Here is a 55,575-nt window from a genome sequence, read left to right on the forward strand (position 1 = left end):
CGCTTGGCAGGGTATGGTCCGCTTCCAGCGTTCGTTCTAATCCTTACGGATTGGTTACAGGAAACCCGGCAGCTTAGCTGCCGGGTTTTTTGTTATGTTCATTTCTAAAGTGCGGCATATGTCTTGCTTTTTTGCGCTTGGCAGTCTCTCTGGAGTTAGTCGGTAACGATAGAATTGGCTGCGGAGTAATGGGCATATGATGAAATGGTTTTGGCCAGGCGTAACATGGACAGCGGCGCTCACATCGCTCGCACTTTGGTTCGGCGCCGAACGGGTCGAAACTGACATTGCCGAACGTACGGGGCACGCGCTTTCACCCTATGCCTGGACAGGTTTTGATGTTGATGGTCGTGATGTTGTACTGAAGGGTATGGCTCCAGACCCGGAATCTCAACAGCTTGCCGTTAAGGCTCTGCAGGAAGTCGATGGTATTGGTGATCTCTCCGATCTCACGACGGTTCTCCAAGAAGCCAGTCCTTATGTATTTAAACTTACTAAAAACAATGAAGGTATAGTTCTGTCGGGCTTCATTCCAGATAATGGAATGCGTGATTCTATAATGAGTGCAGCAGAGTCGGCGGGCGATACCAATCTCGTCGACGATCAGATGGCGTTAGCGCGAGGGGCTCCACCCGAGTTTCAAGATCGCGTACTTTTAGCTATTGATCTCGCGAAGAAAATGGCTGGATCCGATATTGAAATCTCGGACGGTATAATAACGATCAAGGGGCACGCACTGAATGACGCAGCCTATGACGAGTTGACCGCTCTATTGAAAGCCCCTCTGCCGCTCGGTTTGAAGCTATCGAGTTCGGAAATTGCTCGGCCTTGATATCTTTTTACGTCTAGCGGCCTTCTTCCCCTGTTTCTTAGAAGATCCCAATTGACACAAGGCCTTTCGCTCCCTTTCCTATGTATATCGAAGGGGTGCTTCGGATTGGATGATAGGCGGAATTTGGATGCTGTATCTTGCGGGAATGTTCTGGCCGGTTCTCTTGTTGTCGCTTGTGATAGGTATTGCAGTGGGATGGTTGACCGCTGCAAAGTGACTGGTCACAGAATAGGGGAAGGGGATGAATGACCGATTTGTGCGGGGTATTTTTGATTGACTGCAGTGACTGGGGTCACGCGCAGATGCGTAGAGTATGAGGGAACCTAAATATGCCGATGTTGATCATCCAACTGGCGATTCTAATTGCGGTTGCCTTTGTGATTGGCTGCGTTTTGGGACGTCTCTTTAAAGGCAAGAAAAGTACCGCTAATGATAAGGAAGATACGATCATAGCGGCGGCTCTCTCTTCGCCGGCAATCGACGAAAAGCCTGAGCCGCTTGCGCCGTCAGAAGCTGAAGTAGTTGGCGGGCAGGAAACTGAGCCTGTTATTGAAGCTGAGGCACAGGCAACAAACGCTTCAGAAGAAGAAGTCACTCCGCCAGAAGCGGAAAACGTTGTTGCCGACGAACAAGCCTTAGTTGAAGAAGCTGTTGCGGTCGTCGAAGACCCTGATCGTCCAGAATTGCTGGATGCACCAATACGTGGAAAGCCGGATAATCTGACGGTAATTAACGGAGTTGGGAAAGCCGTAGAAGGAATGCTGCAGCAGCTTGGGGTGTTTCATTATGCGCAAATCGCACAGTGGAGCACTGATGAAGCAGCTTGGATCGAACGCCGCATTGGTTTCGCCGGACGCGTTTCGCGTGAAGGTTGGATCGCTCAAGCGGGGAAACTTGTTGAAACTTCCCCAAGTGGCACGTCCAAGCGAGGCTCTAAAGCAAAGAAAGCTGCACCAAAAGCCAAGGCTGCGCCGCGTACAAAGAAGACACAGGCTTGAGATTGGTAATCTATACTTTCCGACTAGGCCGACTCAACGTCGGCCATAAATCAGGTCAGTTCGGATATCGGCGCTGCCGGTGAGGCGAGCTTTATAAACCTCATAGTTTTCCATCACACGCTGTACATAGTTTCGCGTTTCGGAAAACGGAATTCGCTCGATCCAATCGACAACTTCTTCAATCGGTTTACCGCGCGGATCGCCATATTTTGCAACCCAATCGGATGCACGACGAGGGCCAGCATTATAACCGGCAAAAGTCAGCACATAGGATCCGTTGAAGCGATCGAGCTGTTCGCCCAGAAAATGCGCGCCCAGTGTCGCATTATAAGCGGCGTCGGTTGTGAGCTTCGGTGCAGAGAAAGCCATCCCATTGCGTGTCGCAACGCTTCTCGCCGTTTCTGGCATCAATTGTAACAGACCGCGCGCACCAGCTTTCGAAACTGCACTGATGTTGAATTCGCTTTCCTGACGCGCGATCGCATAGGCAAGCGCTTTGCCAGAGCCGCTGATATTTGCATGTGCTGGAATGGCGCCAATCGGATGCGATAGCGCACCGACATCCAATCCACGGAATGCAGCAGCTTTACCAACACGCAGAGCCAGATAATGGTTCTCGTTTTTCTCTGCCATCACAGCGAGAAGGGCGAGTTCACCAACGCTACCGAGTTCTTGTGAGAGCTGCGTATAAAGTGAGGTTGCGCGATTTCCATAACCAATCTGCTCAAGACGCTTGATCGCCTGCACAGCAGGGCGACCAGAGAAACGCACACGCTCGGCATCTGTTGGTCTCGGATACGCTAGCTCAGGCGCCTTCTCATTGAGCTTTGCGGCAGAAAGCTGACCGTAGAACGTGGTGCCGAAATGTGCAGAACGTCGATAATAGCCCTGTGCATTGCCGCCAGCGCCAGCTTCTGATGCGCGACCCAACCAGTAATAGGCACGGGAGGCGGAAATTGGACGGGATGAAATCTCTGCAATCTTGGCAAAATGCGGGGCCGCAAGCTTTGGCTGCTTGAGTGCACGCAATGCATACCAACCCGCATGAAACTCGGCTTCGGCTGCCATCGTGGGCGATTCGGCAGCATGTGCTGCTGCAAGTCGATAGGCGAGCTGAGGCTTGTTAATATCAAGAAGTTCGCGCGATAAAATGCGTCGCTCTACCCACCACGCGTCTGGATCAACGAGCGATGCGGCATCTTTTGGCGCTTTCAGCATCAGGTCTGTTGCTTCGCTAAAGCGATCTGCACGCCGCAGAAAACGAATCTGCAGGAACATATAGGCAGGGTTTGAGTGCCAAGAACGATCAACATCGGCGATGGCTTTTGCCGTATTCGGCGATTTTTGCGCAAGTGCTGCGTAAGCGTTATAAAGTGATTGCGCCTGTGCGGGGCCAGATAGAAGCTTGGCCGACTGCATGCGATCATTATAAAGCGAGCGCAGAAGACGACGCTGATGGTCGTCTCGGCTCAGAACGCTGCCAAATTCCTTCAGAATTTTCGCTTCATCATCTGCAGAAAGACGCTCTGTTGCCCACCATGGCGCTAGCAACTGGCGCGCCTTGGTACTGTTTCCGCTAGCTACATAGGCGCGTGCAAGAACAATCATGCCCTCAGTTGTCTGAGGACGTGTTGTACCAAATGTAGCAATGACCGTTGAAGCCGAAGCGTTTTCTTTTGCAAGTGCGCGTTCTGAGTTACGGCGTAAGGCCGACATGCCTGGCCAGCCTGGCAACTCTGATGCTGCCATTGCGATCTCAGCGCTAGGAACGCCGTCCAATCCGGATGTCGCGATCGACCATGTCAGAATCTGGCGATCAAGCGAGCCCTTGGGCATTCCATTGCGGTATGCAATTGCCCCCGTAGTGTCCCGGGAATAAAGCGCATCGAGACCACTCTTTAGCGTCCCACCAATTGCTGCAGGGTTTTCTACGCGACTAAAGGAGGAGGTAATAACCGGGTCTGGTGCCGCAGTAGGACGAGGCTTAGGGGTAACCAGATTGATTGGCGATTCACGTGTAGCTGTTGACGCAAAGGGGCGTGCCAGCGGCGTGGGAACCTCCGTTGGCAAAGATGATTGGGCATAGGCCGCCCCCATTTGCCCTGCAAGAAGCGAGGCAGCAATAATCAAACCGCCCGAAAAGAGCGCTTTTTGCTTTAATGGCGTATCTATATTTTTCTTACACATGATCTAACGAGAATAGAGTGCCTGTTTGTAGGCAAAATATTGTTCAAATCGGGCTTTTATAAGCCTGATCCACGGAGTGGTTGTCTGCTGTAAGACTATGATCTCGATGCATGAAGCATTGGTTAATAAAGAGTTATGTTTTTCTCTTGTCGGTTTTACCCCATAAAGGCATATCTTATGATGATGCTTCGATCAGTTTGGAGCAAACATTCACTGAGAAATTTTCGTAAAACTGTCATTTGCACGCTGATTTGGGCGGCCCCCCCGCTTGCCGGATTTGCCCTGCGAGACTATGGTGCATCGCCTCGCAACTGTTCTGGCATATAGGAAAGCCAGCTTGGTATTGCCGGGTTACGTCTCTATTTCTCAGGAGTTCACTGATGCTGAAAGGCTCGATTACTGCACTTGTCACGCCATTCGATAGTGAGGGAGCGTTCGACGAGAAAGCCTTTCGTGACTTCGTAAACTGGCAGATTGAAGAGGGGACCAAAGGTCTCGTTCCTGTCGGTACGACCGGTGAAACGCCTACGCTTTCCCATGACGAACATAAGCGTGTCATCGAGGTTTGCATCGAAGTTGCTGCAGGCCGCGTGCCTGTCATCGCCGGTGCCGGTTCTAACAACACTGTTGAAGCCATCGAGCTTGCGCAGCACGCCGAAAAGGCAGGTGCTGATGCAGTTCTCGTCGTGACGCCTTATTATAACAAGCCGAACCAGCGTGGTCTCTATGAGCATTTCTCGCGTGTGGCCCGTTCGATCTCTATCCCGCTTGTGATCTACAATATTCCGGGCCGCTCGATAATCGATATGACACCGGAAACCATGGGAGCTCTGGTTCGCGACCATAAAAATATTGTGGGTGTGAAGGACGCAACCGGCAAGATCGAACGCGTTTCGGAACAGCGGGCAACTTGCGGCAAAGAATTCATCCAGCTTTCGGGCGAAGATGCCACTGCTCTGGGCTTCAATGCGCATGGCGGCGTAGGCTGTATTTCGGTGACGTCTAACATCGCTCCTCGTCTTTGTGCGGAATTCCAGGCTGCTTGTCTGGCTGGTGATTATGCGAAGGCGCTGGAATTGCAGGATCGCCTGATGCCGCTGCACAAAGCATTATTCATAGAGCCAAATCCGTCGGGCCCGAAATATGCGCTTTCTCGTTTGGGTCGCATTGAAAATGTTCTGCGTTCGCCAATGGTTACGATCGAGGCAGCAACGGCTGAAAAGATCGATCAGGCTATGAAACACGCCGGTCTTGTCAACTAAGGCTGGTATTTTTGCCCGGTTGATGGATTTTTACGCTCTCGCCAGTGCGAGAGCGTTTTCATTTCCGGGAATGAGCATTATATGGTGCCATTATGAATAAGCCGAAAAACTCTCCCGCCCGCAAAATGGTCGCTGAAAACCGTAAAGCGCGCTACAATTTCGAGATTACCGATACGCTCGAAGCTGGTCTGGTTCTGACTGGCACCGAGGTTAAGTCCTTGCGCGCCAATCAGGCCAATATTGCTGAAAGCTATGCCAGCTTTGAGAATGGTGAATTCTGGCTGATCAATTCGTATATTCCTGAATATACGCAGGGTAATCGCTTCAACCATGAGCCGCGCCGCTTGCGTAAGCTGCTGATAAGCCGCCGCGAGATGTCGCGGATTTTTAACTCCGTATCACGCGAAGGCATGACCGTCGTTCCGTTGAAGCTTTACTTCAATGATCGTGGTCGTGCAAAGCTAGAAATTGGAGTGGCACGCGGTAAAAAGAATCACGACAAGCGCGAGACTGAAAAGCAGCGCGACTGGAACCGCGAGAAATCGCGTTTGCTGCGTGATCGGGGCTGACCAGCTCGAAGGTCTTTATAGCATTTCCGGCAAAAGTGCGAAGCGGTTTTGCTGCGGATAATGTGAAAAACAAAAAGTTACAGCGGTTCCAACGATTCATTTTTAACTGGATCGCTGTAAAAACAAAGAGCGCCACTTAGGCGCTCTTTTCGTTTGTAAACAATTTGGCAGCTCGAGATTTAGGAGTTGTTGGCAGTCGATATCAATAATCGTCGTCGAGATCGTCATCCTGACGGCGCTGCTGCTGTGGGCGCTCGGAAGGATCACGGCCGATTTCGGCTTTCAGTGAGACGAGGTCGATGAAGTGATCGGCCTGGCGACGCAATTCATCGGAAATCATTGCTGGCTGCGTGGTCAGAGTGGAAACCACGGAAACCTTGCGGCCCTTGCGCTGCAATGCTTCGACGAGAGAACGGAAATCGCCATCGCCCGAGAAAATGACAAAATGATCGACGGTATCGGTGAGCTGCATGGCATCGACCGTCAGTTCGATATCCATATTGCCTTTGACTTTGCGTCGGCCCGTTGAATCTGTAAATTCTTTAGCGGCCTTTGTCACGACCTTATAGCCGTTGTAATCAAGCCAGTCGATCAGTGGACGGATCGACGAGTATTCCTGATCTTCAACCAGAGCGGTGTAATAATAGGCGCGGAGCAAATAGCCCCGTTTCTGGAAGGCTTTCAAAAGTTTACGGTAATCGATATCGAAACCGAGGGTTTTTGAAGCTGCATATAAATTGGCGCCGTCAATAAAAAGCGCAATCTTTTCACGAGAATCGAACATCGTGTAATATATCCACTCTACGGTCGGAAGGGAGTGGGCCTGCGACCGCTTATTCAGATTTGTTTCTTAAACGGCGGGTGGTATTCATTTTTACCAATGCGTTTATTGCGTTCTAAGGACATATTATAGAAAAACAAGCAACCTAGGATTGTTATTTGTGCAAACTAAATTACTATTACGTGAATTTTGCACATTGCAACCGATAATAGCACGATTTCTATTGTTCCGATTTGAACCAAGACGCGTATTTGTCATACAGATTTATCAAGAGACACATTTGTCATACAGATTAACAAAGAATAACGAGTTTATCGTTGTTGTATGAAGGTTATCGCTACGCATTTGCGCTTTTGCTTGTAATTTCGACGCATAAGCGTTATGTGCTGGGAAAATTCCGATAAGTTTTAAGAGATGAAAGGGACCGCCTATGGCCCGCGTCACCGTTGAGGACTGCGTAGATAAGGTCGAGAACCGTTTTGAGCTGGTTCTTTTGGCCGGTCACCGTGCGCGCCAGATTTCCCAGGGCGCACAGATCACGATCGACCGTGATAACGATAAGAATCCTGTTGTTGCTCTGCGCGAGATTGCTGACGAAACGCTGTCGCCAGACGACCTGAAGGAAGATCTCATCCATTCGCTGCAGAAGCATGTCGAGGTTGATGAGCCAGAAGCTGCTGCTCCAGCTCAGATCACCGATGCATCAGACGCACTGGCCGAAGGCATTTCCGAAGCTGCAGAAGACGATGTTGTTTCCTTCGATCGTATGTCGGAAGAAGAGTTGCTGGCTGGTATTGAAGGCCTCGTTGCTCCTGAAAAGAACGACGACTTCTAATAGCCTTTCAGACTACCGTATTTTACATGCGCTGTAGCCCGGCAAGGCTGCAGCGCATGTTTTTATCTTCTTGAACGAGATGGCTAAAAAAGCCCATCACGCAGTAATTCACGCGAGTTTGAGTAGGGTTTCGACGAGAAATTAAGGCTGTTTGTAAAAAACAGGTTCAGAAGCTCGCAAAATATTCTATTTTTTAGCGATATCTGGAGCTTTTCTAACAAAACTGCGAAGTGGTTTTGCGTAGGGTAGCGCGGAAAAGTTAAGAGAGAGAGCGGCTCAAAGGATTCTGTTTAATGGGAACCGCTCTGATCTGAATAGCTGTTGTTTCGTATGTGACTGTGGGGAGTTTCTGTAGATGATGCGCCAATATGAGCTTGTAGAGCGTGTTCAGCGATACAAGCCTGACGTCAATGAGGCGCTTCTCAATAAGGCATATGTTTATGCCATGCAGAAGCACGGCAGTCAGAAGCGCGCATCGGGCGATCCTTACTTTTCACATCCGCTCGAAGTCGCAGCCATCCTCACCGACATGCATCTGGATGAAGCTACCATCGCGATTGCTCTCCTGCATGATACGATTGAAGACACGACCGCGACCCGACAGGAAATTGATCAGCTTTTTGGTCCTGAAATCGGCAAGCTAGTCGAAGGTCTGACAAAGCTTAAAAAGCTTGATCTTGTTTCCAAGAAAGCGGTGCAAGCTGAAAACCTTCGTAAGCTGTTGCTGGCGATCTCGGAAGACGTACGTGTTCTTCTGGTGAAGCTCGCCGACCGTTTGCACAATATGCGCACGCTTGGGGTGATGCGCGAAGACAAGCGTCTGCGCATTGCAGAAGAAACCATGGATATCTATGCGCCGCTTGCTGGCCGCATGGGTATGCAGGACACGCGTGAAGAACTTGAAGAGCTGGCGTTCCGCTATATCAATCCGGATGCCTGGCGTGCGGTTACAGATCGCCTTGCTGAACTTCTTGAAAAAAACCGCGGCCTTTTGCAGAAAATCGAAGAAGATCTTTCCGAGATCTTCCAGAAGAACGGCATCAAGGCGAGTGTCAAAAGTCGCCAGAAGAAGCCTTGGTCGGTTTTCCGCAAGATGGAAACCAAAGGCCTTTCTTTCGAGCAGCTATCCGATATTTTCGGCTTCCGCGTTATGGTCGAGTCCACACAGGACTGCTACCGCGCGCTCGGTTTGATTCACACGACCTGGTCGATGGTCCCAGGTCGGTTTAAAGATTATATTTCGACGCCCAAGCAAAACGATTATCGCTCGATTCATACAACGATTATCGGCCCGTCGCGTCAGCGTATCGAACTGCAGATCCGTACCCGCGTCATGGACGAGATTGCAGAATTCGGTGTGGCCGCCCATTCGATCTACAAGGATCGTGGTAGCGCCAACAATCCGCATCAGATTTCGACTGAAACCAACGCTTATGCTTGGTTGCGTCAGACAATTGAACAGTTGTCCGAAGGCGATAACCCGGAAGAGTTTCTAGAACATACAAAGCTTGAGCTGTTTCAGGATCAGGTTTTCTGCTTCACGCCGAAGGGCCGCCTGATTGCGCTGCCGCGTGGAGCGACACCAATCGATTTTGCCTATGCGGTCCATACCGATATTGGCGATAGCTGCGTGGGCGCCAAGGTCAACGGTCGTATCATGCCGCTGATGACGGAACTTAAGAATGGCGACGAAGTGGATATCATCCGCTCCAAGGCGCAGGTGCCCCCAGCAGCATGGGAGTCGCTCGTTGCAACAGGTAAGGCGCGTGCTGCGATCCGCCGTGCAACACGTTCTGCTGTTCGCAAGCAATATTCCGGCCTTGGCATGCGCATTCTCGAGCGGGCTTTTGAGCGTGCCGGAAAAGCATTCAGCAAGGATATCCTCAAGCCTGGTTTGCCGCGTCTTGCACGCAAAGAGGTTGAAGATGTTCTGGCGGCTGTGGGACGCGGTGAATTGCCGTCGACTGATGTGGTGAAGGCAGTTTATCCAGACTATCAGGATACGCGCGTTACTTCGCAGAACAGCCCGGCAAAAACTGGCGAAAAGGGCTGGTTTAACATTCAGAACGCAGCTGGCATGATCTTCAAGGTGCCGGAAGGTTCTGAAGGTGCCGAAGAACCCGCTGCGACCGGCGAAAAGCCGAAGCGCAAAGCTGTGCCGATCCGTGGCACTAATTCCGATCTGCCAGTGCGTTTCGCGCCGGAAGGTGCTGTGCCGGGTGATCGTATTGTTGGTATCATGCAACCAGGCGCCGGTATCACGATCTACCCGATCCAGTCGCCTGCATTGACGGCCTATGACGACCAGCCGGAGCGCTGGATCGACGTGCGCTGGGATATTGATGAAGGGATGCATGAACGCTTCCCTGCGCGCATCAGCGTATCTGCAATCAACTCGCCGGGATCGCTGGCTGAGATTGCGCAGATCGTTGCTGCCAACGACGCCAATATTCACAATCTCTCAATGGTGCGGACCGCACCTGATTTTACTGAAATGATAATTGACGTTGAAGTGTGGGATCTAAAGCACCTCAACCGCATCATTTCCCAGTTAAAAGAAAGCGCAAGCGTTAGCGGCGCAAAGCGTGTGAACGGGTAGGACAAATATGAAAACCGAAGATGTGCTTGCCGTCTTCCGCGAAGCGGGAGCGATCCTTGAAGGCCACTTTATTCTCACTTCCGGTCTGCGCAGCCCGGTCTTCCTGCAGAAAGCACGCGTTTTCATGCATGCGGATAAGACCGAGAAGCTTTGCAAGGCGCTGGCAGAAAAGATCAAGGCAGCTGATCTCGGCAAGATCGACTATGTCGTCGGCCCTGCAATCGGTGGCCTTATCCCTTCATACGAAACTTCACGCCATCTTGGCGTCCCGTCGGTTTGGGTTGAGCGTGAAAACGGCGTCTTCCGCCTGCGTCGTTTCGATGTGCCAAAAGGTGCACGCGTTGTGATCGTGGAGGACATCGTCACGACAGGGCTTTCGATTCGCGAAACTATCGAATGCATGAAGGATATCGGCATCGAAGTGGTTGCTGCTGCATGCATCGTTGATCGTTCAGCTGGTAAGGCTGATGTCGGAACGAAGTTGATTGCCCTCGCGGAATACGAAGTACCAGCCTATTCGCCAGATGACTTGCCACCGGAACTCGCTGCAATCCCAGCGATTAAGCCAGGAAGCCGTAATATTTAAGCGATTTCGACTATATTATTGATTTTGCTCAAGGCTGTTTCCACCCTGCGGCGAAATTGCGCTTTGCGGTATTCATCTAGTACCCTTAATTTAGGGGGAAGGGCACGCCCATGCCCATCCCCCTATCTAGGAATTTGTCGTGGCTGTTGCGCCTCTTATATTCGACTCAAAATCCCCTTATCGTGCTCCCTGTGGCGTGTGCGTGGATTGTGATGTGCGTCGTATGGCGGTTTGCTCTGCGCTTGATGACGGTGATCTTGGCGCGCTTGAAGCGATTATGACCTCCAAGAAGCTCGATGCAAACGAGATGTTGGTGGAAGAGGGCGATCCAAAGCGCCGCGTTTTCAGCCTAACATCGGGTATGTTGCGCATCTATACATCGCTGCCGGACGGTCGCCGCCAGATTGCGGGCTTTCTTGTTCCGGGTGACTATCTCGGTTTGGCCGACGATGACGTCTACTCGCAATCGGCAGAAGCAGTTGTTCCGTCTGTGCTTTGTGCCTTTTCCACCAAGGAAATGGACAGTCTGATGGAGCGGTTTCCAAGGCTGAAAGAACGCCTCCACCAAATGACTCGCGAAGCATTGCGCACCGCGCGTGATAATCAGCTCGTGTTGGGGCGTCTTGCACCGGTGGAAAAGCTAGCAAGCTTCCTTTTGGTTTTAGGCGCACGCACGGAAAAGCGTGGCGGAAAGCCTAATCTTGTTCATCTGTCGATGAACCGCACTGACATCGCGGACTATCTTGGCCTGACGATTGAAACCGTTAGCCGGAGCTTCACAAAGCTCAAGACCCAGGGGCTTATCCAGTTACTGGACGCCAACACGGTCGAGATATTGTCTCGCCGTTCGCTTGCTGCGGTTGCCGGAATGGACCCTGACACCGCGTAAATTCATTCACAGCAATCCCAATATTTTTGTTTTGAATTCGTTGATTCAAATCAATGAACTTTGCCTCAGCCACCATTACACCTGACCGTAGAGGATGATGCAGCACATTGCAGTGCTGCTCGATCATAACGAGGTGAACAGGTGTCGTTGTGGCTGGCAATTACAATATCGGCTGTCATGTGTGCGGGATTCCTTGCCGCCTCATGCCGACTTGCCCGGCAGAATGCCCTTCTTCGTCCGGTGCGCGTAAAGGTGAGAGGCTCTCACCTGATCGTCAGGAGCGGGGAGTGGAGCCATCATGCATGAAGCCGCGATAAGACGATATGCGGCGCTTGCCGTTCCCCGCTATACATCGTTCCCAACTGCTGTGGATTTCACGCCTATCACACCTGACAGCACAAAGCGCTGGCTGCGTCAGATCGGTCCGGAAGAAAGCGTCTCGCTTTATATCCATGTGCCGTACTGCAAAGAGATCTGCCACTATTGCGGTTGTCATTCCAAGATGGCGATCCGCGAAGACGTCATCGAAAATTTCGTCGTAGCTCTGTTGAGCGAGATTGAAACTGTAAGCGCAAGTCTGACGGCTCGTCCGCAAGTCGTGCATCTGCATTGGGGCGGGGGCACCCCTTCTATTCTGCATGCCACGCAGTTCAAGCGTATCATGGCGGCTCTTCGCCTGTCGTTTGATTTTCATCCGGACATGGAACACGCCATTGAGCTTGATCCACGCACGGTCAATCCAATTCTGGCAAAGACCTTGTCGTTGATGGGCGTGAACCGTGCAAGCCTTGGTGTTCAGGATGTGGATGCTGATGTGCAGAAAGCAATTGGTCGCGTTCAGCCGATTGAAACGGTTATTCGTGCGGCAACCCTGCTGCGAGAAGTCGGCATAGATAAGCTAAACTTTGACCTTATCTATGGTCTGCCGCTGCAAACGATTGAGACGCTGCGTGAGACCTGCAAGCGGGTCGCTGAGCTCAAGCCTGATCGCGTTGCCTGCTTCGGTTATGCACACCTGCCGCAGCGTCGCGCCAATCAGCGGTTGATCGACGAGGACAGCCTGCCGGATGCCGACGAGCGTTTTGCGCAGGCAAGCACAGTTGCCGATAGTTTCATCGGCTTCGGCTATCAGCCTGTTGGCATTGATCATTTCGCTCTACCTGACGACGCACTCGCTATTGCTGCGCGTGAAGGTGCACTGCATCGTAACTTCCAGGGCTACACGACGGATCGCTGCCATACACTGATCGGCTTTGGGCCGTCATCGATTTCACAATATCCGGGTGGATACGCGCAGAATATTTCCGATGTTGGACAATACAGCAAGCGGGCAGTAGCGGGCGATCTTGCAACCGTGCGTGGTTATACAATGCGCGATACAGATCGCGTGCGGGCAGGGATCATTACCGCTCTTATGTGCAATTTCCGTGTCGATCTGAACCATGCCGCGCCGGATATGGAGTTTTCCGATGAGATGGCACTGCTTCGTCCGCTGGTCGCTGATGGGCTGGTCGAGGTGGATAACGGGATAATTACTGCGACCGAAGACGGCAAGCCACTCATCCGCTTGGTGGCGGCAACATTCGACGAGTTTCGCAGGGAAAGTATGCACGGCTTCAGTTTCGCCGTGTAGTTAGAGCTACAATTTGCGCATTGCTGAAATATCATTCGCAATGTGCGCCAGAGCAAAGAAGTAGGGTGGGTTTCACTCTATTTTAGAGCTGCCGCTGCACCGGGCCGTCAAAAGGTCAGTGGCATTAGGGGCACCGTTCGTTGGGGGATGAACGGTGCCCCACTATTTTCAAACCATAAGCTGGTTTGGCTTATCGAGCCTTTTCCATCTTAGGCAGGAAGATCGTCAACAGGCCGAGAAGCGGAAGATACGAGCAGATCTGATAGACGAACTCGATGCTTGTGCGGTCGGCGACGATGCCGAGCGCTGCTGCTGCAATACCCGCAATGCCGAATGCGAGGCCGAAGAACAGGCCTGAAACCATGCCCACACGTCCCGGAAGCAGTTCTTGTGCGAACACGATGATGGCAGGGAAGGCAGATGCCAGCACGAAACCGATGATCACGGTGAGAACAGCTGTTACTTCAAGGTTTGCATAAGGCAAGGCGAGTGTGAAGGGAACGATACCGAGGATCGATACCCAGATCACAGTGCGCGTGCCGATCTTGTCGCCGATAGGACCTCCGACGATCGTACCTGCTGCAACTGCACCGAGGAACACGAACAGCAGCAACTGCGATGCCTGTACGGTCACGCCGAAATGGCTGATCGTATAGAAGGTGTAATAGCTCGTAAGGCTGGCCATATAGACGTATTTGGTGAAGATCAGCATGGCGAGCACGGAGATCGACGCAATAACCTTCTTACGTGGTAGCGGCAGGGTTTTGTCGGGCTTTGGCTTGCTCTTATTGGCAAGATTATGCTGGTTGTACCAATTGCCAACATACCACAGCAGAGCCATGCCGATCAGGGCTGCGATAGAGAACCACGACACGCTGGCTTGACCGAACGGCAGCACAATGAAAGCTGCAAGCAGCGGTCCAATCGATGAGCCGAAATTACCGCCTACCTGAAACAGCGACTGTGCAAAGCCGTGGCGGCCACCCGATGCAAGACGTGCAACGCGCGCAGCTTCCGGATGGAATACCGAAGAACCGAAACCGATGAAGGCCGCACCCAAAAGCAGGACCGAATAATGATGAGCCGTTGCAAGCAGGATCAGGCCGATCAGCGTGCAACCCATGCCGAAGGGTAGCGAGTAAGGCATCGGACGACGGTCGGTATAGATGCCCACAATCGGCTGTAGGATCGAAGCCGTTACCTGAAATGTGAAGGTTAGCAAGCCGATCTGCCAGAAAGACAGGCTGTAGTTGTCCTTTAGCATCGGATAGATGGCCGGAAGGAGCGACTGCATCATGTCGTTCAGGAAGTGGCCCATACTCGTGGCCAGAATAATGGCGAGAACCGTATTGTTCGCGCTACTGCTTGTTGGCTGCTCGGCAGCACTCATGCTCATAGTCCTACTCCGAAGGTAATTTGGAACGGGATTTTCCCGCAAAGTGGTGAGGTCGGTCCGGAAACCCAATTCGTACGTTTACGAATATTTCTAACCTGACCATTTCATAATCATATTGTTTCGCGCCTGCTTTCGTGATTTGGTCCATTACCTTCGAGAGTGGGCCAAAGCCAATGAAGCCAAAATCGCCACCGGGGCTTTTATTACCGGGCAGTGAGGACCTGCAAAAGTTCCACGAACAACGGATCGCCATGTTGGAAAACATGGGCGGACCAGTAATTGCACTTCCAACAAAATATCCTGATGGCTATTTTGTTCCTCGTCATAGTCATAGCCGTGCGCAGCTTTTATGCGCGTCACAGGGGGTGGTGCTGGTTACAACCGATGCAGGACGCTGGATGATCCCCGGTGATCACGCGATGTGGATTCCTGCTGGTGTCAAACATTCCGTCGAAATCGTTGGCGATGTGTTCATGCGCTCCATCTATATCGCTCTTGATGCAATTTCCGGTGTGCCAGACTATCTGCATGTGGTGGGGCTGACCGACCTGATGCGCTGCCTGATTATCGATGCAACCTCTGTCGATAGCATTCCCGAACCGGGAAGCCGCGATGCTTTGGTAATCGATCTCATTCTGAAAGACCTTCACACCTTGCCGCAAAGGCCACTTGGTTTGCCATTTCCGGCAGACATACGCTTGCAAAAGCTGTGTCGGGAGTTCGTGACGAAGCCCTCGGCTCGCGCAACAATTGACGAATGGGCTGACCGTATGGCGATGAGTAGACGCTCATTTACCCGTCATTTTCAGCGAGAAACTGGTGTGAGCTTATCTGTCTGGCGGCAGCAGGCTTGCCTTTTTGCCGCTGTCCCACGCCTTACCGAAGGTGAAGCGGTTACAAGCGTGGCGCTTGATTTGGGCTACGATAGCGTTTCCGCCTTCACGACAATGTTTCGCCGTATGCTGGGTGTATCTCCGAAGTTCTATTTACCTCGTATGCAGACAGCCCACATCGAGGGCCACGAGAAACTGTTATCCGGATTGGTAGCTCAATAATAACAATTGTCTCGGTGAGCAGAGAGCAGTATTAGAAGCCCATGTTGTTCCAACGTCGAAATCCGCCGAGCCGAAAAGAGCGCCTGAGGCTGCTCGTCTGGCCGCGCCGTTCCTTTGCTCGCTCATTCAAATATGGCGGCAAGCGAGTGCTGCGCATCACCGCCTCTCCACATGCGGTCGCTGCAGGCTTGGCCGTTGGCGTTTTTTCAGCTTTCACACCGTTTTTCGGATTTCACCTGATTATCGCAATCGTCCTGGCCTATTTTCTGGCTGGTAATATTGCCGCTGCAGCTCTTGGCACTACGCTTGCCAATCCGTTGACGCTTCCGTTTATCTGGGGAAGCACCTATGAGCTGGGCCGCTTTGTCATAAGCGGAGACCTGGAAAGCGCGCCGCCTTTACACCTGGGACATGCGCTTCAGACGATGAAATTCGGTGAAGTCTGGACGCCTCTGCTTAAGCCTATGTTGTTCGGATCGACGATTCTCGGTGCGGCTTTTGCGGTAGTCGCCTATTTCGTCACACGCTTTGCGGTAACTGCCTTTCGTCGGCGCCGGCTCGAGCGCCTTGCTGAGAAGCACAGTCTCTATCGGTCGCGGGAGCCGAAAAACATATGATCATTGGCATTGGCAGCGATCTTATTGATATACGCCGTATAGAGAAAACACTTGAAAAGCACGGCGATCGCTTCACTCAACGAGTATTTACTGAGATTGAACAGGCAAAATCCGACGCTCGTAAACAGCGTGCAGCCTCTTATGCAAAGCGTTTCGCTGCAAAGGAAGCCTGTTCAAAGGCTCTTGGTACCGGGCTTTCGAATGGTGTGTTCTGGCGGGACATGGGTGTCGTCAATACGCCTTCGGGCAAGCCGACGATGAAGCTTACGGGCGGAGCAGCAGAACAATTGAAACGTATGCTGCCACAAGGCACGCGTGCTGCCATACATCTGACAATTACAGATGATTTTCCTCTCGCTCAGGCCTTCGTCATTATCGAAGCTCTTCCTTTAGCGGAATAATTGATGTTGCGGAAATGGTGAAGACTGGTTTCCCGACAAGGATATGAACAAAACAATTGCGATTGTGACAGGTAAACTCCTGCTCATAATCGTGCGAGAAACCGGTGATTGGATTGCCTCGGGCAATCTAAGCCGTTATTAGATCGCACATCGGCAAGCGGAGATACAATGAGCGTGTCCAGCAAAAGTGAGACTAAAAAATCGGGTGGCTTTGGCGAAACCATCAGCGTTATCGTGCAAGCACTGTTGCTGGCGCTGGTTATCCGTAGCCTGCTTTTCCAACCATTCAGTATTCCATCCGGCTCCATGCGCCCCACTTTGCTGGAAGGCGATTATCTGTTTGTGTCGAAATATGCCTACGGTTATTCGCGCTATTCGCTGCCTTTTGGTCTCGACCTTTTCTCAGGTCGTATCTGGGCCGCTGAGCCAAAACGTGGTGACGTTGTCGTCTTCAAGCTGCCAAGTGATACGAATGTCGATTACATCAAACGTGTGATCGGTCTGCCAGGTGATCGTGTGCAGATGCGAGGTGGTGTGCTTTACATCAACGATGTTGCGGTAAAGCGCGAACGCGTTGGCACCATCGATAATCCTGACGTGACGGAGGTCAATCGACCGGTTGAAGTCTATCGCGAAACGCTGCCAAACGGTGTGACCTACGACACGCTTGATCTGGCGCCAAATTCCATTGGCGACGATACGCGCGTATTTGAGGTGCCAGCTGGCCATTACTTCATGATGGGTGACAACCGCGATAACTCGCTCGATAGCCGCTTTGGCGTCGGCTATGTGCCTTTTGAAAACCTTGTCGGTCGTGCAAACATCATCTTTTTCTCAATCGCCGATAAGTCAAGCCCGCTTGAAATCTGGAAATGGCCGTCTGATGTTCGTTTCAGCCGACTTATTTCATGGGTAAGTGGCGAGCCGCATACAGCTGTAACCGGAAACTAAAATGGTCTCCGCGAATAAAGCAGCAGAAATTCTGGAGGCGCGCACAGGATACCGTTTTCAAAATCTGAAACGGCTTGAACGTGCGCTCACCCATTCAAGTGTCCAGGCACCATCCCGTGCCAATTATGAACGCCTTGAGTTTCTTGGCGACCGCGTGCTTGGTCTCGTGGTTGCCGAAATGCTTTTTGAAGCATTTCCAGAGGCTCCAGAAGGCGAATTGTCGGTGCGCCTAAGTGCGCTGGTCAATGCGGAAACCTGTGCCGCGATTGCGGACGAAATCGGGCTTGCCGATCTCATCCACACAGGTTCCGACATTAAATCGCTCAATGATAAGCGCTTGTTGAATGTTCGTGCAGACGTTGTCGAAGCGCTGATCGCCACGATGTATCTTGATGGTGGGCTGGAGGCTGCGCGCGGCTTCATAAAGCGCTACTGGCAGGAGCGTTCGCTTGAGACCGGAGCAGCTCGTCGTGATGCCAAGACTGAGTTGCAGGAATGGGCGCATCAGCAAGGCAATGTACATCCATCTTACAGCATTTTGAGCCGCAGTGGGCCGGACCACGACCCGCTTTTCACCGTTGAAGTGACAGTGAAAGGATTTGCACCCGAAACGGGTGAAGGTAGATCCAAGCGGATTGCTGAGCAAAGCGCTGCAGAAGCGATGCTTTATAGGGAATCTGTCTGGAAACGCGACACTTCCGGCTAATGCGGAAATCTGCATTCTTTTAAGCGAAATTCGGCTATAATCGGATCAACAGCGACAGTGGTGGGCTTGTCGCATAGGGCAGATTGGTTTTGGGCGAGGAGCCAATCTCTGCCATCAATTTGAAATCGAGCAATTCCAGCGAAAGTGGGGACGGGACCGCGTCGGGAATTGCGCAAAACAAAATTGGAGTGCTTCCCACTTCTTGTGAAATGGGTTGCTCCTAAAAGGATAAGCAATGAATAATCCGACGACGCCGACTTCCGGCGAAATTGAAACCGGGCAGACACGTTCTGGCTTTGTAGCGCTGATTGGGGCGCCAAACGCCGGAAAGTCCACGCTGGTTAACCAGTTGGTGGGAACCAAGGTTTCAATCGTCACGCATAAGGTACAGACCACGCGCGCGCTGGTTCGTGGTATCTTCATCGAGAACAATGCGCAGATCGTACTTGTCGATACACCCGGTATTTTCCGTCCAAAGCGCAGGCTGGACCGTGCGATGGTCACGACCGCATGGGGCGGCGCGAAAGATGCCGACATCATCCTCGTTCTGCTGGATGCACAGGGTGGTCTCAACGAGAACGCAGAAGCGCTTCTGGAAAGCATGAAAAACGTGCGCCAGAAGAAGGTGCTGGTGCTCAACAAAGTTGATCGCGTTGATCCCCCGGTTCTGCTGGATCTGGCAAAGAAGGCCAATGAGCTTGTCACCTTTGATCAGACTTTCATGATCTCTGCGCTGAACGGTTCGGGCTGTAAGGATCTCGCAAAGTTCCTGGCGGAAACCGTTCCAAATGGCCCTTGGTATTATCCGGAAGATCAGATTTCCGACATGCCGATGCGCCAGCTTGCAGCGGAAATCACCCGTGAAAAGCTTTATCTGCGCCTGCATGAAGAACTGCCTTATTCCTCGACGGTAGAAACCGAGCGCTGGGAAGAGCGTAAGGACGGCTCGGTACGTATCGAGCAGGTCATTTATGTTGAGCGCGAAAGTCAAAAGAAGATCGTACTTGGCCATAAGGGCGAAACGATCAAGGCTATCGGTCAGGCTGCGCGTAAAGAGATCAGCGAAATTCTTGAACAGAACGCGCATCTCTTTCTGTTTGTAAAAGTTCGCGAAAACTGGGGCAACGATCCTGAGCGTTATCGTGAAATGGGTCTGGACTTCCCGACTTAAGGTATATCTGGCTGCTCCATGGAATGGCGCGATGAAGGCATAGTTCTCGGCACACGACGACATGGCGAAACAAGCGCCATTGTCGAAGTGATGACCCGTGAACATGGGCGTCATATGGGCATGGTACGCGGCGGGCGCTCCCGCCGCATGCAGCCTCTCCTTCAGCCGGGCAATCATGTCGATCTATCATGGTGGGCAAGGCTTGATGAGCATATGGGCAGCTTTACCATTGAGCCGCTTGGCTTCGCGGCGGCGCGGCTCATTGAAACGCCTGTGGCGCTTTACGGTATTCAGCTTGCTGCCGCCCATCTGCGCTTATTGCCAGAGCGTGATTCCCATCGTGGCCTGTACGAAACCCTCCGCCTCATTATCGAGCATTTTGACGACCCGCTCGCCTCGGGTGAACTACTGCTTCGGTTTGAAGTGATGATGCTTGAAGAACTCGGCTTTGGCCTGGACCTGAAAGAATGTGCAGCAACAGGTGTCCGTGAAAACCTGATCTATGTATCGCCCAAGTCAGGACGTGCGGTCTGCGGCGATGCCGGTGCTCCCTGGGCCGATAAAATGTTGCCGTTGCCTGCATTCGTCAACAGCACATCAGTGCGTCCATCCTGCTATAACGACCTCAATGATGCATTCAGAATGACGGGCTTCTTCTTTTTGCGGCATGTGTGGGAACCGCGCGCGCAAACGCCTCCCGATGCACGCGGGGGCTTTCTGAATGCGGTATCGCGAAGCATCAACCTGCAACAGGTAAGCTAAAGACTTCGCCCTCAAAAGCATCTTTTCCGCGCCCGATTGCCCTGATCGCTTCAATCATGCGACCGTTTCTTGCCAATATCTGATCCGCAAGCGCGATGAGTCGAATATTCGGGGTAGCTGATGGTGAAAGCTGTCGCAGCTTTTGCGCGAAAGCTACTTCATCCAGTGCCGGATTGAGCGCAAGAGCTATAATGTAAGCGCTTGCGGTAGAGCGTGATACGCCCGCATAGCAGTGAATGAGCATTGGCTTGGAGCGACCCCAATCCCGTGCGAAGGCCAGTATCTGGTGAACATGACTATCGTCAGGCATGACCAGCCCTTCGCGCGGCTCAACGATGTCGTTGAAAGTAAGGCTAAGCCGCGTGGCGGCGCTCGGCATCGATGGAAGATCGCTGCTGCTCAGTGACAAGATATGACTTGGGTGATGCAGAGCTATTTGGGCTTCAAGTCTCGAAAGCGGGCTGACCACAATATGCGTCATGGCTTATTTCTTTCGCGCCTGTTCCAATGTTGCAAAGCGCGCCAGAAAATCATTTTGAACGCTTTGTGTCGGACGGGGCGTCAGATCTAGCCCTGACGGATCGAAACTGCGCGGACGGCCAAAATATTTGGTCGCTTCTGTTTCGCTGAAACCGGCAAGTCGTGTTGCCTCAAAAAAAGCTGCGACCTGATCGGCACGCTTGATCAGTTTTTTGAGAGACACGGAAATGGAAGCTGGCAGCGAAAACCGAACGTGAACTGCACTCTCAAGACGTGCTTCGATCAGTTTGTAGTTCCCGCCCATCACAGCTTTGAAGGGCGAAATCATGTCGCCAATGACATATTCAGGCGCATCGTGCAGGAGCGTCAACATTTGCCATTCGATGCTCGCATCAGGCACAAGCCGGTTGAAAATCTGTTCAACCAGCAACGAGTGCTGGGCAACCGAATAGGCGTGTTCGCCGACGGTCTGCCCATTCCAGCGGGCGACACGCGCAAGACCATGCGCGATGTCTTCAATCTCTACATCAAGGGGCGATGGATCAAGAAGATCCAGTCTACGGCCTGACAACATGCGCTGCCAGGCGCGATCTTTGCCCGATGACCGGTCAGCGGCTGCCATCAGGCTTTGTCCGCGTCGGCAGTTGGAAATGTGAAGCGTACATGCGGGGGAAGGGCGAGCGTAATTTCGGCCCCACCAGCCAGAATCGGCGTGCCGGAATCAAGCGCATCCTTCACCCGGTCAATGCGCACAAGCGCCAGACCGAGTTTGCCGGATGAACTGCCAAGGGTTCCGATATCGCGTCCACCGACCGTAACCGACGTACCCATTGCGGGCAGGGGCGCGTCAGATTTTGCCACGAGGACGCGTCGACGCGGCGTGCCGCGGTGATGCATACGCGAGACGACTTCCTGCCCGATGAAACAGCCTTTCGGGAAAGTCACGCCGCCAGTCTGATCGAAATTAATGTCGTGCGGAAATACATCATTATAGGCGAAGTCGGCTTCACCTTCGGCAATGCCATATTCAGCGCGAAGAGCTATCCATGCACTTTCATCGCTGATTTCACCGGCCTGTCCGTAAATGCGAATAACATTCAGCTCTTCAGCGAACCGGGTATCGCGCTTAATTGAATCGCTTTCTGAGGAAGCGGAATCATTCTGCCAGCTAACGCTCACAAGTGATTCTGGCAATTGGCTAATTTCTGCTTTGGCGCGCAGACGATAGAGCGTCATCCGCTTAGCAAAATCAGCTGCAATGCCAGCAGGCATGTCGAATCGCAGCCCGTCTTCAATGCGCGACACAAGGAAGTCGAACATGATCTTGCCCTGCGGTGCCAACAGCGCGCCGGGTTTCAGCTCATCGGCGCCAAGCTTGTCGAGATTGGTTGTGATCACGGCCTGCACGAATTTTTCCGCGTCTTCGCCTGTAATGTGAACCAGTGCTCTGTTGGAAAGATTGATCGTTTCCGCTACCGTCGCCATCGCTTCTTCCTTGCCTTTATAACCATCGTTACGTAAGCCGCATTGAAAAGGCTCGCAAGTCCCATTCAGCCAGCAGGAGACAACAATGGCCCAAACGTTCGACACAATCCTGAAAGGTGCAACCATCGTCAATCACGACGGTATAGGTCAGCGGGACATTGGTATTCGTAACGGGCGCATCGAGGCGATTGGCTCGCTTGCAGCAGGTTCTGCCGGTGAAGTCATCGATTGTACCGGTCTGCATATTTTGCCCGGCGTTGTTGACAGTCAGGTGCATTTTCGTGAGCCGGGGCTGGAGCACAAGGAAGATCTGGAAACAGGTTCGCTTGCTGCGGTTCTGGGCGGTGTGACATCGGTTTTCGAAATGCCGAACACCAAACCACTGACGACTTCCGCTGAAACGCTTGACGACAAGATTCGCCGTGGCCGTCATCGTATGCATTGCGATTTTGCCTTCTGGGTTGGCGGAACGCGGGACAATGCAAAAGACGTTGCCGAGCTTGAGCGCCTGCCAGGTGCGGCTGGCATCAAGGTGTTCATGGGATCTTCGACAGGCAATCTGCTGGTTGAGGATGATGAAGGCGTCCGTTCGATCCTGAAAAGTACGCGCCGCCGTGCCGCCTTCCATTCGGAAGACGAATTCCGCCTTAAGGAGCGCGAAAATCTCCGTGTTGAAGGTGATCCGTCGAGCCACCCTGTCTGGCGCGATGTTACCACTGCACTGCAATGCACCGAACGCCTTGTCGGTATCGCCCGCGAAACCGGCGCACGTATTCACGTCCTGCATATCTCTACAGCCGAAGAAATCGATTTCCTTCAAGGTCACAAGGATGTGGCAACCTGTGAAGCCACTCCGCATCACCTTACGTTGTCGGCGGATGAATATGCGACGCTTGGCAATCTTATCCAGATGAACCCACCGGTGCGTGAAAAGCGCCATCGCGATGGTGTTTGGAAGGGCGTTGATCAGGGCATTATCGATGTACTCGGCTCCGACCATGCACCACATACGCTGGACGAAAAGCAGAAGTCTTACCCGGCTTCGCCGTCTGGAATGACCGGCGTTCAGACGCTGGTGCCAATCATGCTCGATCACGTCAATGCGGGTAAGCTTTCGCTGGAGCGCTTTGTCGATCTGTCGAGCCACGGCCCCAACCGCATTTTCGGTATGGCTCGCAAAGGTCGCATTGCTGTTGGCTATGATGCCGATCTCACCATCGTCGATATGAAACGCCGCGAAACCATCACGCATGAACAGGCTGGCTCAAAGGCTGGCTGGACGCCTTATCATGGCAAGACTGTCACTGGCTGGCCGGTTGGTACTTTCGTGCGCGGTATCAAAGTCATGTGGGAAGCGGAAATCGTCAATCCGAATAAGGGCGAGCCAGTCGAGTTTTTGGAAGCTTTGCCTCGTTCGTGAAAATAACTCCAAGAAACGGTGCCCCCATTCTTGGTTGAGGTGCAGGGTAGATAAAATGCTAAAGTGCGTCGCGTGAATGAGTTTAGACGCGATGCTCTTTACGAAGGGCACTTCATGGAGTGGCCTGATGTTCATTGTTAACCTGACATATATAAAGCCTCTGAATGAAGTTGAAAAACATATCGCTACACATCGGGAGTTTCTCGATAGGCAGTATGCAAGTGGGGCGTTTCTGGCATCTGGACCGAAGAATCCGCGGGATGGAGGTATCATTCTTGCGAGTGGAAGCATAACCCGGGATGAGCTTGAAACGATCCTGGCTCACGATCCTTTCAAGAATCAGGGGCTTGCGGAGTATCAAATCACCGAATTTGCGCCGGTGAAGCACACAGCCGCTTGGGCTGATAGTCTTTAGATTAACTTCGGAGTTTGCAGTTGGCGCGATCTGTCCCATCTTTGTCCGAAGTTAATCTTTTGACCTGGATTGTCGGGAGTATTGTGTTCTTGTATAAATTTACAAGGAGCACAAAATGTCCGCCAACGACACAGCCTTGCTGGTTATCGATGTTCAGGAATCTTTTCGGCATCGACCTTACTATCGAGAAGAAGAGGTTGCCGCTTACATTGAGCGGCAGCAGGCTTTGATTGACGGTGCCAAGCGCAAAGGCATTCCGGTCGTGCAAATCTTTCATGTTGAGAATGAGGGGCCGTTTTCGGAGGCATCAGGTCTTGTGAAGGCGCTTGCACCGATCACGATCGAGTCGGATGCCGTTTTCCGTAAGCGTCGCCATAGCGCATTGGTGGGCTCAGGTCTCGATGTCTGGCTGATTTCTAACAACATCAAACGGGTTATCATTTCAGGTATCCGCACTGAGCAGTGCTGCGAGACCACCACACGTCATGCGTCTGACCTTGGCTTCAATGTCGATTATGTCGGCGAAGCCACGCTGACTTTCCCCATGACTGACATAAGTGGTCACGTGTGGAGTGCTGCGGAAATTCGCGCGCGTACCGAGCTGGTACTTGCGGATCGCTTTGCAAGGATAGCAACGGTGGAACAGGCTCTTGCAGGCAGCGCAGAACGGAAAGCTGCATGAACCAAACCGTCGACAGCCATAAAACTGTCCGGGTCTTTGTCGTCGTTCCGCCGCGCACGCTTTTGCTTGACGTGGCGGGGCCGATGGAGGTTTTGCGCAAGGCTAATCTGGAGCAAAACAGGGTGCAGTTTGAAGTGACGTTTATCGGGCCTTCCGAAACGACGCTCAGCTCCATCGGCCTCACGCTTGCAAATATTGAGCCTCTACCCGATCACCTGCCAGATGATGCGCTTGTGGTGATATCCGGCTCAGCTGACATTCCGCTTGGGACTGCTGTCGTTAATCGCGACGAAGATGCAGCGCTTGAAACGCAAATCGTGAGCTGGATGCGTCGTAGGATCCGTCCGGGTATCAAATTGGTTTCAATCTGCTCTGGTGCACTCCTAGCAGCACGCGCGGGTTTGCTTGAAGGGTATGACTGCACCACGCATCATATGGCGATTGATGAGCTGCATCGACTTGCGCCGACCGCGCATGTTCTGCAAAACCGTTTGTTTGTGGAGGATCGCGACAGGCTGACCAGTGCGGGCATTACTGCCGGTATTGATCTAATGCTGCATATTCTGGCCGAGATGGCAGGGCATGCACTGGCTCTATCAGTGGCGCGTTATCTTGTGGTTTATCTGCGTCGCAGCGGTGGCGATCCGCAGCTTTCGCCATGGCTTGAAGGCCGCAATCACATGCATCCTGTGGTGCATCGTGCGCAGGATGCTGTGGCTGCAAATCCGGCTGAAAACTGGTCTGTCGAGAAACTCGCTGACGTCAGCGGGGCAAGCCCGCGCAATCTTTCACGCCTGTTCAATGAACATGCAGGCATGAGCGTGATTGATTATGCCAATCGGCTGAAAATAAGCCTTGCTCGCGAAATGCTGCTGAATTCGGCTCTCGATATGGAGAATATTGCTGAGCGAGCAGGGTTCGCGTCAGCAAGACAGTTCCGCAGAGTGTGGGAGCGGATATACGATACACCGCCTAGTCGTATGCGGGCATTTGCGACAGATAACTCTGCCTACTGAAGAACACGATCCTGCAGGAAGGTGCCTGCAATAATCTGTTCGCGCATTTTCTCGATAAGTTCGAGTGCGCTGTCTTCGCCTGTTGAACGCATAAGTTCTGTAAGGGCTGTAGTGAAAGCAGCTTCCGCCAGAATTTCTGGCTCAATTCCTTCGGAAATGCCGTCTGCCCAGGCTTCATTCTGGTATTCAATCGCAACAAGCTTCTTTTCGCGGGCGATCATCTCGTCCAGATCTGCTGGCATATATTCCATAGACTTCATCCCGGCTTGCGCCCTTCTTGCTGTATCAGCTGATTTCTCACCATTGGGAGCACAATCACCTGCAGCCTGACTGTCACGTTTAAGACAGTGTTAACAGATTAAAGCGGATTTGAATGAGGCAATTTCTGCCCATCCGCACAAGACTGAATAATTGGTTAATTCCCATAGCGCGAGATAAGCTCGTTCGACAAGCTTTCTCCTTCCTTCATGTAGCGATCAATCGCCGCAAGAGCCGAGGGTGTGCAACGAACATAATTGTCGCTGAAAACGCGGTATCCATGGTTGAAGCTTGAAACAAGACGTACTCGCTCGGCTTCATCAGGTTTTTCGGCGGCAATTATGGCATCCATGCGCTCACGCCATTCGTTGCTGGTTTCTCCGCAAAGGTTGCGCAGATAGTGAAGCGAGCCAAGCACTTCCGCAATTCTGAGCATTTTGCCCTCATAAGGAGCATCCTGAGCAGAAAAGGCCGGGGACAGAATGCCCAGCCAGAATGCTATCACCAAAATGGAAAGCCGTTTTTCCTGCAATATACGCCCCTCTGAAGAAAGAAATTCCTGAATGAGAAACGGGGCCACTTCAAGGCGATACGGAATGCGCGCCTGAAGCATCCTCAATTTCAGCGACAGAGCGCGCCACATCCAGCGTACTATCCGTCACATTTGCATGGGCCATTTCTTCGATGCTCAGCCAGTGTATTGCAGCTGCATCGTCGCCGGCCTGTTCCTCACCGGAAACGTCAAACGCACGATAAACTGACAGGAAGTAGCTCTTTGAATAGGCCTTGCCTTCGAGTGCCAGATCAACTGTGATAACATGGCGGAGAGAACCCGCATCCAGTGCAGTTTCTTCTTTCAGTTCTCGAATGGCAGCTTCTTCCGGCGTTTCCCCAGCTTCGATACTGCCTCCCGGAAAAGCCAGCCAGCCTTTCCATGGTTCCTTGCCGCGTTCGACCAGCAAGAAGCGGCCATCGCGGCGACATATGAGAGAAACACCGTGTATCTGAACGGGGGCAGGGATGACGGGAACTGTAACCATGCACAAGCTATGATGCGGCAAACCGCTTTTGGCAACAGCAAAGCCCGCTTGACGATTAACTCAAAAGTCTGAACATGGCCGCTATGTGTGGACGTTTTTCTCTGACTGCCAGCCGCGAAGAAGTTGAAGCCCTGCTCGGTGCAATGATCGAGGAGGATTTTCCTCCGCGCTACAATATTGCACCAACGCAGCCGATACTCTCTATTCTGGCAGGCGAAACGCCGCCTCCGGGAAGCAACAGGCCCGACCGTATCGGGATGTTGGTGCGCTGGGGGTTTGTGCCGTCATGGGTCAAGGATCCCAACGACTGGAATCTTGTCTTCAACATTCGTTCTGAAACGGCGGCCGAGAAAAATTCTTTCCGTGCGGCACTCAATCATCGGCGTGCGCTGATTCCCGCTTCCGGCTTTTACGAATGGCGGCGCGAGGGAAAGAACAAAGCGCAGGCTTATTGGATCAGGCCACGCAACGGCGGTATCGTGGCTTTTGGTGCGCTCGTTGAAACATGGAGCAGCGCTGACGGCTCGCAAATCGATACAGCGGGTATTCTGACCACAAGTGCAAACGGATTTCTCCGTCCCATCCACGAGCGTATGCCTGTGGTGGTGAAGCCAGAGGATTATGCCCGCTGGCTTAACTGCAAGACCCTGCTTCCGCGAGAGGTGGCCGACATCATGCGGCCAGTTCAGGATGACTTTTTTGAAGCCATTCCGGTGTCGGACAAGGTCAACAAAGTTGCCAATACCTCTCCTGACGTTCAGGCGAGAGTAGAGGAAAATCTTGTGGCGCCATCACTGGATCAGGCCAAAAGAAAGAAAAAGCCGGGGTCAGGTGATGAGCCCGACGGTCAGCTTTCCATGTTCTGACGAGCCGGACGCTGACGACGCGATGAAGCGGATCAGCCTGTCTTTTTGACTGCCAGAATTGAGCGGCGCGTATTGTCGTTGCGACCTTTGCTTTCGCGATTGGTCTTGCTCATCAACGCTGCAACGAGCACGGCCGGTCCGATTTCGCGGTACTGGTCAATGAGCTTGTCTTGCCGTGGTTGCAGTTCATTTTTAGGCATTGGTCCATCCTCTTCCAAATTACACTCACTATTTTGTGATTGATTGGGACGGAATGAAGGCTGTTTAGAGCCGGTTTTGAGGAATTCCGGTTAACATCAACGGGATAGGGATGAAGGGGCTGTGAGGTTGCCGAAATGCCACAGCGATTTTGAAGAGGCGGGCTTCATATAAGCCTTTCAGGCAGTCCAGCTTCACCAGTCTGAGGGAAATGCTTTATTTCTATTGAACTTTTTCAAAAGCTCTTGACGTGATTGAGGTCGAGAGAGATAAGTAGCGTCATGAAAACGCCGACCACGATCATTTGTATTGGTTCGATTATTATTGGCTAGCAGCTTGCTGGCCCGGCCGTTTTCGTCTCCCCTACCATAAAACAGGATGATAACGCCCCGGCCAGACGGCTGCGGTCTTTAGTGCCCGTATTTTCAGGTCTTTTGGGGAAATAAAATGGCTGATGCGCCGCGACTACGCCTATACAATACTGCCACTCGCACGAAGGAGAATTTCACCCCCATCGATGCGAATAATGTGCGCATGTATGTCTGCGGACCGACTGTTTATGACTTTGCCCATATCGGCAACGCACGTCCGGTTATCGTCTTTGACGTTCTTTTCCGCCTGCTGCGCCATTTCTATGGTGCGGAAAAAGTCACTTATGCGCGTAACATCACCGATGTTGACGACAAGATCAACGCGCGTGCTGCTACTGAATATCCCAACGTTCCGCTTAATGAAGCAATCCGCCGGGTGACTGAAGGCACAAACAACCAGTTTCAAGCTGATATCAAGGCTCTGGCAAATCTGGAGCCGTCGAGCCAGCCGCGTGCAACCGAGCACCTCGACGACATGCGTAATATCATTGAGAAGCTGATCGAGCGCGGTGTTGCCTATGTTGCAGATGAGCATGTGCTGTTTTCCCCATCAGCGATGAACGCTTTGGGTGGCGCACGCTATGGCGCACTTTCCCACCGTCCATTCGATGAGATGCTGGCCGGTGCTCGCGTCGATGTCGCTTCTTACAAGCGCGACGAGATGGATTTTGTGCTGTGGAAGCCATCACGTAATGGTGAACCCGGTTGGCCTTCACCGGCAGGTATTGCAACGCTTGGTCGTCCCGGCTGGCATATCGAGTGCTCGGCCATGTCTATGGCCAAGCTGCTGGCGCCTTTTGGCGGTGGTTTGAAGTGTGATGATCCGTATAAGAACCAGTTCGACATTCATGGCGGTGGCATCGATCTTGTGTTCCCGCATCATGAAAACGAGCTTGCGCAATCATGCTGCGCATTCGGAACTGAGCGTATGGCCAACATCTGGATGCATAATGGATTCCTTCAGGTTGAAGGGCAGAAGATGTCTAAGTCGCTTGGCAACTTCATAACCATTCGCGATGTGCTGAACGATGGTTTGCCGCAGCTTGGTGTCTGGGATGACAAGGATGCTCGCGATCGCTGGGTCGGTCTGGCTGCTCGTCTTTCTATGCTGCAAACGCATTACCGCGAGCCGATCAACTGGACGGCGCAGCGTCTGGCAGAATCTGCCGAAGAGCTGCATCGGTGGTATGGTTTGTTGCGCGATGCAGACTTTGCTGCGCCTTCTGCACTTTCCGTTGTTGAAGAAGTCGCTGACGCATTGTCGGACGATCTCAACACCTGGTCTGCTATCACGGCTCTACGCAAAGCATTCAAGGCCAAGGACGTTGCAGCTTTGGGCGAGGGCATGGCGCTATTAGGCTTGCTCGACCCTTACTTTGTGACAGCACAGGATGTGCCGGTATTTGCAAAGGCAGATGTTGATACAGCTGCAATCGATGCATTGATTGCCGAGCGCCTGAATTTCATAGCTGGCAAGAACTGGGCAGAAGCAGATCGTATTCGCGATGAACTTCTGGCGCAGGGCGTGCAGTTGAAGGACGGCAAACATCCTGACACCGGCGAACGCATCACGACATGGGAAGTGGTAAGCTGACGATCGTTTAGTTTCTGGGAGGAAGCCATGACGCTTGATAATAAGCCGCTATATAGCGGGGGATGCCAGTGTGGTGCGGTGCGCTTTCGGGTTGAAGGCGCACTCGGCTCGGCTTCGATCTGTCATTGTCGCATGTGCCAGAAGGCCTTTGGCAATTTCTATGCGCCGCTGGTCTCGGTGGGTGAAGCAAAGTTTATCTGGACTCGCGATGAGCCAAAGCGTTTTCAGTCGTCGAATCACGTCAAGCGTGGGTTCTGTGCTGAATGCGGAACTCCGCTGACTTACGAGGCGCCGGATGGTGTGGCGCTTTCCATAGGCGCTTTCGATGCGCCGGAAGAGATTGAACCCACAATTCAATGGGGTGTCGAAGTCAAGCTTCCCTATGTCGATGACCTCGCAAAACTGCCCGGTTTTGTAACCGAGCGTGATGAGGAAAGTATCGAGTTCGTACGAACAATGGTGTCTTACCAGCACCCTGATCACGACACTGAAAACTAAAAAGCCATAAATTATCACGGCATACACCCACCGACAGGCAGGCAAAATGGCACGCGAACGCATCTATATCTACGACACGACTTTGCGAGACGGGCAGCAAACACCCGGCGTTGATTTCTCGGTCGAAGACAAAAAAGCGATTGTCATTCTGCTTGAAGAACTGGGTGTCGATTATGTGGAAGGCGGCTATCCGGGTGCAAATCCAACGGATACGGCCTTCTTCAAGAAGCGGCAGACCTCACGGGCCAAGTTTGCAGCTTTTGGCATGACCAAGCGTGCAGGCGTTTCGGCATCGAATGATCCTGGATTGACTGCACTTCTGCAGGCTTCAAGCGATGCAGTCTGTTTCGTTGCCAAAAGCTGGGATTACCATGTGCGGATCGCTCTCGGTTGCACCAATGAGGAAAATCTGGAATCGATTACTGCATCGGTGACAGCTGTTCGTATGGCTGGTCGTGAGGCGCTGGTTGATTGCGAGCATTTCTTCGATGGATACAAAGCCAACCCTGAATATGCATTGTCTTGTGCGAAGGCTGCCTATGAGGCAGGCGCTCGTTGGGTCGTGCTTTGCGATACCAATGGCGGGACACAGCCGTCGGAAGTGGCTGAAATCATCAATGCGGTCAAAGCTGTTGTTCCGGGTGAAAGCCTTGGCATCCACGCACATAATGATACCGAACAGGCAGTCGCCGTTTCGCTTGCCGCAATCGATGCAGGTGTGCGGCATGTGCAGGGAACACTGAATGGGATCGGTGAGCGTTGCGGTAATGCGAACCTCGTTTCTCTTATTCCGACACTGGCATTGAAGCCTTATTGGGCTGATCGCTTTGAACTTGGTGTCAAGCCTGATGCGCTGAAAGCAATCACCCGCATTTCACGCGCCTTCGATGATATTCTGAATCGTGCGCCGACCGAGCAGGCGCCCTATACAGGTACGTCCGCCTTTGCGACCAAGGCAGGCATTCATGCCTCAGCACTGCTTAAAGACCCGCAGACTTATGAGCACGTTCCGCCTGAAACCGTTGGCAATCGCCGTCGCGTCATGGTTTCGGATCAGGGTGGTAAGTCGAACTTTATCGCCGAACTGGAGCGTCGCGGCATTCGCGTTGCCAAGGACGATGTGCGACTGGATACGTTGATTGCGCTGGTCAAAGAGCGCGAAGCAGAAGGCTATGCTTATGAAGGTGCCGATGCGAGTTTCGAGCTGTTGGCGAGAGCCATGCTCAACCCGCAGCCAGAATTCTTCAAAGTCGACTCTTTCCGCTGTCTTGTTGAACGTCGGTTCGATGCCAATGGTTCATTGAAAACTGTTTCCGAAGCCGTGGTGAAGGTCGAAGTCGACGGTGAAATGCATATGTCGGTTGCCGAAGGTCATGGTCCGGTCAACGCTCTCGATATTGCGCTGCGCAAGGATCTCGGCCGCTATCAGGATGAAATCGAAGATCTCGAACTGGTGGATTTCAAGGTGCGTATCCTCAATGGCGGTACAGCAGCTATCACCCGCGTTTTGATTGAATCCGGTGATGCTACGGGCGCTCGTTGGCGCACGGTTGGCGTCTCCGACAATATCATCGATGCATCGTTTCAGGCGCTGATGGATTCGGTCAATTATAAATTGATGAAGAACCGTTCTTTAGCTGGTCTGGTGGCTGCTGAATAAGCCGCTTCTTTCACGAAGATTGATGCTTTGATCAGTTTAATTGAATAGATTTTATGGATTGATCGGCGCATAGCAGTCTGACTAACTCGAAAAAGTTCGTAGCTTTTTCGAGCCTACACTTAATTCGGAGATGGAAATGACCGAGCAAACCTTATCCGGAGGCCAGCTTTCAGATGGAAGCCGTGGCTTCATGATGGCTATGGGGGCTTATGGTCTTTGGGCTATTTTGCCCTTCTATCTCAAGGCTTTGTCACATCTCCCCGCACTTGAAATTGTCGCGCATCGCGTAATCTGGTCGGTGCCAGTTGCGGCGATTTTGCTACTCTTCATCGGACAATTTCGCACGATCCTTGATGCTCTGCGCAAGCCGCGAATGCTTGCAATGGCTGCACTGACCGCTGCACTTATCACTGTAAACTGGTCGGTTTATGTTTGGGCTGTTGCGCATGACCAGATTATCGGCGCCGCACTCGGATACTATATCAATCCACTATTCAATGTGGTTTTGGGCGGGCTGTTTCTCGGTGAGCGGTTGTCAAAAGTGCAGTATGTTGCAGTCGGCTTTGCATTTGCCGCTGTTCTCGTTTTGACTCTCAATGCTGGTGGCCTGCCTTGGGTTTCACTGGTGCTACCGCTGACATTTGGTCTTTACGGATTTTTCCGCAAGTCTTTGCCTATGCCACCTTTGCAGGGCTTTACGCTTGAAGTAGTTATCCTTTCGATCCCAGCACTTGGCTATGTTTTCTGGTTGATGGCCAATGGTCAGGATCATTTCTTCTCAGGCACTATGTCGAACGTTTCGCTGCTGTTACTTGCAGGACCGTTCACTGCAATTCCGCTGATCCTATATGCGGGCGGTGCAAAGCTTCTGCGTTATACGACGCTTGGCCTTATGCAGTATCTGACGCCTACGCTGCTGTTTATCTTCGCAATTTTCATTTTCCACGAGCCATTTTCGAATGCGCAGCTCGTAGCTTTTGTTCTCATCTGGACAGGCCTGATTATCTACACATGGTCGTCTTTGTCGGCGCATCGTAAGGCACGCGCCAGAGCCTGATAAATTTAACTTGAGCGTTTGAGCTTCTATCTCCGGTGGATTATGGCCACCGGAGCCATAATTTGGCCGTGCTCTGGCCCTCTGGTCCGTTTGTTATTTCAGATGGAATTTGGAGCCGCTCACTGCATGCTGTTTCGTGCTGCCCGCAGAGATAAGCAGATTCACGTTGTTGTATCGCCAGATCTCATGATCCGATCCAACGACGCGCATACTGCTGCTTTGGCTGAGCATACGAAATTGCCTCCGCTCTCGCAGCGTGCTCTCAAGCCACTAGAACGCGTACGCTTTTCCATTCACACACATCGACGCGCCTGTATTGCGCTGGCGTCAGCCACGCTTCTGGCGGGTGGTGCAATGGCTTTGGTGACGGGAGGTTTAGTGCGACATGGACATGCTTCACAGCCTGTGATGATCGATCCCACCACGCTGGTTCACAGTCATGCGGCCATGAAAGAAGCGCGGCTGGTTCCTCAGAATGAAGTTGATGAGAACCGACGCATTGCCAAGCGCATCGATATTGCCGAAGGTACCGACGATGGAGAAGCGACACTCTTTACCTATCAGCATGTCATCCTTGATTTGAAGAATGAAGGAAGCGGGCGGGGTCTGCTCGATCTGGCATCGGTACGAGGTAAACGGCGAGGGGAGAAAACCTCTGATCAGCCAGATGAAATTTCAGCGCTTGCCAATCAAAAAGGTGTGCCGCTGAATGTAAGCTTTGCCAAGCCAGCGGATACGCCTCACAAAAAAGCGCACGAAATTGTTCTCGCTCCACAGTCGCGCGAGAAGGTGGGTGTACTCATGCAGGCGGCGGATGTTTCCGCTGACGATGCAGCACATCTGGAACAGGCGCTTGGTCGAAAAGACCTCGTTCCTGGTGATAATCTGGTTCTGCTACTCGATCAGTCGCAGGGCAAGCCAGCGCATATAACCATGGCACGGTTCAGACATGGTAATGCATCAGATTCCGTTTATGGACGGACAGACGATGGTGTTTTCCGCGCGAATGATAATCAGAGACTTTTCGCGCGTCTTTCTCATGATGCTATGTTGTCCGCATCGCGCCAGCCCACAAAAAGAGTAACGGATGGATCTGTTCAGTCACGGCTCATAGCAGCAGGGGCACCGAGCGAAGTCGCGGACGATGTGAAGAAACTCGCGGCTGAGAATAACGTATCGCTTCAGAAGGGCGCCAACGGGGTTGATAAAATCGACCTTCTGTTCCGTGAGAGTGTGGATGCCGATCCTGAACTGGTGTTTGTGGAGTTTACCACAAACGGTCAGGCCAAGCGTCTTTACAGGCATGAAGTCGAGGGAAACGCTGACTATTTCAACGAAGACGGTTCCTCGATGACCAAATACCTCATGCACAAGCCACTACCAAATGGCCGCTTGAATGATGGTTTTGGCTGGCGTGTGCATCCGGTTTTGCATGTCCGCAAACATCATAATGGCGTGGATTACGATGCGCCAATCGGCTCGCCTATTGTCGCTGCAGGAGATGGTACGGTTGAGCTGATTTCGTCACAAAAGGGCTATGGCAAGTATGTGCGCATTCGCCACCAGGGCGGCTACAGTACCACCTATGCTCATCTCTCCGGAGAAGCGAAGGGACTGAAAGTCGGCCAGCATGTGAAGCAGGGTGAAGTGATCGCTTATGTGGGATCAACCGGCTATTCGACCGGACCGCATTTGTATTATGAGCTCAAGGTCGGTGATCATTATGTCGACCCGCTCAAAGCACAGCTCAATGCGGGTGAAAAGCTGACAGGTTCATCTATGTCGAGCTTCCGCTCGGAAATGGATCATGTGGATAAGGTTTTCAAGCAGATGAATTTGGCGCCACTGACAAGTGACGCCAAAGACGGTTTAAAGACGAATTGAATCACACTGGCCGGTAAGCATTGGCCAGTGCAACGAATTCTTCGACGCTTAGCGTTTCAGCGCGCCGGGTACCATCAATTCCAGTCTTTTCCAGAAGTTGTGCGCCGCCGACAGGCTTGAGGCTCTGACGCAGCATTTTTCGGCGTTGCCCGAAGGCTGCCTGCGTAATCTGGCCCAAAGCATCCGCGCGACATGGGAGCGGCTCTTCACGCGGCGTGATATGGACGACCGACGACATAACTTTCGGCGGAGGCGTAAACGCCTGTGGGGGCACGTCGAAAGCAATTTTCGAATGCGTACGCCAGCCTGCCAGAACGCCGAGGCGTCCATAATGATCCGTATCAGGTGCGGCCACAATACGCTCGCCAACTTCACGTTGGAACATCAGGGTCATCGAGGAATAAAAGGGTGGCCAAGGCTCTGTCAGAAGCCAGTTGAGCAGCAATTGTGTTCCCACATTATAAGGCAGATTAGCCACGATGCGTGGCTTCGGGCCATCCGGAAAGAGAGCTTTGAAATCTTGCTCCAATGCATCACCGGAAATAATGCGCAAACGTCCCGGATAATGCGCTTCGATCTCTGCAAGAGCATCAAGGCACCGTTCATCGCGCTCAATTGCGGTGACAATAGCACCCTGAGCGAGCAAGGCGCGTGTCAGACCACCCGGACCGGGACCGACCTCGATAACCGGCTGATCTTGCAGATTGCCTGCCTGTCGAGCGATCTTCGATGTCAGGTTCAGGTCGAACAGAAAGTTCTGCCCAAGCGACTTTTTAGGTATCAGGTCATGCCGTTCGATGACCTCACGCAGTGGCGGAAGATTGTCGATGCTCATGATTTCCGCCTTGCTTCGTTTTCGGCGAGTTCCTGCGCCAGCCTTATGGATGCGATGAGACTGTCAGGGCGTGCTATGCCTTTTCCTGCAATGTCGAAGGCCGTTCCATGATCAGGGGATGTCCGGATAAATGGAAGCCCGAGGGTAACATTGACCGTCTCGTCAAAAGCGAGAGCTTTCGCCGGAATAAGCGCCTGATCGTGATACATGCAAATGGCGACATCATAAGTCACGCGTGCTTGTGCATGGAACATGGTGTCAGCAGGCAATGGTCCCCAGGCATTGATGCCCTCACGCTGCAATTCCTCGACTGCTGGCCGAATAATTGCGTCGTCTTCTTTGCCTAGCGCTCCGCCTTCACCCGCATGAGGATTGAGACCGGAAATCGCAATGCGAGGTGCTGCTATGCCAAAACGATCCGTTAGTTCCTGCGCCGTGATGTAAGCCACTTCCAGAATATCGTCCTTGGTCAGTAAGCGCGGGACCTCGACGAGAGGGATGTGGATTGTGACTGGAACGGCACGTAGTTCGGGGCCAGCCAGCATCATTACCGGAATGACTGTTCGTCCGAGATGTTTGCTGGCGAGTTCGGCGAGAAATTCCGTGTGTCCGGGATGTTTGAAACCTGCATCGTAGAGCGGTTTTTTGGCAATCGGGCATGTGACAACGGCTGATGTTTCGCCACTCAATGTCAGCGCAACGGCGCGTTCTATTGCTTCAATAACACCTGCTGCGTTTTCCGGCAAAGGCTTGCCGGGGCTTTCCTTATGCGTGTTTTTCAATGGCAAAACGGGCAGTTTTAAATCAAAGACGTCGAAAGCTTCGGCAGGCGTGCTAATCGTTACGATTGGCACATTCAGGCCAAGATGCTGCGCGCGGGCCGAAAGCTGTGCCGGATCGGCAATCAGCAGAAACGCTGGCAGAAAAAGCTCTTTGCGCTGCAACCATGCGCTAAGAGCAACATCCGCTCCAACACCTGAGGGGTCGCCAATGCTGACGGCGAGCGGAGGAACCGGGTGAATAGTCATAGCTGTTTATCTCGGCTGATGAAATAAGGGGGCAGACGCCCCCTCAAATTATACGGTCAGTTTAGTACTGCCAAGTCTCTGGAGCGAAACTCAACGATTTACAATCGTTGCCTTTTCGCGCAGCTCAGCAAGATACTTCTTGCTCAGATCATCAGCCTTCTTTTCCTGTCCCGCTTCGGAATCAGTGCCTTCCATGGAGAAGACAAGCTGTGCCACTCGGTCATCGGAAACTTGACGAGTCGAGCACACGGCTAGAATTTCAACACCCTTTTCGGTGTCATGTGGAGGAGTTGCGCGGTTTACACCAGCAGCTTTGACGTCTTTGGCCCATTCACCCGGAAGCTGCTGTTCGATAACCCGGCCGAGATCGCGAACTGTAACGTCGATCATGCCCTTGGTTAGCTGACGGGTGGTGTCGCAGCTCTGGAAGCGCGAGCGTAATGCATTTGCTTCCTGGCGACGCTTGCCGAGCAGAGCAGGCGAACGCTTTGCATTTGGAACGACGAAAATAACCTGCTGCAGATGGTATTCAGTTGAGACAGGCTTTTTGCCGCCGTCTTTCAGCATACGCTGAACAGCGTCCTGCTCGCTAACCATACCAGTGGCGCGGAAGCGCGCGCTGACGAGGCGACCCCAGCCCATCTGGACCATGATGTATTTCTTGAAATGATCAGGTGTAATGCCAGCCTGATTCATCAGCTGATTAAGCTGAGCGACGCTCATCTTGTTACGGGTCGCAAAGCCTGCATAGGCCTGATCGACTTCCTGATCGGAAATGTTAATGCCGCGCGATTTCATTTCGACGCGCTTCAGCATCTCTTCAGTCAGTTCTTCACGAGCAACCTGATTAAGATTGCCGCCTTTACGCTGCAGTTTCAGAAATGCGGCACGGCGCTGAATATCGCCGTTGGTGATTGCATTGCCGGAGACAATGACCTTGACCTCCGTTCCGCCGGCGGCAAATGCCGGTGTCAAAGTCGCAGCCGTTCCAAGCGCCGTCACACATACGGCAGCGCCCAGCAGGGAGGCGAATAGAGGTCTTGCAAACATCATCTTTATTTCCCGATTTCCTTCAGGTCGGCGAATGACAAATTTCACCGGATGTGTCCAATCTTACTAGTCATCTGACACGAGTTCAAACTGAACAAACATATCAGAAGCCAGACATATTATGATGCCTGTATAGAGGAGCCAAAGCGGCGAAACAATGACCCTTTAGCAATTTACGAGGTAATTAAAGGTACTTAACTGAATAAAATCGATAAAAAAGCGAACGTTATTTGAAATGATTAAGTGATGCTACGGCATAAAAGGAAAGAGCGGAAACAAGTTGGATTGTTTCCGCTCTTTCGAAGTTTAGAAGGTTTGAGCACCGCTGCCAATGTCGCCTAGTGTTCTAAACGATATATTGAATCCAACGCTATGAGATGCCTTGTCCTCACCCGGATTACGGGTTTGAACGTAAGCCATCGAGTAGGTGAAGCATTCATCGTCATAGGCAAGACCAGAGGATGCGCGAACAAGTGTATCCGACACAAGGTCATAAGTGCCTGAACCGAAGACACGCCAATTAGCATCTAAACGTGCAGTAGCGGCACCCGTAACTTCCTGCCGGAGCTCTGAATAACCATAAGCCGGTTGCGGAGCGATGTAAGCATACTGAGCTGAAACCGACAGCTTCTGCCAGTTTTGCTGTACTTCGAGTTCGCCACGCTTAACGTCTAGGTTATCCTTGTCAAAACGTCCGCGTGCAGCCAGTGCAAGACCGGTCGAATTAGAGGTGCCGATCATTGCAACATAATCGGAGCGTGCATCCTGAAGACCGGAGTCTGCTCCTACATTCAGGAAATCACTTGTGCCATACGAATTCACGCCACCGAGTTGGAATGATTGCCCTGCGAGAGCATACAAGCCCCAGTCGCTATTGCTGAAGTTGCCCGAATAGCGAAGACCGAGATTGGCGCGAGTGCCGCCTTCCACACGGTCATAGCCAGAGAACTTGTCACGCGAGAACAGGTTCGTAGCATCAAATACGAAGCTCTGTGCATCTTCGTTCGGAAGTTCGCCCGCGTAACGTTCGTTGTTGCGCATATAGATCTGCGCAATCGGCTCAAGAATATGTGTTGAGCTGGTGCTTGAGAACAGGATCGGCCAACGCAATTCAAGACCAGCCGTCGCCATTGCGCGCAATGCTTCGGAGCGAACTATGGCGTCGGTGTAACCCGCAACAGCTGGATCAAAGTTCGTATTGGCACTGATAGCATCACCGCGCAGAGCCAAAAGCGGCGTAATTACCAAACCAGATGGCGTGATAAATGTACGCTTCCACTCAGCTTCCGTCGTAAGACGCGCATTTGTGCCGCTGAAACCAGGGATGCGTGGGTAATAGATCGAATTATTACCTGGATTGAGCGTATAATTCGCATTCTGACGATACAGAACCTGCGCATTGGTAGTGATGTTAAGTTCACCACCATAAACAGGATCAGGCACTGTGTAAGAATAGTCGAGACTTGGGAAAACCCAAGGCTGCTTCGAATGCATTTCCACGTCTTTATACGTAGAAGTGAGCGGATAAGATTCCTGCACATTGAAGCGATAGAAGTTGAGGTCGAAGTAATTCCGGTTGTTGATGCCGGTTAAATAGATCTTTGAAACCTGAGTTTGTGCGTTATAGCCCTCAAGATTGTAGGTACGGCTAAAATTGCGATCGGTCTGGGCCATTACATCCCAGCCAAACTTCCAACGCGAATTGATATCGAAGTCGCCTTTGGATGCGACCATGCCGCGGTTATCTTCACCGCGATCTAGCGTATTGGTGCTGAACTCACCCGGCTTCATCTGATGAATGCCAGCAATCTGAAGATTATAGGAGCCGTTTTCGAGACGATGACGCCATTCGGCCTGCGTCAGGAAGCCTTGCTTCGTGTAAGCAGTGGTCGAAAGCGTCAGATCGTAATTCGGTGCTAGAGCCCAGAAATATGAGTTCTTGATGCCGAACCCAAGGTCGTCTTTATAGCTGAAACCTGGGAACAGAAAGCCGCTCTTACGCTTGACTGTCGGGTCGGCCATTTCGAAGGCTGGGAAGTAAGCCAACGGTATGCCGAGCAACTCGAACTTGCCACGTTCAAAACGCACCGTCTTTGTCGCGCTGTTCCAGATAATCTTACGTGCCTTGATCTGCCAAAGCACAGGCTTGTCCGGATCTTTTTCGCAAGCCTGACAGGCCGTGTACACACCGTTATTAAAGGTGGTGATCTCACCGTTGCTGCGCTCAGCGCTTTCGGCTGCAAAGCGGGTGTTGTCGGTGGTCTCAACGCGAAGGCCATTCACAAAGCCGTCGCGGAAACTATCCGTCACATCAAGATGGTCGGAGTAAATCTTGTTGCCATCGCGCTCTACAATTTCAACGTTCCCAGTCGCAGTCATGCGACGGGTCTGCTGATTATAGGTCACTTTATCCGCGACGAGGCGATTGCCGTCATATTCAATGCGAACTTTACCCTGAGCGGTAACGACGTTCACATCGCGATCATAGACAAGCTCATCTGCCTGCAGAAGCATACGCGCATTCGGATCGCTCTGGTAATTTGCTCCCAGAGCATCCTGCGCCTGAACCTGCGAAGGAAGGATTGCGACTGAAATGAAAGGTATAGCAAGGGCGCACACCAAAGCAGTCCCGCGTGCAAGACGCGTGAATGAATGGGGCAATACCATGCGGGCGTTACTCGAACCCACTAACCATCCTCCTTATGCAACAAAAAGGAGACACCAAAAAATGTCGCAATAATTACAGGAACCCATGCTGCAACGAATGGAGGAACGAATCCTGCATTGCCGAATGCCTTCACCAGTACCGAAACGACATAAAGCATGAAGCCGGCGACAACGCCACCCAGAATCATCGCTCCGGACTGACCAAACCGCACAAATTTCAGGGACACTGTTGCAGCAATGAGAGTCATGGCCATCAGCAATGCGGGCAATGCCAGAAGTGACTGGTATTGCATGTCAAATGCGTTTGCTGAATAACCGAAAGAACGCGCAACTTCGATCTTGTGACGCAGCTGCGTGAATGGAATTGTATCAGGGGAGGCGAGCTTTTCTTCCACATATTCCGGACGCAACTGCGTAGGAATATTGACGCTCTCCAGTTTGCGTGGTTCCTCACCACGCGAAAATCTCGTTACGTCCGTTAATTCCCAATGACCATCCATGAGTTTCGCGGTGCGAGCATCATAGCGATCTTTGATTTTCTTCTTATCATCAAACTGAATGAAGGTAGCGTCGGCAAGCGTTGCCCCGCGATCAAGGATGCTCTTGGCGCCGATGATGGTTTCGCCATCGTCGGTCTTCTGGCGAAGCCAAGGATCACGGAGAGCCGAAACGTCGGTTACCTTGCCGCTTTTCCAGGTTGAAGCGATCTCGTCAGCTTTGGAAAAGCCATAGGCCGCAAACGGATTGAGAATGAAGATGGTGGCGAGGCCAAACAGCAATGCGCCGAAACATGCCGGAAGCAGAAACTGCCAAGCCGAAACGCCAACGGAACGTGCGACAACCAACTCATATTTGCGATTAAGCGAGATGAGTGTCGCCATTGCAGAGAAGAGCGCGACGAAGGGAATCATCTGCTGCATGATGAATGGAACGCGCATCGCAGAGATACCTAGCGCAGCCCATACCGTGTAACCAGGCAGGTTAGCGAGTTTGCTGGCGTTCTCGGTAAAATCGAGCAAAAGCGCCAAAGCAAAGATACCGAGCAGAAAATACAACGTAATCTGCACATATCGCATGAAAAAGTAACGACCGAGAGTCCAGCCAATCATGCTCGTCCCCCCGTATCTTTGCGGGATCGCCCAAGTAGACGATCTGAAGTAGCTGTTATATTTCGTTTCAATCGGTCGAAGCTATCAAGTATCCGATCGTTCCACTTGTCTGGGAGCCCGACACGCCGTCCTGTTAACAGAGCAAAGCCGGTGACAAGCATTACACCAATCGGCACAAGATACATCATGACGATATATGTCTCGTCCTTATCAGCCCGGTCGGCCGAGAAATAACCCGCCCAGTAAACCAGAAGTGCCGTGCTGATCGCGGAGAAAGAAGCGGATACGCGCGCTTCACGATGTGAGCGGGAGTCGCCAGCAAAAGCGAGGGCGATCAAAGCAAAAACAACTGGATACAGCCATTCGGTCAAGCGGCGGTGCAGCTCAGCCTTGTAGCGCAGAGGGCGCGTCTGTAAGATCGGGTCGTTCGGATCCGGATTCAGCAAATAAGTAAGCGGCCGATCTTTCGCATAGATCACAAAATCATCGCCAGCTGACGTGAATTGGCTCAGATCGAAGGCATAGGAGTTGAACTTGATAATCGAAACCGTGCCGTCTGAAACATCGCGGCGCTGGACTTCACCATCCTTCATCAGCAGCATGTCACCTGCGGGCGTGCTCGCGATGTTGCCATCAGCTGCATAGTAAATCAGATCAAGCGTTGGATCGCGAGAATCTGCAATAAACAGGCCGCCGATGCTGCCATCACCACGGCGCTCGGCGATCTGGATATAGAGATTGTCCGCAAGTTTGCGGAAGCTACCTTCCTGAACAACCACATTCAGCAAATCAGCGCTGGCATTGGCGATCATAGCACGCATGTTCATGCGCGCATAAGGGTCGACATAGTTAGCGACGAGAAAGGAAACCACAGAGATAATCGCTGCGAGCATGAGTATCGGACGCATTACCGCGCTGCGAGGCGCGCCGGATGCATTGATGACAACGAGCTCGGAATCCTGGTTCATTGTCGAAAGCGTCTGCGTAATCGCAATGATCAACGCAAAAGGCATGACAAGAGGAATTGCGGACGGAATCAGCAGCGAACTGAACTGAATGATTGTCTGAATTGATTGACCGCTTGTGGTGAGAAAGTCGACACGCTGCAGTACCTGCACAGTCCACGTAATGCCCACTGCGGCGCCCAACACCGCAAAGAACATAATCGCCACACGGCGGAGGATGTACAACTCAATCAATTTCATAGGTGGAGTTTACATCCCGGTTCCGTTGAAGGAGCCTGTCCCTAAAGAAACAACGCTCGTAAATGAATATTCAGTCTAACTGCACTTGGCTAAAATTAGCCGAACAAATTTGGTTAACAGATTACTAAAGATTTTCAGCCGAAGCTAGGCTCGCTTCTCTAAAGGGAGAGCGTGGCTGGTTGCAACCTGTTTTTGCTGAACATAGGTGGGTACGGAAACGGAGCTTGGCAAGTTGTCACCGAAGTTAACGCAAAACTGATTTTCATGATGCGGCGGACTTGCCGTTTCGCCATATTCGTCTCACATGAGTAGGGAAAAGTCGCGACACAATCGTGTCATCTCATTGTCTGGTCTTTGTTTGGAGTTGTTATGTCGAAACGTCCTTCCATTTCTTTCAGTGAATTTTCAGCACCGCAAAAAGGCGTAAGCATTGTTCTGGTCGCCAAGGGCGGCGGCTTCGCAGAAGAAGCAGGCCACGCGGCAGGCGGAGCCGAAAAAATCACTCGAATCGCCGAAATTGCAGGCTTTACAGGTGCTTTGGGCAAGACTGCAGAAGCGATTGACACCTCGGAAGGCGGCGTAGACAAGATCGTTCTGGTTGGCGTCGGCGACCCCGGCGAACTTGGTAATGATGATTGGATTAAGATTGGCGGCGCAGCTTTTTCGCGAATCGGTAAGGCCGAACGCGCGACCTTAACGCTGGCTCTGCCTGAAACGACGATTGCGGGTGATGAAGCAGGCGACGTTGCTCTGGGTATGATTCTCCGCTCATACGAGTTCAATCGCTACAAGACCCGCAAGAGCGAAGAAAACGCCGAACCGAAACACGCAGCAAAAATTCATATTCAGACGGCAGATGTTCACAGTGCCAAAAGAGCGCTTGAAGTTGCCGAGGCTGTGGCCGACGGTGTTCTTAAGGCACGCGACCTCGTCAATGAGCCTGCCAATATTCTCGGCCCTGTAGAATTTGCAGAAGAAGCCGAAAAGCTTGAAAAGCTTGGCGTAAAGGTCGAAGTTCTCGGCGAAAAAGAAATGAAGAAGCTCGGTATGGGTTCGCTTCTGGGTGTTTCGCAGGGCTCGGTTCGTCCACCGCGTCTGGTCATCATGGAATGGCAGGGTGCCAAGTCCAAGGAGAAGCCGGTTGCTTTCGTGGGCAAGGGCGTTGTTTTTGATACTGGCGGCATCTCGATCAAGCCTGCTGCTGGTATGGAAGAAATGAAAGGCGACATGGGCGGCGCTGCAGCCGTTACCGGTCTGATGCGCGCTCTTGCTGGTCGCAAGGCGAAGGTCAATGCTATCGGCGTGATCGGTCTTGTGGAGAACATGCCGGATGGCAATGCTCAGCGTCCGGGTGATATTGTTACATCTATGTCTGGCCAGACAATCGAAGTGATCAACACCGATGCAGAAGGCCGCCTCGTGCTGGCAGATGCACTCTACTACACCAATGATCGTTTCAAGCCGCAGTTCATGATCAATCTCGCTACCTTGACAGGCGCGATCATGGTTGCACTCGGCACGCATCATGCTGGTCTGTTCTCGAACGATGACGAGCTTGCTGATCAGCTTTATGAAGCAGGTCAGGCAACTGGTGAAAAGCTGTGGCGTATGCCGCTCGGCAAAGAGTACGACAAGATGATCGATTCCAAGTTTGCCGATATGAAGAACAGCTCAGGCCGCTATGCAGGCTCGATCACCGCGGCGCAGTTCCTCAAGCGTTTCGTGGGCGATACGCCATGGGCGCATCTCGACGTTGCCGGAACAGCTATGGGATCGCCAACAAACGAGTATAGCCAATCGTGGGCTTCGGGTTACGGCGTTCGTCTTCTTGACCGTCTTGTCCGCGATAATTTCGAAAGCTGAATTCGATTCAGGAACAATATGTTGGGGCGAGAAGGTGAATCACTTTCTTCGCTCCCATCAATAATTTAAAGAGAGCGCATGGCTGAAATTCTCTTTTACCACCTGACAGAATCGACACTGGATGAAGCCCTGCCGGGGCTTGTAGAACGCTCCCTCGGGCGCGGTTGGCGTGTGACGATTCAGGCCGTGAGTGATGAAAGACGGGATGCGCTCGACAGTCTGCTTTGGACATTCTCTGACACATCTTTCGTGGCTCATGGCACCGACAAGGAGCCGCACCCTGAACAGCAGCCGGTGCTACTGACAACCTCGGAAGCCAATCCAAACGGAGCAACGGTTCGCTTTCTCGTGGAAGGTGCTGCATTGGAACAAGCGGGCGGCTACGAGCGACTTGTTGTCATGTTTGACGGGCATGATCAGGATCAACTCGAACATGCTCGCGCGCAGTGGAAAGCCTTCAAGACGGAGAACCACGATTTGACCTACTGGCAACAGACACCAGATCGTCGTTGGGAGCGCAAAGCCTGATGCGTGCAATTTTCGTTGCGATGATTATTGCGGGTTTTGGTCTCGCCCTTGGTTATCCCTGGTATGTGCGTCACTTCACTGGTGACGAGATTGGCCGTTGGCCAATTCTGGAAAGTCGTCAGGGTGGCTTCATCACACAAGAAATCAAGCTTGAGGCGAGCGACGCGCCTGTACGTATTTTCCTCGATGCAGTGCCGCTGCCTGGCTATGTGCCTGCCGAGCGCCGCTCGGCCGTAACGCTGGCCGTGAGCCGGAATGGAGTTCCCGTTCTGTCGCAAGGTCTCGATTTCGCTTCGACCAGTAGCTCTATCAACACAGATCGCCCGCAGGATGGCAGCGTGTTGCGCCAGAGTGCAGGCGATATTGATCCGGTTTTATCCGGCACCTATGCTTTCCGCGCCGTGCAGGGCAATACGGATGGCCTGCAACTCTCCAAAGTCGAACTGGTGCTGAGGCGAGGGGCTGAAGAAGCTGATGAGACCTACACCACGATTGGCCTCATCATTGGCGTGCTTGGCGTTTATGCGCTTATGCGGACGCGTATTCGCCGCCCGCAAGTTTAATCAGCCATTGCCTCTTCATATTCGGAAGACATTTCAAGCCATTTGTCTTCCGCATCGGCAAGCGCTGATTTCGCTTCGCTCATCTCTTTATTGATCCGGATCGCTTTCTGTGGTTCCTTTTCATAAAGAGCGGGGTCTTCCAGCTGCGATGTGAAACCGTGAATCTGTTTCTGCAGTTTCTGCATCAAGCTCTCGGTTTCCTTGATCTTTTTGAGCAGGGGGGCCAGTGTTTCGCGCTTCTGGGCGGCAAGTTTACGCTGTTCCGCCTTATTGACCTTCGGACCTTCTTCGCGCTCTGAAGCCTGTTCACCCTTGGCATCGGCGAGAACAATCTGGCGGTATTCGTCCAGATCGCCATCAAATGCTTTTACGCCACCCTCACGCACCAGCCATAGCCGTTCCATGGTCGCTTCGATCAGGTGACGATCATGCGCGATCAGAATAACGGCGCCGTTGAAGGCGTTGAGAGCGTGAACCAGCTCCTCGCGGCTATCAATATCAAGGTGGTTGGTCGGTTCGTCGAGGATCAGCAGGTTTGGGCCATGGAAAGTCGCAAGGCCCATTAGCAGGCGTGCCTTTTCACCACCTGAAAGATCCTTAGCGGGCGTCAACATTTTCTCAGTCGAAAGCCCCATCTGGGCAACGCGTGCACGAACTTTGGCTTCAGGTTCAAGCGGCATCAGCTTGCGCACATGCTCAATCGCGTTGTCTTCCGGTATCAGATCATCCATCTGATGTTGGGCAAAGAACGCAACTTTCAGATTGGGCGAAAGCGTGAGATTACCTTTTTCAGGCTGCAACCGTCCGGCAATCAGCTTGGCAAGCGTCGACTTACCATTACCGTTGGAGCCGAGCAGCGCAATTCGATCATCATTGTCGATGCGCAGCGTGACGTTTCGCAACACAGGGTTACCCGGCATATAGCCGACATCGGCATGGTCAAGCGCGATGATCGGCGAGGCGGCTTTCTTTTCCGCGTCAGGGAAGCGGAACGGCTGCACATTGCTTTCGACGTAAAGGTCTATTGGTTTCAGCTTTTCCAGCGCCTTCATACGCGATTGCGCCTGTCTGGCCTTCGACGCCTTGGCACGGAAGCGTTCCACAAAAGCTTCCATGTGTTTGCGATGTGCTTCCTGTTTCACATGGGCTTTTTGCTGAAGCTCCAGCATTTCATGACGTTGCCGCTCGAACTGATCATAGTTGCCACGCCAGAAGCTGATTTTCTTCTGATCAAGATGCATGATTGATGACGTAGCAGAATTCAGCAGATCGCGATCATGGCTGATGATGATGACGGTATGCGGATAGCGCTTCACATAATCAACAAGCCACAACACGCCTTCAAGATCGAGATAGTTGGTTGGCTCATCGAGCAACAGCAAATCCGGCTCAGCAAAAAGGACGGCCGCGAGTGCCACGCGCATACGCCAGCCGCCCGAGAAAGCGGATGCAGGGCGGCGTTGTGCTTCTGTGTTGAAACCGAGACCGGACAGGATCGCGCCCGCGCGTGATTCCGCCGAATGCGCATTGATATCGGCCAGTCGGGTATGAATTTCGGCAATGCGATGCGGATCGGTCGCTGTTTCAGCTTCTTCGAGAAGTGCTGTTCGTTCCTTATCCGCCTTCATGACGATTTCAATCAGCGCATCTTCCGTGCCGGGAGCTTCCTGAGCCACCTGACCAATGCGTGTGTTCTTCGGCAGAGAAATGCTGCCGGTCTCGGAAGCCATATCACCGGTAATCACGCGGAAAAGCGTGGATTTTCCAGTGCCGTTGCGGCCAACAAAACCTGTCTTCGATCCCGCAGGCAGTGTGACACTGGCGTGGTCGATCAGAAGGCGTCCGGCGATGCGTACAGAGATATCGTCAAGAATAAGCATGGTGAGAAGGCTTTTGCACGGCTTGAGAAATTTCCGCAAGTATCATCTGAACCAATATCAGGCGAAGCGGCGTCCTGCTTCAGTGCGCTGAAACTGAATGAGATCAAGTGACGGCGCATCCGCGCTCAAACGCGTGAGTGCTGAATGAATTTGCCCGCGATGGTGCGTCTGATGATTAAAGAGATGAGCGAGTGCTGGCGCGACGCGCTGGCTGATCGTGCGCACATTGGTTGCCGTCATATAGGTGAAGCGTCCTGCGAGCTGTGCGGCATTCATGCTTTCAACATAGTTGCAGATACGTTCGTCTTCTGCCTTCCTCATATCCCGTAGCTTGATGAAATCGTCGGTTATGATGGCATCAAGCTGGTTGGGGTGATCACCTTCGCCGGTGAAGCGCTTCATCCAGATGCGATCCGTCACCAGAAGATGATTGAAAGTACGATGGATCGAGCCGAAGAAAAGGCCGAGGTCGAGCCTGTAATCCACATCGCTCAGATCGGCCGCTGCGGAATAGAGCAGTTCATTGGCCCAGCGATTATAATAGGCGAACATTTGAAAGTGCTGTTCCATCTTTCCCCCGCATGTGAATCGAATTTACACATCTATGCAGTCAATTTTCTGCCGTCTCAAGATGATAAGAGGCAAGGCTGAGGGGCTACCCCTTGGCAATTGAGGCTATCAACGCTATAGAGCCTCACTTTTCAAATTTTCCATCAAACAAGGTGTCATAATGGCAATCGAACGTACCTTCTCCATGATCAAGCCTGATGCGACCCGCCGCAACCTGACCGGTGCTATCACCGCTAAGCTCGAAGAAGCTGGTCTGCGCGTTGTCGCTTCCAAGCGCGTATGGATGAGCCTGCGTGAAGCTGAAGGCTTCTACGCTGTTCACAAGGAACGCCCTTTCTTTGGCGAACTGACTGAATTCATGTCTTCCGGCCCGACCATCGTTCAGGTTCTCGAAGGCGAAAACGCAATTGCCAAGAACCGTGAAGTCATGGGCGCAACCAACCCTGCAAACGCAGACGCTGGTACGATCCGCAAGGAATTCGCTCTGTCGATCGGCGAAAACTCGGTTCACGGTTCGGACGCTCCTGAAACAGCTGCTGAAGAAATCGCTTACTGGTTCTCGGGCACTGAAATCGTCGGCTAATTGCTGATAGATGAATTGAAAAAGCCCGGTCTCGCGACCGGGCTTTTTTATTTAAGCATTGAGGCGATCAAAGGCTTTGTGCAAGCCTTGCCAACTCGTCACCACCTTCATCGATCAGGACGAGTTTTCCAGAATCCATTTTATATGAACGCGTCTTGCCAAGCACATCGAGGAATTTGCGTTCCTGATTCATCAGCGCAGGCGGGCATTGCATATAGGTGGAACCGATCTCGGCGAATGAAATATTGCTGCCCGAGATCGTCGCCTTGCTCATGAAGCGGTTGCAGCCGCCCGAGCCGCTGACAGTGCCGTTTGAATCAACCAGAAGGGTGGTCTGGGCAGTATCGACTACGCCGCCGCCTTGAATGTCTTCTGCGAGCCAATCCTTGCCTTCAATACCAATGGCAACCGATTCATCCGCGCTTTTACGAACCATCACGACTTTAAGTTCAATTGGTTCCTGAGGGTTTTTCGGGTCAACTGTGTAACGTTCGTCGGTTACAAACCAAAGCGTATCACCTGCAACAATGCGCGCCTGAAGGGCATAGGTGTGTTGCGGCTCGATCTCATCAGTATCGAAATTGATTGCAAAAGGGATTGGCGATCCCTGTGGTGCTTCTATCCGCGTTTCGCCGATGGTCTTGGATGGCGCATCGGCAAGAGATACATCGGTGAGCTGCACAACAAGGTGCGCTTCTGGTGGGAGAGCGATGCGCTCGCGATAAACAACCTTACCGCTGATTGTTTTGTCAGCGGCAATACTGGCAGTCGGCATGGACGTCGTAAAAAACATGGCAGCACCGCCGAGCACACCAATACCCGCAGTGAGCGCTGCCACGATTGAAAGAGTTTTCGTCAGTCCTTTTAGCATCGCCAAATCCGAAACTTCCGTTCCCCGCATTTGTTGTCATGTGCTTTGAGCGGCGCTAACAATCTGTCGATTGGTTCATTGGCTCAAGCTCAATGGCATCAAGATTCATGAGGCAGACAATAAACGCCGCTTCATGTGAAAATTGTGGCAGCGCGGTAACACGCTATCCAAAATACCCTATATTCTAGTGGCTTAAATAGTTAATTCGCCATTAAATAGCGCGAGCGAAATTCTTTCTAATGTAAAAAAGAATTTCATCTGCGACAACTTGTCCAAAAGAAGAAGCGTTCAGTGCTTCTGCCAGCGTTCTCGACTTTGGTCGTCTTCAGCCTTTGATTCGACCCAGCTGCCGGTGCCGCCGTCAATCAAATGCTCGCGTTTCCAGAACGGCGCTCCAGTTTTCATGAAGTCCATCAGGAATGACGCGGCTTCAAAAGCGGCCTGACGATGAGCTGATGCCGTGACGACCAGGACAATGTTTTCGCCAGGTTTAACAAGACCATAGCGATGGATGATAGAAATACCCGATAAAGGCCAGCGACTGATCGCTTCATCGACAATACGACGAATCTCTGCTTCCGCCATGCCGGGATAGTGTTCCAGTTCAAGCGCGGAAAGTTTGCCGCCTTCATCACGACAAAGGCCGGTAAACGTAACGATCGCACCAATATCCTTGCGACCTTCGCCAAGCTTGTGGATTTCTTCAGCAACATCGAAATCCTCGGAGCGCACGCTCACAAAAAGCGGGCATGTCGCTTGCCTGGACATTTCAACCACCCGTCATGGGTGGGAAAAGCGCTACTTCATTGCCGTCTTTGACGAGTTCGTCATGTTCGGCATGTTCCTGATTGATGGCCGCGCGAATGACCGTCTCATGCTCGAAAGCAGCTTCATATTCTTCGCCGAGGTTTTTGAGGTGAGAGATAAGCTCCCCAACACTGATGGTCTGGGAAGGAAGTTCGATAACCTCTTCTCCCTTGCCGATCTTCTCACGCACCCAGGCGAAATAGACGAGATTTACGCGCATAGTTTTAGTCCATGACGTGTTTGAGGCCAGCGCGGAAATAATCCCAACCGGTGTAAAGCGTCAGGATCGCAGAAATCCACAGCAGGCCAATGCCCATTTCAGTCGTATATGGTAGGACTTTGTCCCCGGCAGGGCCAGCAAGAAGGAATGCAAGTGCTACCATCTGTGCAGTGGTCTTCCACTTTGCCAGCTGAGAAACCGGAACGCTAACCTTCAGCTCAGCGAGATACTCGCGCAGGCCAGATACCAGAATTTCACGGCAAAGAATGATGATGGCTGCCCAGAGCGTCCATCCAGCAATTGTTCCATCGGCTGCAAGCAACAGCAGGCAAGCGGAAACAAGAAGTTTGTCAGCAATCGGATCAAGCATACGGCCGATCGTTGATGTCTGCTGCCAGATACGAGCCAAATAGCCATCGAAGAAATCTGTGATGCTGGCGATGGCGAAAATTGCAAGCGCCGTCCAGCGAGACGTGTCACTGGATTGCAGACGTCCCTCCACGAAGAAGCACAAAACGACAAGCGGAACGGCGATAATCCGTCCGTAAGTCAGAATGTTAGGCAAGGAGAGAGTGTGATTTTTCCGCATAGCACCGCCGCATTCGTTATGAGAGCACATCAACAGGGATGAGAAAGAAAATCAACACCTGCGGACGTGTTCTACCGGGACGTAATGACGCCTGTGGAAGATTAGCTGCCCAAACCCGGACAAAATTACGTCAACGGTCGTGAAAATGATCGTGAATGGTCTTCGCCATGGCTTCAGAGATGCCATCAATCTGCATCAGATCTTCAACTGCAGCACGAGATACGGCTTTCGCGGTTCCGAAGTGATGCAAAAGTGCTCGCTTTCTTGAGGGACCGATTCCCGAAATCTCATCCAGCGGATTGGCGACCATTTCCTTCTTGCGACGCGCACGATGCGTGCCGATGGCAAAACGGTGCGCTTCGTCGCGCATACGCTGAACGAAATAAAGAACGGGATCGCGTGGCGGCAGTGTGAAAGGTGGTTTGCCCTCGATAAAGAAACGTTCGCGCCCAGCTTCGCGGTCAACGCCCTTGGCAATGCCAATGGCTGTCACAAGATGGCTTATGCCAAGTTCGCCCAAAATCTGGCGAACGGCTCCAACCTGTCCCTGACCGCCATCGATAAGAATAAGGTCGGGCCAGGCAGGGAAAGCATCGTTGATGGCATCCGGGCTTTCCGCATCCATTACTGGCTCCGGCGCAGCATGTTCTTTAACCAGTCGCGAGAATCGGCGCTCGATCACTTCGCGCATCATGCCAAAGTCATCGCCGGGCGTGATGTCGGTCGATTTAATATTGAACTTGCGATACTGATTCTTGACGAAGCCTTCAGGGCCGGCAACGATCATGCCGCCGACTGCATTCGTACCCATGATATGCGAGTTATCGTAAACTTCGACACGGCGTGGCGCATTGGGCAAACCGAATGCCTCGGCCAGTCCTTTGAGCAGTCTTGCCTGCGAGGATGTTTCTGCCAGACGACGTCCCAGCGCTTCGCGGGCATTGGTCAGGGCGTGGTTGACCAACTCCACCTTTTCGCCGCGTTGTGGAACATTGACCTGAACGCGATGTCCCGCGCGCGATGAAAGCGCTTCAGCGAGAAGCGACTGATCTTCGACTTCTTCTGAAAGGAGAACGAGCTTCGGGCAGGGCTTGTCATCATAAAATTGCGACAGGAAAGCGCCGAGAACTTCCGCTGCTCCTAGCGAGCTGTCGGCTTTCGGAAAATAGGCGCGATTGCCCCAATTCTGACCGGTACGGAAGAAGAAGACCTGAATACAGGTCATGCCACCTTCCTGATGGATTGCGAAAACGTCGGCTTCTTCAACCGTCTGCGGGTTGATGCCCTGATGCGATTGCACATGCGAAAGTGCGGCAAGACGATCACGATAGACCGCCGCGTGTTCAAAATCGAGATCGGCGGACGCCGCCTGCATGGCCGCTGCCAGATGATCCTTCACCCTCTGGCTCTTGCCGGAAAGGAAGGCCTTGGCCTCACTGACAAGCTCTGCATAATCCTCGTCGCTGACCTCATGCGTACAAGGGCCGGAACAGCGCTTGATTTGATAAAGCAGGCAGGGACGGGTGCGCGTTTCAAAAACTGAATCCGTGCAGGTGCGCAGCAGGAACGCGCGCTGAAGCGCATTGATCGTGCGACCAACGGCACCCGCAGAAGCAAAAGGGCCGAAATACTCGCCTTTGCGCGAGCGTGCACCACGATGCTTGAAAATGCCGGGCGCGCGATGTCCGCCACTCAGCAGAATATAAGGAAACGATTTGTCGTCACGAAGCAGAACGTTAAAGCGTGGGCGCAAGCGTTTGATAAGATTCGCTTCCAGCAGCAGCGCTTCGGTCTCTGTACGCGTAACAACGAATTCCATCGTCGCCGTTTCGCCGATCATACGCGTGATACGGTTGGAATGTCCGATGCCGCGCGCATAGTTAGAGACGCGTTTCTTGAGGCTGCGGGCTTTGCCGACATAAAGCACGTCACCATCGCTATTGAACATGCGATAGACGCCGGGATTATTTGGCAAACGCTTGACGAAAGCATTGATAATGTCTGCGCCGCTCAAGCCTTTTGTATCTGGAAGACCATCTGACGAATCCCACTGAATGGAATCGGCCGCCGAGGCAACAGCAGGCGTTTCCTCGATTGCATCATCGTCGTCATCGTTCTCTGCATCGCCCATGATAATGCCCGCCACATCCTGCTCATCATCCGATGGCAGGCGTGAAATAGGATCATCATTGGGTTTGCGTGGTCCAGTCATTCTTTAATTCCTGCTATATCCGGCGTTTCCCATGCCAGATGCTGACCGCCATCAAGCGCAATCATCTGGCCAGTTACGGAACGGCTTTCCCAGAAATAGCGAATAGTGCGTCCAAATTCGGACAAATCAGGTGCGCGCTTCAATGGCAGATGGCTCACCTGTAACTCAAAGTCACTGATATCCTGACGCTCGCTGGGCAGCGTGGGGCCGGGAGCAATGGCATTGACACGAATACGTGGTGCAAGTGCCTGCGCAAGCGTACGCGTCGCATTCCAGAGCGCCGTCTTCGACAACGTATATGAAAAGAAGTGCGGGTTCAGCTTCCAGACACGCTGGTCGATGACATTCACAATGAGGCCGTCTTTACCTTCCGGCAGAGCCTTGGCCAATTCTTCAGCAAGGATCACCGGTGTTTTCAGATGAATCGCAAAATGGCGATCCCAAAGCTGCATATCAAGATTGCCGATGCGATCGTCTTCAAACAATGAAGCATTGTTGACCAGCAAACGAATCGGTCCCAATTGCGCTTCTGCCTGTTGCAGCAAGCCACGAACATCATTTTCATTCGCCAGATCAGCCTGCACAACACCGGCTTTTCCGCCGTTAGCCACGATTTTAGCCGCCAGTGCCTGACCTTCCGTAACTGAGCGGTTACAATGGATAGCTACCGGAAAGCCATGTGCTGCCAGATCTTCGACAATGGCTTTTCCTATGCGTCTTGCGCCTCCCGTCACCAGAACAGGGCAATTTGCAAGCAGGTTGGTTTCCGGATTTTCCAACAGGGTAAACACTTTCTTATCGTGATTCATCGCTTCGATTCATGCCATTTTGCCGGAAAAAATACAGCTAAAAATAGGGGGGATGCCGATTACTGCTGACAAAAACCTAGCAAATTCAGTAGTTTCGATTTGACCCAACTTTTTCTGTCCCAAAATAGTGGTTCTCTATTTTCCTATATAAGCGCCTGAAACGAGCGTTGCGAGAATGCAACATCGCAATTTTGCCACCTTCTCGTCAGGTTCTCTCCACAGAAGGGGGCAGATCGTGCCGCAATTACCGACGATATGTCAGTCCTGTCAGCGCGGCATGAGCGGTTCACTCCCGAAATTGCTGCTCACCCGATAAGGGACCGCGCTAAAGGTAATTTAGTCAAGGAGAATGCTATGCGCACTCTTAAGTCTCTCGTAATCGCCTCGGCTGCGCTGCTGCCGTTCTCTGCAACTGCTTTCGCTGCTGACGCCATCATGGAACAGCCTCCTGTTCCAGCTCCTGTTGAGATGGCTCCACAGTACAGCTGGGCTGGTGGTTACACCGGTCTGTACCTCGGCTACGGCTGGAACAAGGTAAAGACCAACACCGACGGCGCAATCAAGCCTGACGATCTGAAGGCTGGCGCATATGCTGGCTGGAACTTCCAGCAGGACCAGTTCGTATACGGTGTTGAAGGTGACGCAGGTTACTCTTGGGCCAAGAAGTCCAAGAATGGTCTTGAAGCCAAGCAGGGCTTCGAAGGCTCGCTCCGTGGCCGTCTTGGTTACGACCTGAACCCAGTTATGCCTTACATCACTGCTGGTGTTGCTGGCTCGCAGGTTAAGCTCGACAACGGCGTTGAAGACGAAAGCAAGTTCCGCGTTGGTTGGACTGCTGGTGCCGGTCTCGAAGCTAAGCTGACCGACAACATCCTTGGTCGCGTTGAATACCGCTACACCCAGTTCGGTAACAAGACCTACGACCTCGGAACCGAATCGGTTCGCAACAAGCTCGACACCCACGACATCCGCGTCGGCGTTGGCTACAAGTTCTAATTACTACGTAATTGAACGAAAAAACCGGGTAGGAAA

At 52.4% G+C, this 55,575-nt stretch carries 55 protein-coding genes; 31 read left to right on the plus strand and 24 right to left on the minus strand.

What is annotated here, in order from left to right; all coding sequences use genetic code 11:
- The first annotated feature begins 196 nt into the window (after nt 1-196).
- A complete protein-coding gene (locus CEV34_RS11745; protein ID WP_007874258.1) occupies nt 197-832 on the plus strand; it encodes a BON domain-containing protein in 636 nt (211 codons plus the stop codon).
- 329 nt (nt 833-1,161) lie between these two features.
- Nucleotides 1,162-1,830, plus strand: a complete 669-nt coding sequence (locus CEV34_RS11750; RefSeq protein WP_094543654.1) for a hypothetical protein — start codon at nt 1,162-1,164, stop codon at nt 1,828-1,830.
- 33 nt (nt 1,831-1,863) lie between these two features.
- Here the strand turns inward: CEV34_RS11750 and CEV34_RS11755 are convergent, their stop codons facing one another.
- A complete protein-coding gene (locus CEV34_RS11755) occupies nt 1,864-4,017 on the minus strand; it encodes a lytic transglycosylase domain-containing protein (protein ID WP_083898625.1) in 2,154 nt (717 codons plus the stop codon).
- Nucleotides 4,018-4,397: 380 nt separating this feature from the next.
- Between CEV34_RS11755 and dapA the strand changes: the two genes are divergently transcribed.
- On the plus strand, nt 4,398-5,279 hold the full coding sequence (gene dapA / locus CEV34_RS11760) for a 4-hydroxy-tetrahydrodipicolinate synthase (RefSeq protein ID WP_007874261.1): 882 nt from the start codon (nt 4,398-4,400) through the stop codon (nt 5,277-5,279).
- Nucleotides 5,280-5,371: 92 nt separating this feature from the next.
- Nucleotides 5,372-5,848 (plus strand): SsrA-binding protein SmpB, encoded by a 477-nt coding sequence (smpB, locus tag CEV34_RS11765; RefSeq protein ID WP_024897322.1) that lies wholly within the window; start codon nt 5,372-5,374, stop codon nt 5,846-5,848.
- A gap of 202 nt (nt 5,849-6,050) precedes the next feature.
- On the opposite strand, the gene CEV34_RS11770 is transcribed toward smpB, so the two are convergent.
- Nucleotides 6,051-6,632, minus strand: coding sequence for a LabA-like NYN domain-containing protein (locus CEV34_RS11770; RefSeq protein WP_064320375.1), 582 nt, complete (start codon nt 6,630-6,632; stop codon nt 6,051-6,053).
- Nucleotides 6,633-7,059: 427 nt separating this feature from the next.
- Between CEV34_RS11770 and rpoZ the strand changes: the two genes are divergently transcribed.
- From rpoZ to hemN, 5 genes are all read left to right on the plus strand, one after another.
- Nucleotides 7,060-7,464 (plus strand): DNA-directed RNA polymerase subunit omega, encoded by a 405-nt coding sequence (gene rpoZ, locus CEV34_RS11775; RefSeq protein WP_007874272.1) that lies wholly within the window; start codon nt 7,060-7,062, stop codon nt 7,462-7,464.
- Between the two features lie 355 nt (nt 7,465-7,819).
- Nucleotides 7,820-10,063, plus strand: coding sequence for a RelA/SpoT family protein (locus CEV34_RS11780; RefSeq protein ID WP_079211690.1), 2,244 nt, complete (start codon nt 7,820-7,822; stop codon nt 10,061-10,063).
- Between the two features lie 7 nt (nt 10,064-10,070).
- Nucleotides 10,071-10,649, plus strand: a complete 579-nt coding sequence (gene pyrE, locus CEV34_RS11785) for an orotate phosphoribosyltransferase (protein WP_007874281.1) — start codon at nt 10,071-10,073, stop codon at nt 10,647-10,649.
- Nucleotides 10,650-10,872: 223 nt separating this feature from the next.
- Entirely contained in the window at nt 10,873-11,538 is a 666-nt protein-coding gene (locus CEV34_RS11790) for a helix-turn-helix domain-containing protein (RefSeq protein ID WP_007874282.1), read from the plus strand.
- 298 nt (nt 11,539-11,836) lie between these two features.
- Nucleotides 11,837-13,171 carry an oxygen-independent coproporphyrinogen III oxidase gene (gene hemN / locus CEV34_RS11795; RefSeq protein ID WP_094543655.1) on the plus strand — a complete coding sequence of 445 codons (1,335 nt, stop codon included), beginning with the start codon at nt 11,837-11,839 and terminating at the stop codon, nt 13,169-13,171.
- A gap of 190 nt (nt 13,172-13,361) precedes the next feature.
- On the opposite strand, the gene CEV34_RS11800 is transcribed toward hemN, so the two are convergent.
- A complete protein-coding gene (locus CEV34_RS11800; RefSeq protein ID WP_007874284.1) occupies nt 13,362-14,567 on the minus strand; it encodes an MFS transporter in 1,206 nt (401 codons plus the stop codon).
- A 173-nt stretch (nt 14,568-14,740) separates the two neighbouring features.
- Here CEV34_RS11800 and CEV34_RS11805 point away from each other — a divergent pair, with 173 nt between their 5' ends.
- From CEV34_RS11805 to recO, 7 genes are all read left to right on the plus strand, one after another.
- The gene (locus CEV34_RS11805) at nt 14,741-15,622 is read left to right on the plus strand and encodes an AraC family transcriptional regulator (RefSeq protein ID WP_039859613.1); all 882 of its coding nucleotides are present in this window, start codon (nt 14,741-14,743) and stop codon (nt 15,620-15,622) included.
- Between the two features lie 41 nt (nt 15,623-15,663).
- Nucleotides 15,664-16,239 (plus strand): type IV secretion system effector BspA, encoded by a 576-nt coding sequence (gene bspA, locus CEV34_RS11810; RefSeq protein WP_039859616.1) that lies wholly within the window; start codon nt 15,664-15,666, stop codon nt 16,237-16,239.
- A complete protein-coding gene (gene acpS, locus CEV34_RS11815; RefSeq protein ID WP_007874289.1) occupies nt 16,236-16,640 on the plus strand; it encodes a holo-ACP synthase in 405 nt (134 codons plus the stop codon). The genes bspA and acpS overlap by 4 nt, the downstream gene beginning before the upstream one ends.
- A gap of 168 nt (nt 16,641-16,808) precedes the next feature.
- The gene (gene lepB / locus CEV34_RS11820; protein ID WP_007874290.1) at nt 16,809-17,591 is read left to right on the plus strand and encodes a signal peptidase I; all 783 of its coding nucleotides are present in this window, start codon (nt 16,809-16,811) and stop codon (nt 17,589-17,591) included.
- Between the two features lies 1 nt (nt 17,592).
- The gene (gene rnc, locus CEV34_RS11825; RefSeq protein WP_094543656.1) at nt 17,593-18,297 is read left to right on the plus strand and encodes a ribonuclease III; all 705 of its coding nucleotides are present in this window, start codon (nt 17,593-17,595) and stop codon (nt 18,295-18,297) included.
- A gap of 235 nt (nt 18,298-18,532) precedes the next feature.
- Nucleotides 18,533-19,468 carry a GTPase Era gene (gene era, locus CEV34_RS11830; RefSeq protein ID WP_007874292.1) on the plus strand — a complete coding sequence of 312 codons (936 nt, stop codon included), beginning with the start codon at nt 18,533-18,535 and terminating at the stop codon, nt 19,466-19,468.
- Between the two features lie 18 nt (nt 19,469-19,486).
- Nucleotides 19,487-20,230: a DNA repair protein RecO gene (gene recO / locus CEV34_RS11835; RefSeq protein ID WP_007874293.1), complete on the plus strand. Its 744-nt coding sequence runs from the start codon at nt 19,487-19,489 to the stop codon at nt 20,228-20,230.
- On the opposite strand, the gene CEV34_RS11840 is transcribed toward recO, so the two are convergent.
- From CEV34_RS11840 to ygfZ, 3 genes are read right to left on the minus strand one after another with little or no spacing between them, the layout of a single operon-like run.
- Nucleotides 20,208-20,711, minus strand: a complete 504-nt coding sequence (locus CEV34_RS11840; RefSeq protein ID WP_007874294.1) for a tyrosine phosphatase family protein — start codon at nt 20,709-20,711, stop codon at nt 20,208-20,210. The genes recO and CEV34_RS11840 overlap by 23 nt on opposite strands.
- Nucleotides 20,712-20,714: 3 nt before the next feature.
- Nucleotides 20,715-21,332: a YfbR-like 5'-deoxynucleotidase gene (locus CEV34_RS11845; protein WP_007874295.1), complete on the minus strand. Its 618-nt coding sequence runs from the start codon at nt 21,330-21,332 to the stop codon at nt 20,715-20,717.
- Nucleotides 21,332-22,195 carry a CAF17-like 4Fe-4S cluster assembly/insertion protein YgfZ gene (ygfZ, locus tag CEV34_RS11850; protein WP_007874296.1) on the minus strand — a complete coding sequence of 288 codons (864 nt, stop codon included), beginning with the start codon at nt 22,193-22,195 and terminating at the stop codon, nt 21,332-21,334. The genes CEV34_RS11845 and ygfZ overlap by 1 nt, the downstream gene beginning before the upstream one ends.
- Before the next feature lie 85 nt (nt 22,196-22,280).
- Between ygfZ and CEV34_RS11855 the strand changes: the two genes are divergently transcribed.
- From CEV34_RS11855 to CEV34_RS11870, 4 genes are all read left to right on the plus strand, one after another.
- Entirely contained in the window at nt 22,281-23,615 is a 1,335-nt protein-coding gene (locus tag CEV34_RS11855) for a dihydroorotase (RefSeq protein WP_007874298.1), read from the plus strand.
- A gap of 127 nt (nt 23,616-23,742) precedes the next feature.
- Complete coding sequence (locus CEV34_RS11860; RefSeq protein WP_007874299.1) at nt 23,743-24,030, plus strand: YciI family protein; 288 nt, start codon at nt 23,743-23,745, stop codon at nt 24,028-24,030.
- Nucleotides 24,031-24,145: 115 nt separating this feature from the next.
- A complete protein-coding gene (locus tag CEV34_RS11865; protein ID WP_007874300.1) occupies nt 24,146-24,712 on the plus strand; it encodes an isochorismatase family protein in 567 nt (188 codons plus the stop codon).
- Nucleotides 24,709-25,728 carry a GlxA family transcriptional regulator gene (locus CEV34_RS11870; protein ID WP_007874301.1) on the plus strand — a complete coding sequence of 340 codons (1,020 nt, stop codon included), beginning with the start codon at nt 24,709-24,711 and terminating at the stop codon, nt 25,726-25,728. The genes CEV34_RS11865 and CEV34_RS11870 overlap by 4 nt, the downstream gene beginning before the upstream one ends.
- Here CEV34_RS11870 and CEV34_RS11875 read toward each other — a convergent pair.
- The 3 genes from CEV34_RS11875 to CEV34_RS11885 all read right to left on the minus strand — a co-directional run bounded on the left by CEV34_RS11875 (nt 25,722) and on the right by CEV34_RS11885 (nt 27,026).
- Complete coding sequence (locus tag CEV34_RS11875) at nt 25,722-25,979, minus strand: hypothetical protein (RefSeq protein WP_171379961.1); 258 nt, start codon at nt 25,977-25,979, stop codon at nt 25,722-25,724. The genes CEV34_RS11870 and CEV34_RS11875 overlap by 7 nt on opposite strands.
- Nucleotides 25,980-26,143: 164 nt before the next feature.
- Complete coding sequence (locus tag CEV34_RS27540) at nt 26,144-26,497, minus strand: TIGR02301 family protein (RefSeq protein WP_321179315.1); 354 nt, start codon at nt 26,495-26,497, stop codon at nt 26,144-26,146.
- Nucleotides 26,498-26,567: 70 nt separating this feature from the next.
- Complete coding sequence (locus tag CEV34_RS11885; RefSeq protein ID WP_007874306.1) at nt 26,568-27,026, minus strand: NUDIX hydrolase; 459 nt, start codon at nt 27,024-27,026, stop codon at nt 26,568-26,570.
- An 83-nt stretch (nt 27,027-27,109) separates the two neighbouring features.
- Between CEV34_RS11885 and CEV34_RS11890 the strand changes: the two genes are divergently transcribed.
- Nucleotides 27,110-27,892, plus strand: a complete 783-nt coding sequence (locus tag CEV34_RS11890; RefSeq protein ID WP_094543657.1) for an SOS response-associated peptidase — start codon at nt 27,110-27,112, stop codon at nt 27,890-27,892.
- Between the two features lie 32 nt (nt 27,893-27,924).
- Here the strand turns inward: CEV34_RS11890 and CEV34_RS11895 are convergent, their stop codons facing one another.
- On the minus strand, nt 27,925-28,092 hold the full coding sequence (locus tag CEV34_RS11895; RefSeq protein ID WP_007874312.1) for a hypothetical protein: 168 nt from the start codon (nt 28,090-28,092) through the stop codon (nt 27,925-27,927).
- Nucleotides 28,093-28,537: 445 nt separating this feature from the next.
- On the opposite strand from CEV34_RS11895, the gene cysS reads away from it, so the two are divergent.
- The 5 genes from cysS to CEV34_RS27630 all read left to right on the plus strand — a co-directional run bounded on the left by cysS (nt 28,538) and on the right by CEV34_RS27630 (nt 35,154).
- Nucleotides 28,538-30,055 carry a cysteine--tRNA ligase gene (gene cysS, locus CEV34_RS11900; RefSeq protein ID WP_007874314.1) on the plus strand — a complete coding sequence of 506 codons (1,518 nt, stop codon included), beginning with the start codon at nt 28,538-28,540 and terminating at the stop codon, nt 30,053-30,055.
- A 27-nt stretch (nt 30,056-30,082) separates the two neighbouring features.
- A complete protein-coding gene (locus tag CEV34_RS11905; RefSeq protein ID WP_007874316.1) occupies nt 30,083-30,553 on the plus strand; it encodes a GFA family protein in 471 nt (156 codons plus the stop codon).
- 46 nt (nt 30,554-30,599) lie between these two features.
- Nucleotides 30,600-32,213 (plus strand): citramalate synthase, encoded by a 1,614-nt coding sequence (gene cimA, locus CEV34_RS11910; RefSeq protein WP_007874318.1) that lies wholly within the window; start codon nt 30,600-30,602, stop codon nt 32,211-32,213.
- Between the two features lie 136 nt (nt 32,214-32,349).
- The gene (rarD, locus tag CEV34_RS11915) at nt 32,350-33,270 is read left to right on the plus strand and encodes an EamA family transporter RarD (RefSeq protein ID WP_007874321.1); all 921 of its coding nucleotides are present in this window, start codon (nt 32,350-32,352) and stop codon (nt 33,268-33,270) included.
- Nucleotides 33,271-33,396: 126 nt separating this feature from the next.
- Entirely contained in the window at nt 33,397-35,154 is a 1,758-nt protein-coding gene (locus tag CEV34_RS27630) for a M23 family metallopeptidase (RefSeq protein ID WP_007874322.1), read from the plus strand.
- Between the two features lies 1 nt (nt 35,155).
- On the opposite strand, the gene rsmA is transcribed toward CEV34_RS27630, so the two are convergent.
- From rsmA to lptF, 6 genes are all read right to left on the minus strand, one after another.
- Entirely contained in the window at nt 35,156-35,989 is an 834-nt protein-coding gene (gene rsmA / locus CEV34_RS11925) for a 16S rRNA (adenine(1518)-N(6)/adenine(1519)-N(6))-dimethyltransferase RsmA (RefSeq protein ID WP_007874323.1), read from the minus strand.
- A complete protein-coding gene (pdxA, locus tag CEV34_RS11930; protein ID WP_007874324.1) occupies nt 35,986-37,017 on the minus strand; it encodes a 4-hydroxythreonine-4-phosphate dehydrogenase PdxA in 1,032 nt (343 codons plus the stop codon). The genes rsmA and pdxA overlap by 4 nt, the downstream gene beginning before the upstream one ends.
- 90 nt (nt 37,018-37,107) lie before the next feature.
- The gene (locus CEV34_RS11935) at nt 37,108-38,070 is read right to left on the minus strand and encodes a SurA N-terminal domain-containing protein (protein WP_007874325.1); all 963 of its coding nucleotides are present in this window, start codon (nt 38,068-38,070) and stop codon (nt 37,108-37,110) included.
- A 303-nt stretch (nt 38,071-38,373) separates the two neighbouring features.
- Nucleotides 38,374-40,734 (minus strand): LPS-assembly protein LptD, encoded by a 2,361-nt coding sequence (locus tag CEV34_RS11940; RefSeq protein WP_007874326.1) that lies wholly within the window; start codon nt 40,732-40,734, stop codon nt 38,374-38,376.
- A gap of 20 nt (nt 40,735-40,754) precedes the next feature.
- Nucleotides 40,755-41,843, minus strand: a complete 1,089-nt coding sequence (gene lptG / locus CEV34_RS11945; protein ID WP_007874329.1) for an LPS export ABC transporter permease LptG — start codon at nt 41,841-41,843, stop codon at nt 40,755-40,757.
- Nucleotides 41,840-43,048 carry an LPS export ABC transporter permease LptF gene (gene lptF, locus CEV34_RS11950; RefSeq protein WP_007874331.1) on the minus strand — a complete coding sequence of 403 codons (1,209 nt, stop codon included), beginning with the start codon at nt 43,046-43,048 and terminating at the stop codon, nt 41,840-41,842. Before lptF ends, lptG begins: the two co-directional genes overlap by 4 nt.
- Nucleotides 43,049-43,417: 369 nt before the next feature.
- Between lptF and CEV34_RS11955 the strand changes: the two genes are divergently transcribed.
- The 3 genes from CEV34_RS11955 to bspB all read left to right on the plus strand — a co-directional run bounded on the left by CEV34_RS11955 (nt 43,418) and on the right by bspB (nt 46,002).
- Entirely contained in the window at nt 43,418-44,911 is a 1,494-nt protein-coding gene (locus CEV34_RS11955) for a leucyl aminopeptidase (RefSeq protein WP_007874333.1), read from the plus strand.
- A 78-nt stretch (nt 44,912-44,989) separates the two neighbouring features.
- The gene (locus CEV34_RS11960) at nt 44,990-45,439 is read left to right on the plus strand and encodes a DNA polymerase III subunit chi (RefSeq protein WP_007874334.1); all 450 of its coding nucleotides are present in this window, start codon (nt 44,990-44,992) and stop codon (nt 45,437-45,439) included.
- Complete coding sequence (gene bspB / locus CEV34_RS11965) at nt 45,439-46,002, plus strand: type IV secretion system effector BspB (RefSeq protein WP_079211711.1); 564 nt, start codon at nt 45,439-45,441, stop codon at nt 46,000-46,002. Before CEV34_RS11960 ends, bspB begins: the two co-directional genes overlap by 1 nt.
- Here the strand turns inward: bspB and CEV34_RS11970 are convergent.
- A complete protein-coding gene (locus CEV34_RS11970) occupies nt 45,999-47,882 on the minus strand; it encodes an ABC-F family ATP-binding cassette domain-containing protein (protein WP_007874338.1) in 1,884 nt (627 codons plus the stop codon). The genes bspB and CEV34_RS11970 overlap by 4 nt on opposite strands.
- Before the next feature lie 57 nt (nt 47,883-47,939).
- Nucleotides 47,940-48,452 carry a DinB family protein gene (locus tag CEV34_RS11975; RefSeq protein WP_007874340.1) on the minus strand — a complete coding sequence of 171 codons (513 nt, stop codon included), beginning with the start codon at nt 48,450-48,452 and terminating at the stop codon, nt 47,940-47,942.
- A gap of 160 nt (nt 48,453-48,612) precedes the next feature.
- On the opposite strand from CEV34_RS11975, the gene ndk reads away from it, so the two are divergent.
- The gene (gene ndk, locus CEV34_RS11980; protein ID WP_007874342.1) at nt 48,613-49,035 is read left to right on the plus strand and encodes a nucleoside-diphosphate kinase; all 423 of its coding nucleotides are present in this window, start codon (nt 48,613-48,615) and stop codon (nt 49,033-49,035) included.
- A gap of 67 nt (nt 49,036-49,102) precedes the next feature.
- Here the strand turns inward: ndk and CEV34_RS11985 are convergent, their stop codons facing one another.
- From CEV34_RS11985 to CEV34_RS12010, 6 genes are all read right to left on the minus strand, one after another.
- Nucleotides 49,103-49,906: a YbaY family lipoprotein gene (locus CEV34_RS11985; RefSeq protein ID WP_007874349.1), complete on the minus strand. Its 804-nt coding sequence runs from the start codon at nt 49,904-49,906 to the stop codon at nt 49,103-49,105.
- Between the two features lie 288 nt (nt 49,907-50,194).
- A complete protein-coding gene (locus CEV34_RS11990) occupies nt 50,195-50,674 on the minus strand; it encodes a molybdenum cofactor biosynthesis protein MoaE (protein WP_007874350.1) in 480 nt (159 codons plus the stop codon).
- Nucleotide 50,675: 1 nt separating this feature from the next.
- A complete protein-coding gene (moaD, locus tag CEV34_RS11995) occupies nt 50,676-50,933 on the minus strand; it encodes a molybdopterin converting factor subunit 1 (protein WP_007874351.1) in 258 nt (85 codons plus the stop codon).
- Nucleotides 50,934-50,937: 4 nt separating this feature from the next.
- Nucleotides 50,938-51,522 carry a CDP-diacylglycerol--glycerol-3-phosphate 3-phosphatidyltransferase gene (pgsA, locus tag CEV34_RS12000; RefSeq protein ID WP_007874352.1) on the minus strand — a complete coding sequence of 195 codons (585 nt, stop codon included), beginning with the start codon at nt 51,520-51,522 and terminating at the stop codon, nt 50,938-50,940.
- A 130-nt stretch (nt 51,523-51,652) separates the two neighbouring features.
- Nucleotides 51,653-53,734: an excinuclease ABC subunit UvrC gene (uvrC, locus tag CEV34_RS12005; RefSeq protein ID WP_007874353.1), complete on the minus strand. Its 2,082-nt coding sequence runs from the start codon at nt 53,732-53,734 to the stop codon at nt 51,653-51,655.
- A complete protein-coding gene (locus CEV34_RS12010) occupies nt 53,731-54,543 on the minus strand; it encodes an SDR family oxidoreductase (RefSeq protein ID WP_007874354.1) in 813 nt (270 codons plus the stop codon). The genes uvrC and CEV34_RS12010 overlap by 4 nt, the downstream gene beginning before the upstream one ends.
- Before the next feature lie 354 nt (nt 54,544-54,897).
- Between CEV34_RS12010 and omp25 the strand changes: the two genes are divergently transcribed.
- Entirely contained in the window at nt 54,898-55,539 is a 642-nt protein-coding gene (omp25, locus tag CEV34_RS12015; RefSeq protein WP_007874355.1) for an outer membrane protein Omp25, read from the plus strand.
- Nucleotides 55,540-55,575: the final 36 nt, after the last annotated feature.

Source organism: Brucella pseudogrignonensis, assembly GCF_002252525.1.
GTDB lineage: Bacteria > Pseudomonadota > Alphaproteobacteria > Rhizobiales > Rhizobiaceae > Brucella > Brucella pseudogrignonensis.

What these genes read in the sequence shown, in the direction of transcription:
- CEV34_RS11845 (WP_007874295.1), bottom strand. Translation starts at nt 21,332, where the DNA reads ATGGCAGCCGCTGACCGGTCATCGGGCAAAGATCGCGCCTGGCAGCGC.
- moaD (WP_007874351.1), bottom strand. Translation starts at nt 50,933, where the DNA reads ATGCGCGTAAATCTCGTCTATTTCGCCTGGGTGCGTGAGAAGATCGGC.
- CEV34_RS12010 (WP_007874354.1), bottom strand. Translation starts at nt 54,543, where the DNA reads ATGAATCACGATAAGAAAGTGTTTACCCTGTTGGAAAATCCGGAAACC.
- rarD (WP_007874321.1), top strand. Translation starts at nt 32,350, where the DNA reads ATGACCGAGCAAACCTTATCCGGAGGCCAGCTTTCAGATGGAAGCCGT.
- CEV34_RS11895 (WP_007874312.1), bottom strand. Translation starts at nt 28,092, where the DNA reads ATGCCTAAAAATGAACTGCAACCACGGCAAGACAAGCTCATTGACCAG.
- bspB (WP_079211711.1), top strand. Translation starts at nt 45,439, where the DNA reads ATGCGTGCAATTTTCGTTGCGATGATTATTGCGGGTTTTGGTCTCGCC.
- CEV34_RS11905 (WP_007874316.1), top strand. Translation starts at nt 30,083, where the DNA reads ATGACGCTTGATAATAAGCCGCTATATAGCGGGGGATGCCAGTGTGGT.
- CEV34_RS11855 (WP_007874298.1), top strand. Translation starts at nt 22,281, where the DNA reads ATGGCCCAAACGTTCGACACAATCCTGAAAGGTGCAACCATCGTCAAT.
- CEV34_RS11745 (WP_007874258.1), top strand. Translation starts at nt 197, where the DNA reads ATGATGAAATGGTTTTGGCCAGGCGTAACATGGACAGCGGCGCTCACA.
- rsmA (WP_007874323.1), bottom strand. Translation starts at nt 35,989, where the DNA reads ATGAGCATCGACAATCTTCCGCCACTGCGTGAGGTCATCGAACGGCAT.
- CEV34_RS11805 (WP_039859613.1), top strand. Translation starts at nt 14,741, where the DNA reads ATGAAGCCAAAATCGCCACCGGGGCTTTTATTACCGGGCAGTGAGGAC.
- recO (WP_007874293.1), top strand. Translation starts at nt 19,487, where the DNA reads ATGGAATGGCGCGATGAAGGCATAGTTCTCGGCACACGACGACATGGC.
- pgsA (WP_007874352.1), bottom strand. Translation starts at nt 51,522, where the DNA reads ATGCGGAAAAATCACACTCTCTCCTTGCCTAACATTCTGACTTACGGA.
- smpB (WP_024897322.1), top strand. Translation starts at nt 5,372, where the DNA reads ATGAATAAGCCGAAAAACTCTCCCGCCCGCAAAATGGTCGCTGAAAAC.
- lptG (WP_007874329.1), bottom strand. Translation starts at nt 41,843, where the DNA reads ATGATTGGCTGGACTCTCGGTCGTTACTTTTTCATGCGATATGTGCAG.
- lepB (WP_007874290.1), top strand. Translation starts at nt 16,809, where the DNA reads ATGAGCGTGTCCAGCAAAAGTGAGACTAAAAAATCGGGTGGCTTTGGC.
- CEV34_RS11800 (WP_007874284.1), bottom strand. Translation starts at nt 14,567, where the DNA reads ATGAGCATGAGTGCTGCCGAGCAGCCAACAAGCAGTAGCGCGAACAAT.
- CEV34_RS11970 (WP_007874338.1), bottom strand. Translation starts at nt 47,882, where the DNA reads ATGCTTATTCTTGACGATATCTCTGTACGCATCGCCGGACGCCTTCTG.
- CEV34_RS11885 (WP_007874306.1), bottom strand. Translation starts at nt 27,026, where the DNA reads ATGGTTACAGTTCCCGTCATCCCTGCCCCCGTTCAGATACACGGTGTT.
- CEV34_RS11865 (WP_007874300.1), top strand. Translation starts at nt 24,146, where the DNA reads ATGTCCGCCAACGACACAGCCTTGCTGGTTATCGATGTTCAGGAATCT.
- CEV34_RS11840 (WP_007874294.1), bottom strand. Translation starts at nt 20,711, where the DNA reads ATGACGCATATTGTGGTCAGCCCGCTTTCGAGACTTGAAGCCCAAATA.
- lptF (WP_007874331.1), bottom strand. Translation starts at nt 43,048, where the DNA reads ATGAAATTGATTGAGTTGTACATCCTCCGCCGTGTGGCGATTATGTTC.
- bspA (WP_039859616.1), top strand. Translation starts at nt 15,664, where the DNA reads ATGTTGTTCCAACGTCGAAATCCGCCGAGCCGAAAAGAGCGCCTGAGG.
- CEV34_RS11860 (WP_007874299.1), top strand. Translation starts at nt 23,743, where the DNA reads ATGTTCATTGTTAACCTGACATATATAAAGCCTCTGAATGAAGTTGAA.
- CEV34_RS11780 (WP_079211690.1), top strand. Translation starts at nt 7,820, where the DNA reads ATGATGCGCCAATATGAGCTTGTAGAGCGTGTTCAGCGATACAAGCCT.
- omp25 (WP_007874355.1), top strand. Translation starts at nt 54,898, where the DNA reads ATGCGCACTCTTAAGTCTCTCGTAATCGCCTCGGCTGCGCTGCTGCCG.
- CEV34_RS11960 (WP_007874334.1), top strand. Translation starts at nt 44,990, where the DNA reads ATGGCTGAAATTCTCTTTTACCACCTGACAGAATCGACACTGGATGAA.
- CEV34_RS11935 (WP_007874325.1), bottom strand. Translation starts at nt 38,070, where the DNA reads ATGATGTTTGCAAGACCTCTATTCGCCTCCCTGCTGGGCGCTGCCGTA.
- rpoZ (WP_007874272.1), top strand. Translation starts at nt 7,060, where the DNA reads ATGGCCCGCGTCACCGTTGAGGACTGCGTAGATAAGGTCGAGAACCGT.
- CEV34_RS27630 (WP_007874322.1), top strand. Translation starts at nt 33,397, where the DNA reads ATGCTGTTTCGTGCTGCCCGCAGAGATAAGCAGATTCACGTTGTTGTA.
- dapA (WP_007874261.1), top strand. Translation starts at nt 4,398, where the DNA reads ATGCTGAAAGGCTCGATTACTGCACTTGTCACGCCATTCGATAGTGAG.
- ygfZ (WP_007874296.1), bottom strand. Translation starts at nt 22,195, where the DNA reads ATGGCGACGGTAGCGGAAACGATCAATCTTTCCAACAGAGCACTGGTT.
- CEV34_RS11890 (WP_094543657.1), top strand. Translation starts at nt 27,110, where the DNA reads ATGTGTGGACGTTTTTCTCTGACTGCCAGCCGCGAAGAAGTTGAAGCC.
- CEV34_RS11750 (WP_094543654.1), top strand. Translation starts at nt 1,162, where the DNA reads ATGCCGATGTTGATCATCCAACTGGCGATTCTAATTGCGGTTGCCTTT.
- CEV34_RS11990 (WP_007874350.1), bottom strand. Translation starts at nt 50,674, where the DNA reads ATGTCCAGGCAAGCGACATGCCCGCTTTTTGTGAGCGTGCGCTCCGAG.
- CEV34_RS11870 (WP_007874301.1), top strand. Translation starts at nt 24,709, where the DNA reads ATGAACCAAACCGTCGACAGCCATAAAACTGTCCGGGTCTTTGTCGTC.
- CEV34_RS11790 (WP_007874282.1), top strand. Translation starts at nt 10,873, where the DNA reads ATGGCGGTTTGCTCTGCGCTTGATGACGGTGATCTTGGCGCGCTTGAA.
- CEV34_RS11985 (WP_007874349.1), bottom strand. Translation starts at nt 49,906, where the DNA reads ATGCTAAAAGGACTGACGAAAACTCTTTCAATCGTGGCAGCGCTCACT.
- CEV34_RS11940 (WP_007874326.1), bottom strand. Translation starts at nt 40,734, where the DNA reads ATGGTATTGCCCCATTCATTCACGCGTCTTGCACGCGGGACTGCTTTG.
- ndk (WP_007874342.1), top strand. Translation starts at nt 48,613, where the DNA reads ATGGCAATCGAACGTACCTTCTCCATGATCAAGCCTGATGCGACCCGC.
- CEV34_RS11770 (WP_064320375.1), bottom strand. Translation starts at nt 6,632, where the DNA reads ATGTTCGATTCTCGTGAAAAGATTGCGCTTTTTATTGACGGCGCCAAT.
- uvrC (WP_007874353.1), bottom strand. Translation starts at nt 53,734, where the DNA reads ATGACTGGACCACGCAAACCCAATGATGATCCTATTTCACGCCTGCCA.
- acpS (WP_007874289.1), top strand. Translation starts at nt 16,236, where the DNA reads ATGATCATTGGCATTGGCAGCGATCTTATTGATATACGCCGTATAGAG.
- CEV34_RS11755 (WP_083898625.1), bottom strand. Translation starts at nt 4,017, where the DNA reads ATGTGTAAGAAAAATATAGATACGCCATTAAAGCAAAAAGCGCTCTTT.
- rnc (WP_094543656.1), top strand. Translation starts at nt 17,593, where the DNA reads ATGGTCTCCGCGAATAAAGCAGCAGAAATTCTGGAGGCGCGCACAGGA.
- CEV34_RS11955 (WP_007874333.1), top strand. Translation starts at nt 43,418, where the DNA reads ATGTCGAAACGTCCTTCCATTTCTTTCAGTGAATTTTCAGCACCGCAA.
- pdxA (WP_007874324.1), bottom strand. Translation starts at nt 37,017, where the DNA reads ATGACTATTCACCCGGTTCCTCCGCTCGCCGTCAGCATTGGCGACCCC.
- hemN (WP_094543655.1), top strand. Translation starts at nt 11,837, where the DNA reads ATGCATGAAGCCGCGATAAGACGATATGCGGCGCTTGCCGTTCCCCGC.
- CEV34_RS11875 (WP_171379961.1), bottom strand. Translation starts at nt 25,979, where the DNA reads ATGGAATATATGCCAGCAGATCTGGACGAGATGATCGCCCGCGAAAAG.
- cimA (WP_007874318.1), top strand. Translation starts at nt 30,600, where the DNA reads ATGGCACGCGAACGCATCTATATCTACGACACGACTTTGCGAGACGGG.
- era (WP_007874292.1), top strand. Translation starts at nt 18,533, where the DNA reads ATGAATAATCCGACGACGCCGACTTCCGGCGAAATTGAAACCGGGCAG.
- pyrE (WP_007874281.1), top strand. Translation starts at nt 10,071, where the DNA reads ATGAAAACCGAAGATGTGCTTGCCGTCTTCCGCGAAGCGGGAGCGATC.
- CEV34_RS11975 (WP_007874340.1), bottom strand. Translation starts at nt 48,452, where the DNA reads ATGGAACAGCACTTTCAAATGTTCGCCTATTATAATCGCTGGGCCAAT.
- cysS (WP_007874314.1), top strand. Translation starts at nt 28,538, where the DNA reads ATGGCTGATGCGCCGCGACTACGCCTATACAATACTGCCACTCGCACG.